Origin of the sequence: Roseateles flavus (genome assembly GCF_039872765.1) — a bacterium.
Taxonomy (GTDB): domain Bacteria; phylum Pseudomonadota; class Gammaproteobacteria; order Burkholderiales; family Burkholderiaceae_C; genus Roseateles_B; species Roseateles_B flavus.
The window spans coordinates 1-56,018 of sequence record NZ_JBDPZC010000017.1 but is presented as its reverse complement, the minus strand read 5'-3'; the positions used below and the strand labels follow the sequence as shown (position 1 = coordinate 56,018).

45 protein-coding genes and 2 riboswitches (1 of these 47 running past the window's edge) are annotated in these 56,018 nt (G+C 69.4%); of the genes, 27 read left to right on the top strand and 18 right to left on the bottom strand.

Going from position 1 to position 56,018, the window contains the following annotated elements:
• On the top strand, nt 1-1,340 hold the 3' portion of the coding sequence (locus tag ABDJ40_RS23225; RefSeq protein WP_347613293.1) for a hypothetical protein. 247 nt of this gene lie to the left of the window's left edge; the window shows 1,340 of its 1,587 coding nt (coding positions 248-1,587); its start codon lies beyond the left edge, outside the window; it ends in the stop codon at nt 1,338-1,340.
• A gap of 22 nt (nt 1,341-1,362) precedes the next feature.
• On the opposite strand, the gene ABDJ40_RS23220 is transcribed toward ABDJ40_RS23225, so the two are convergent.
• Nucleotides 1,363-2,139 (bottom strand): type III pantothenate kinase, encoded by a 777-nt coding sequence (locus ABDJ40_RS23220; RefSeq protein ID WP_347613291.1) that lies wholly within the window; start codon nt 2,137-2,139, stop codon nt 1,363-1,365.
• 177 nt (nt 2,140-2,316) lie between these two features.
• Here ABDJ40_RS23220 and ABDJ40_RS23215 point away from each other — a divergent pair, with 177 nt between their 5' ends.
• The 3 genes from ABDJ40_RS23215 (at nt 2,317) to icmF (ending at nt 8,961) form a co-directional block, all read left to right on the top strand.
• A complete protein-coding gene (locus tag ABDJ40_RS23215; protein WP_269630469.1) occupies nt 2,317-3,864 on the top strand; it encodes a methyl-accepting chemotaxis protein in 1,548 nt (515 codons plus the stop codon).
• Nucleotides 3,865-4,035: 171 nt separating this feature from the next.
• Nucleotides 4,036-5,508, top strand: a complete 1,473-nt coding sequence (locus tag ABDJ40_RS23210) for an EAL domain-containing protein (RefSeq protein WP_347613288.1) — start codon at nt 4,036-4,038, stop codon at nt 5,506-5,508.
• A 162-nt stretch (nt 5,509-5,670) separates the two neighbouring features.
• A complete protein-coding gene (gene icmF, locus ABDJ40_RS23205; protein ID WP_347613286.1) occupies nt 5,671-8,961 on the top strand; it encodes a fused isobutyryl-CoA mutase/GTPase IcmF in 3,291 nt (1,096 codons plus the stop codon).
• A 55-nt stretch (nt 8,962-9,016) separates the two neighbouring features.
• Here the strand turns inward: icmF and ABDJ40_RS23200 are convergent, their stop codons facing one another.
• Both ABDJ40_RS23200 and ABDJ40_RS23195 read right to left on the bottom strand, forming a co-directional pair.
• On the bottom strand, nt 9,017-9,940 hold the full coding sequence (locus ABDJ40_RS23200; RefSeq protein ID WP_347613284.1) for an SMP-30/gluconolactonase/LRE family protein: 924 nt from the start codon (nt 9,938-9,940) through the stop codon (nt 9,017-9,019).
• Nucleotides 9,941-10,054: 114 nt separating this feature from the next.
• Nucleotides 10,055-10,555: an Lrp/AsnC family transcriptional regulator gene (locus tag ABDJ40_RS23195; RefSeq protein ID WP_347613283.1), complete on the bottom strand. Its 501-nt coding sequence runs from the start codon at nt 10,553-10,555 to the stop codon at nt 10,055-10,057.
• A gap of 223 nt (nt 10,556-10,778) precedes the next feature.
• Between ABDJ40_RS23195 and ABDJ40_RS23190 the strand changes: the two genes are divergently transcribed.
• Nucleotides 10,779-12,332: a methyl-accepting chemotaxis protein gene (locus ABDJ40_RS23190; RefSeq protein ID WP_347613314.1), complete on the top strand. Its 1,554-nt coding sequence runs from the start codon at nt 10,779-10,781 to the stop codon at nt 12,330-12,332.
• Between the two features lie 39 nt (nt 12,333-12,371).
• On the opposite strand, the gene ABDJ40_RS23185 is transcribed toward ABDJ40_RS23190, so the two are convergent.
• The 8 genes from ABDJ40_RS23185 to ABDJ40_RS23150 form a co-directional block, all read right to left on the bottom strand.
• A complete protein-coding gene (locus tag ABDJ40_RS23185) occupies nt 12,372-13,892 on the bottom strand; it encodes a methyl-accepting chemotaxis protein (RefSeq protein ID WP_347613281.1) in 1,521 nt (506 codons plus the stop codon).
• Nucleotides 13,893-14,091: 199 nt separating this feature from the next.
• Nucleotides 14,092-16,215 (bottom strand): PAS domain S-box protein, encoded by a 2,124-nt coding sequence (locus tag ABDJ40_RS23180; RefSeq protein ID WP_347613279.1) that lies wholly within the window; start codon nt 16,213-16,215, stop codon nt 14,092-14,094.
• Nucleotides 16,212-16,775, bottom strand: coding sequence for a response regulator (locus ABDJ40_RS23175; RefSeq protein WP_269630475.1), 564 nt, complete (start codon nt 16,773-16,775; stop codon nt 16,212-16,214). Before ABDJ40_RS23175 ends, ABDJ40_RS23180 begins: the two co-directional genes overlap by 4 nt.
• A gap of 11 nt (nt 16,776-16,786) precedes the next feature.
• On the bottom strand, nt 16,787-18,184 hold the full coding sequence (gene nosR / locus ABDJ40_RS23170) for a response regulator c-di-GMP phosphodiesterase, NosR family (RefSeq protein WP_347613277.1): 1,398 nt from the start codon (nt 18,182-18,184) through the stop codon (nt 16,787-16,789).
• Between the two features lie 10 nt (nt 18,185-18,194).
• Nucleotides 18,195-19,139, bottom strand: coding sequence for an ATP-binding protein (locus ABDJ40_RS23165; RefSeq protein ID WP_347613274.1), 945 nt, complete (start codon nt 19,137-19,139; stop codon nt 18,195-18,197).
• A complete protein-coding gene (locus ABDJ40_RS23160) occupies nt 19,136-19,993 on the bottom strand; it encodes an HDOD domain-containing protein (protein ID WP_347613272.1) in 858 nt (285 codons plus the stop codon). The genes ABDJ40_RS23165 and ABDJ40_RS23160 overlap by 4 nt, the downstream gene beginning before the upstream one ends.
• Nucleotides 19,990-20,172, bottom strand: a complete 183-nt coding sequence (locus tag ABDJ40_RS23155) for a hypothetical protein (protein ID WP_347613270.1) — start codon at nt 20,170-20,172, stop codon at nt 19,990-19,992. Before ABDJ40_RS23155 ends, ABDJ40_RS23160 begins: the two co-directional genes overlap by 4 nt.
• The gene (locus tag ABDJ40_RS23150; protein ID WP_347613268.1) at nt 20,169-23,603 is read right to left on the bottom strand and encodes an EAL domain-containing protein; all 3,435 of its coding nucleotides are present in this window, start codon (nt 23,601-23,603) and stop codon (nt 20,169-20,171) included. The genes ABDJ40_RS23155 and ABDJ40_RS23150 overlap by 4 nt, the downstream gene beginning before the upstream one ends.
• 453 nt (nt 23,604-24,056) lie before the next feature.
• Between ABDJ40_RS23150 and ABDJ40_RS23145 the strand changes: the two genes are divergently transcribed.
• Genes ABDJ40_RS23145 through ABDJ40_RS23135 form a run of 3 tightly spaced genes read left to right on the top strand, consistent with a single transcriptional unit; the run spans nt 24,057 to nt 25,462 of the window.
• Nucleotides 24,057-24,449: a rhodanese-like domain-containing protein gene (locus tag ABDJ40_RS23145; RefSeq protein ID WP_347613267.1), complete on the top strand. Its 393-nt coding sequence runs from the start codon at nt 24,057-24,059 to the stop codon at nt 24,447-24,449.
• A gap of 23 nt (nt 24,450-24,472) precedes the next feature.
• Entirely contained in the window at nt 24,473-24,856 is a 384-nt protein-coding gene (locus tag ABDJ40_RS23140) for a rhodanese-like domain-containing protein (protein WP_347613265.1), read from the top strand.
• A gap of 9 nt (nt 24,857-24,865) precedes the next feature.
• The gene (locus tag ABDJ40_RS23135; protein ID WP_269630483.1) at nt 24,866-25,462 is read left to right on the top strand and encodes a YdeI/OmpD-associated family protein; all 597 of its coding nucleotides are present in this window, start codon (nt 24,866-24,868) and stop codon (nt 25,460-25,462) included.
• Nucleotides 25,463-25,474: 12 nt separating this feature from the next.
• Here the strand turns inward: ABDJ40_RS23135 and ABDJ40_RS23130 are convergent, their stop codons facing one another.
• The gene (locus tag ABDJ40_RS23130; RefSeq protein ID WP_430765672.1) at nt 25,475-26,569 is read right to left on the bottom strand and encodes a calcium:cation antiporter; all 1,095 of its coding nucleotides are present in this window, start codon (nt 26,567-26,569) and stop codon (nt 25,475-25,477) included.
• 116 nt (nt 26,570-26,685) lie between these two features.
• Between ABDJ40_RS23130 and ABDJ40_RS23125 the strand changes: the two genes are divergently transcribed.
• Nucleotides 26,686-28,632 (top strand): M61 family metallopeptidase, encoded by a 1,947-nt coding sequence (locus ABDJ40_RS23125; protein WP_347613263.1) that lies wholly within the window; start codon nt 26,686-26,688, stop codon nt 28,630-28,632.
• A gap of 70 nt (nt 28,633-28,702) precedes the next feature.
• Nucleotides 28,703-29,230, top strand: a complete 528-nt coding sequence (locus ABDJ40_RS23120) for a CreA family protein (protein WP_347613262.1) — start codon at nt 28,703-28,705, stop codon at nt 29,228-29,230.
• A gap of 3 nt (nt 29,231-29,233) precedes the next feature.
• On the opposite strand, the gene ABDJ40_RS23115 is transcribed toward ABDJ40_RS23120, so the two are convergent.
• Nucleotides 29,234-30,358, bottom strand: coding sequence for a lactonase family protein (locus tag ABDJ40_RS23115; RefSeq protein WP_347613260.1), 1,125 nt, complete (start codon nt 30,356-30,358; stop codon nt 29,234-29,236).
• A 206-nt stretch (nt 30,359-30,564) separates the two neighbouring features.
• Between ABDJ40_RS23115 and ABDJ40_RS23110 the strand changes: the two genes are divergently transcribed.
• Entirely contained in the window at nt 30,565-31,254 is a 690-nt protein-coding gene (locus tag ABDJ40_RS23110) for a PEP-CTERM sorting domain-containing protein (protein ID WP_269630489.1), read from the top strand.
• 69 nt (nt 31,255-31,323) lie between these two features.
• Nucleotides 31,324-31,923 (top strand): phage tail protein, encoded by a 600-nt coding sequence (locus ABDJ40_RS23105; protein ID WP_269630490.1) that lies wholly within the window; start codon nt 31,324-31,326, stop codon nt 31,921-31,923.
• Nucleotides 31,924-32,004: 81 nt separating this feature from the next.
• Here ABDJ40_RS23105 and ABDJ40_RS23100 read toward each other — a convergent pair whose 3' ends face one another.
• Nucleotides 32,005-35,562: an alpha-1,6-glucosidase domain-containing protein gene (locus ABDJ40_RS23100; RefSeq protein ID WP_347613259.1), complete on the bottom strand. Its 3,558-nt coding sequence runs from the start codon at nt 35,560-35,562 to the stop codon at nt 32,005-32,007.
• Between the two features lie 203 nt (nt 35,563-35,765).
• Between ABDJ40_RS23100 and ABDJ40_RS23095 the strand changes: the two genes are divergently transcribed.
• The 4 genes from ABDJ40_RS23095 (at nt 35,766) to ABDJ40_RS23080 (ending at nt 39,832) form a co-directional block, all read left to right on the top strand.
• Nucleotides 35,766-37,286, top strand: coding sequence for an AMP nucleosidase (locus ABDJ40_RS23095; protein ID WP_347613257.1), 1,521 nt, complete (start codon nt 35,766-35,768; stop codon nt 37,284-37,286).
• A gap of 94 nt (nt 37,287-37,380) precedes the next feature.
• Entirely contained in the window at nt 37,381-38,595 is a 1,215-nt protein-coding gene (locus ABDJ40_RS23090; RefSeq protein ID WP_347613254.1) for a GGDEF domain-containing protein, read from the top strand.
• A gap of 101 nt (nt 38,596-38,696) precedes the next feature.
• The gene (locus ABDJ40_RS23085) at nt 38,697-39,356 is read left to right on the top strand and encodes a GNAT family N-acetyltransferase (RefSeq protein WP_347613253.1); all 660 of its coding nucleotides are present in this window, start codon (nt 38,697-38,699) and stop codon (nt 39,354-39,356) included.
• Complete coding sequence (locus ABDJ40_RS23080; protein ID WP_347613251.1) at nt 39,353-39,832, top strand: GNAT family N-acetyltransferase; 480 nt, start codon at nt 39,353-39,355, stop codon at nt 39,830-39,832. Before ABDJ40_RS23085 ends, ABDJ40_RS23080 begins: the two co-directional genes overlap by 4 nt.
• A gap of 12 nt (nt 39,833-39,844) precedes the next feature.
• Here the strand turns inward: ABDJ40_RS23080 and ABDJ40_RS23075 are convergent, their stop codons facing one another.
• Together ABDJ40_RS23075 and ABDJ40_RS23070 are read right to left on the bottom strand one after the other, a co-directional pair.
• On the bottom strand, nt 39,845-41,056 hold the full coding sequence (locus tag ABDJ40_RS23075) for a PQQ-dependent sugar dehydrogenase (RefSeq protein ID WP_347613250.1): 1,212 nt from the start codon (nt 41,054-41,056) through the stop codon (nt 39,845-39,847).
• Between the two features lie 74 nt (nt 41,057-41,130).
• Nucleotides 41,131-42,048 carry a DUF2785 domain-containing protein gene (locus ABDJ40_RS23070; RefSeq protein ID WP_347613248.1) on the bottom strand — a complete coding sequence of 306 codons (918 nt, stop codon included), beginning with the start codon at nt 42,046-42,048 and terminating at the stop codon, nt 41,131-41,133.
• A gap of 136 nt (nt 42,049-42,184) precedes the next feature.
• A riboswitch (glycine riboswitch) is annotated at nt 42,185-42,288 on the top strand.
• Nucleotide 42,289: 1 nt separating this feature from the next.
• Nucleotides 42,290-42,408, top strand: a riboswitch (glycine riboswitch).
• 102 nt (nt 42,409-42,510) lie between these two features.
• Between ABDJ40_RS23070 and ABDJ40_RS23065 the strand changes: the two genes are divergently transcribed.
• The 7 genes from ABDJ40_RS23065 to ABDJ40_RS23035 all read left to right on the top strand — a co-directional run bounded on the left by ABDJ40_RS23065 (nt 42,511) and on the right by ABDJ40_RS23035 (nt 49,461).
• Nucleotides 42,511-43,809 (top strand): D-amino acid dehydrogenase, encoded by a 1,299-nt coding sequence (locus ABDJ40_RS23065; protein ID WP_347613247.1) that lies wholly within the window; start codon nt 42,511-42,513, stop codon nt 43,807-43,809.
• Nucleotides 43,810-43,912: 103 nt separating this feature from the next.
• Nucleotides 43,913-46,012, top strand: coding sequence for an elongation factor G (fusA, locus tag ABDJ40_RS23060; protein WP_347613246.1), 2,100 nt, complete (start codon nt 43,913-43,915; stop codon nt 46,010-46,012).
• 94 nt (nt 46,013-46,106) lie between these two features.
• Nucleotides 46,107-46,649, top strand: a complete 543-nt coding sequence (locus ABDJ40_RS23055; protein WP_347613244.1) for a hypothetical protein — start codon at nt 46,107-46,109, stop codon at nt 46,647-46,649.
• 649 nt (nt 46,650-47,298) lie between these two features.
• The gene (locus ABDJ40_RS23050; protein ID WP_269630501.1) at nt 47,299-47,490 is read left to right on the top strand and encodes a hypothetical protein; all 192 of its coding nucleotides are present in this window, start codon (nt 47,299-47,301) and stop codon (nt 47,488-47,490) included.
• A gap of 48 nt (nt 47,491-47,538) precedes the next feature.
• The gene (locus tag ABDJ40_RS23045) at nt 47,539-47,796 is read left to right on the top strand and encodes a hypothetical protein (protein ID WP_347613243.1); all 258 of its coding nucleotides are present in this window, start codon (nt 47,539-47,541) and stop codon (nt 47,794-47,796) included.
• Nucleotides 47,797-47,997: 201 nt separating this feature from the next.
• Nucleotides 47,998-48,753, top strand: a complete 756-nt coding sequence (locus ABDJ40_RS23040; RefSeq protein ID WP_347613242.1) for an HDOD domain-containing protein — start codon at nt 47,998-48,000, stop codon at nt 48,751-48,753.
• A 90-nt stretch (nt 48,754-48,843) separates the two neighbouring features.
• The gene (locus ABDJ40_RS23035) at nt 48,844-49,461 is read left to right on the top strand and encodes a methyltransferase domain-containing protein (protein ID WP_347613241.1); all 618 of its coding nucleotides are present in this window, start codon (nt 48,844-48,846) and stop codon (nt 49,459-49,461) included.
• 28 nt (nt 49,462-49,489) lie between these two features.
• On the opposite strand, the gene ABDJ40_RS23030 is transcribed toward ABDJ40_RS23035, so the two are convergent.
• A complete protein-coding gene (locus ABDJ40_RS23030) occupies nt 49,490-49,972 on the bottom strand; it encodes an Lrp/AsnC family transcriptional regulator (RefSeq protein ID WP_347613240.1) in 483 nt (160 codons plus the stop codon).
• 122 nt (nt 49,973-50,094) lie between these two features.
• Here ABDJ40_RS23030 and hppD point away from each other — a divergent pair, with 122 nt between their 5' ends.
• Nucleotides 50,095-51,219 (top strand): 4-hydroxyphenylpyruvate dioxygenase, encoded by a 1,125-nt coding sequence (gene hppD / locus ABDJ40_RS23025; RefSeq protein ID WP_347613238.1) that lies wholly within the window; start codon nt 50,095-50,097, stop codon nt 51,217-51,219.
• A gap of 116 nt (nt 51,220-51,335) precedes the next feature.
• Here hppD and ABDJ40_RS23020 read toward each other — a convergent pair whose 3' ends face one another.
• Entirely contained in the window at nt 51,336-52,241 is a 906-nt protein-coding gene (locus tag ABDJ40_RS23020; protein ID WP_347613235.1) for an esterase/lipase family protein, read from the bottom strand.
• 110 nt (nt 52,242-52,351) lie between these two features.
• Between ABDJ40_RS23020 and ABDJ40_RS23015 the strand changes: the two genes are divergently transcribed.
• Genes ABDJ40_RS23015 through ABDJ40_RS23005 form a run of 3 tightly spaced genes read left to right on the top strand, consistent with a single transcriptional unit; the run spans nt 52,352 to nt 55,845 of the window.
• Nucleotides 52,352-53,071 carry a DUF8198 family protein gene (locus tag ABDJ40_RS23015; RefSeq protein WP_347613233.1) on the top strand — a complete coding sequence of 240 codons (720 nt, stop codon included), beginning with the start codon at nt 52,352-52,354 and terminating at the stop codon, nt 53,069-53,071.
• A 59-nt stretch (nt 53,072-53,130) separates the two neighbouring features.
• The gene (locus tag ABDJ40_RS23010) at nt 53,131-54,852 is read left to right on the top strand and encodes a long-chain-fatty-acid--CoA ligase (protein WP_347613232.1); all 1,722 of its coding nucleotides are present in this window, start codon (nt 53,131-53,133) and stop codon (nt 54,850-54,852) included.
• A gap of 42 nt (nt 54,853-54,894) precedes the next feature.
• A complete protein-coding gene (locus tag ABDJ40_RS23005) occupies nt 54,895-55,845 on the top strand; it encodes an MBL fold metallo-hydrolase (RefSeq protein ID WP_347613230.1) in 951 nt (316 codons plus the stop codon).
• The last annotated feature ends 173 nt before the right edge of the window (nt 55,846-56,018 follow it).

Sequence of the window (56,018 nt, the reverse complement as noted above, 5' to 3'; positions counted from 1 at the left end):
TCGGCCTGCTGGGCTTCTTCCTGGTCCGCGGGCGCACGCAGCAGGACCTGCAGCATGGGGCGGCCGCCCTGCTGGCGACGGCGCCGGCATCGGCCTTCGGACTGTTGCTGAGCCGATGGCTCGGCGCCGTGGCCTTCCTGATGACGCTGGCCGGCGTCGACCTCCTCACGGTGATGTTGCTGCAGCTGATGCACGGCGAGGCCCCGCTGCAGCTGGGCCCCTACCTGGCCATGTGGCTGCTGGGCATGGGCCCGCCGCTGCTGCTGTGTGCCAGCGTGGCCCTGCTGTGCGACGCCTGGGCCCCCCTGATGCGACGCCGGGGCGACCTGTTCTTCTTCGCCTGCTGGGTGGGCCAGTTCGCGGCCCTGCCCTTCACTCTCGAGGAGGGCCAGCATGCGCTGCGCCCGCTGCTGGCCCTGGACCTGTCGGGCATGTCGGCGCTGGCGCTTCGCCTGGGCCAGCTGACGGGCACGGACAGCGTGAGCATCGGCGTCTCCAGTTTCGATCCGGCCTTGGGCGTGGGCCAGCTCCCCGAAGGCGTGTGGTCCTGGCCGCTGGTCGCCCTGCGGCTGGCCTCGGCCGGGCTGGCCCTTTTGCCGCTGCTGCCGGCCCTCTGGCTCTTCCACCGCTACGACCCGGACCGCGTCCGGCCCGCGGCGGCAAAGACGGGCTCTCGCTGGCGCACGGCGCTGGTCACCGCCCAGCAGCCCTTGGCTCGCCTGGCGGGCCGCCTGCTGCCGCTGTGCGCCCGGGTGCCCGGTTGGCCCGGCCAGGTGCTGGCCCATGTCTGCCTGGCCCTGGTCGGCCAGCCCTGGGCGCTGCTGGCCCTGCCCCTGATGATGGTCCTGGGCCTCAGCCTTCCCCTGGCTTCGCTCGGGCCGGTGGTGCTGGTCTCCACGGCCTGCTGGGGCGTGATGGTCTGCGGCCTGGGCGCGCAGGACCACCAGGTACGCACGCTGGCGCTGGCCGCCGTGGCGCCGGGCGGCCCCGAGCGCAGGCGGCTGATCCCCTTTGCCAGCGCGGCGCTGCTGGGGCTGCTGTTCCATGCGCCGGTCCTGCTGCGCTGGGGGATGCAGGCGCCCCTGCAGGCGCTGGCTCTGCTCAGCGGCCTGCTGCTGCTGAGCAGCCTCAGCGCCCTGCTGGGTCACTGGACCGCCGGTTCGCGCACCTTCCTGGCCCTGTTCCTGTTCTGGCTCTATGCCGCCACCCAGGCCTCGATCTTTCCCTGGCTTGACCTGATGGGTTTCAATGGCCGCGCTCTGCCGCTGACGGCCGGCGTCTATGCCCTGGTCGGCCTGACAAGCCTCGGGCTGCTGGCCCTGCGGCGCGGCCGGGCCTAGCCCCGCCGGGGCGGTGCGGCGCTCAGAGCGCCAGGCGATGCGCCTGCAGCGCCAGGATGCCGTCGAAGAGCAGGCTCTCGACCAGCTCGTGGCGCACCTCCAGGGCCGGCGCGACCTTCCAGCCCGCGCCGCCCGTCATCAGGGTCAGGGGCTCATGGCCGGCACGCTGACCCAGGTGGCGGTGCATGCGCTCGATGGCGCCGGTGATGGCATAGGTGCCACCGCTGGTCAGGGCGTCCGAGGTGTTGGTGGGGAAGGCGCGCACCTCGCCGGTGGGCACGCGCAGGCCGGCCGTGCCGCTCTCCAGGGCGCGCAGCATGATGCCGTGGCCGGGCAGGATGAGGCCGCCGAGGAAGTTGCCCTCGGCGTCGACGGCATCCACCGTCACGGCCGTGCCCACCATCACCACCAGCACGGCCCGCGGTGCGCCGCGCTGCATCACGTGGGAGCGGGCCCCGACCAGGGCCACGAAGCGGTCTGCGCCCAGCCGCCCCGGGTGGTCGTAGCCGTTGATGATGCCGCCGGCCTGGTGCGAGGAATGGACCCAGCGCGGTTCCAGGTCCCAGGACTCCATCTGCTCGATCTGCTCCTCGACCCGGTGCCGCACGGCATCGCCGGCCACATTGCAGCCCAGCATGCTGCGGGGCGCGGGCAGGCGCCGCCATTCGTCCTCCGCGAGGCGCTCGATGTTCTCCAGGAACACGGCGCCATGGGCCAGCACCACCGCGCCCGGCTGGGGCGATGCGTAGAGCGCCCATTTGAGGCGGGTGTTGCCGATGTCGATGGCCAGAAAGCTCATGGGAGGGAGGCTGCGCTGGAAACAGCGGGAGCCTACCAGCGTTCCCGACGCGGCCGTAGCGGAAATGCCTCAGATCCCGCCAGGGAATGCTACCGGTGCGGGCGCGTCTGAATCATCATCGGCACGCGGGCGGCATCCGACGCCCGAGCAAGCCAACAAGATTCAGTGGAGACGCCCATGAAGCATCTGTCGATTGCGACGCGCCTGTGGCTGCCGGTGATCGCGCTCACCGTGGTCACCGTGCTGATGACGGCCGGCGCGGCCCTGCGCACCTCGCACCTGCTGCAGGAGGCGATGAAGGCGCAGCAGGACCAGCAGCTCAAGCTGAGCCATTCGCTGCGCTGGCGGGGCATGACCGAGACCAATGCGACGCGAGTGATCCTGGGCCTGGCCGCGCCCGACGACTCGGTGAGCAAGCTGGCCAAGCCGATGATCGAGGCCACCACACAGCAGATCAGCGGTTTGCAGAAGCAGCTGGAGGAGCTGGCCAGCTCCGACGAGGAGAAGCGCGCGATGCAGCGCATCGCCGAGCAGCGCCAGGCCTACATCGGCCTGCGCAATGAAGTCGGCAAGCTCAAGGCCGCCGGTGACGCCGACGGCGTGCGCAGCGGCCTGGGCCGCATCCAGCAGGCCGTGGACAGCTACCTCGAAGCCCAGCAGGCCTTTGTGCAGATCCAGGCCGACAAGGCCCAGGCCATGCAGCAGCGGGCGGGCGACGAGCGCATGCGCACGGTGTGGAGCGTGGCCGCACTGATGGGCGTCATCGTGCTGGCCCTGGGGCTGGGCACCTGGTCCCTGGTGCGCTCCATCGCGAACCCGCTCAAGGCCCTGGTGGGCGAGGCCGAACGCATCGGCAATGGCGACCTCAGCGGCCGCCTGGACAGCAGCCGCCAGGACGAGATCGGCGAGGTGCAGCGCGCCCTCTCCCGCATGAAGGAGGCGCTGAACCGCATCGTCAGCGAGGTGCGCGAGAGCACCGAGAACATCCAGACGGCCAGCGCCGAGATCGCCTCGGGCAATCTGGACCTGAGCCATCGCACGGAGCAGACGGCCTCCAACCTGCAGCAGGCCGCCGGCGCCACCGGCCAGCTGACCGGCACCGTCAGCCACAGCGCCGACAGCGCGGCCACGGCCAACCAGCTGGCTGGCAGCGCGGCCGAGGTGGCCCAGCGCGGCGGCGCCGTCGTGGGGCAGGTGGTCAGCACCATGGAGGAGATCAATGCCAGCTCGCGCCGCATCAGCGACATCATCGGCGTGATCGATGGCATCGCCTTCCAGACCAACATCCTGGCGCTCAATGCGGCCGTGGAGGCGGCGCGCGCGGGCGAGCAGGGCCGCGGCTTCGCGGTGGTGGCCGCCGAGGTGCGCAGCCTGGCCCAGCGCAGCGCCGAAGCAGCCAAGGAGATCAAGAGCCTGATCGGCGCCAGCGTGGAGCGGGTCGAAGTGGGCTCGCGCCTGGTGCAGCAGGCCGGCAGCACCATGGACGAGATCGTGGCCAGCGTGAACCGGGTCAGCGACATCATCGGCGAGATCTCGGCCAGCACGGTGGAGCAGCGCGACGGCATCGGCGCCGTCAACCAGGCCGTCACCCAGCTGGACCAGGCCACCCAGCAGAACGCCGCGCTGGTGGAGCAGAGTGCGGCGGCCGCCGAGTCGCTGAAGGAGCAGGCCAGCCGCCTGGCGGAGCTGGTCAGCGGCTTCCGCCTGGCCGGCAGCGGCCGCTGACCTCACGCAGGGCGCCCGCCCGCCCCGCCGGTCTGTGGCAGATTGCCCACCGGCCGGGCCGGCATGGGGTCCGTCCGGGCGGCGGGTCATGTCAGGCCGAAGGCAGGCATGCACAATGGACCCGGCACGGGCGCCGTCGCGCGCCCGGCGAATTCGCAGCAGGGAGCGGCGATGAGAAGCCCACAGGGCCCGGGCCTGGCAACGACACGACCCCCCGATCTCTCCGGGCGCTGGCATGGCGCCTGGCAGCTGCTGTCGCGCCTGGAGTCCAACGAGGGCCTCGTGCCCCAGGCCTTTGCCCGCCGCCGCGAGCATGTGCTGCGAGTGATGGCCTGGCTGACCATCCTCGGTTCGCTGCCCTGGGCCGCCCACTTCCTCTCCATCGGCAGGCCCTGGGTGGCCGCCATGCCGGGCATGGCCGTCGCCGGCTCCGCCTTCACGCTGCTGCTGCTGAAGCACAGGCTGCCGCGCACGGCCTCGGTGTTCTACTGCTTCTGCGCCTGGCTGGTGGTGCTGGCCCTGAGCCTGCTGGCGGACCTGCCCTCAGGCGGCGTGCCGCGCAGCACCCAGCTCTACCTGATCCCGCTCTTCGTCTGCAGCTACTTCCTGCTGCAGTACCGCCCGGGCTGGCTGCTGAGCGTGATGTCCGTGCTGATCCTCGGCGCCTTCGTCGCGCTGCAGACCTTCGAGCTGCGCTTCGTGGAGACGCCCACGGTGCCGCTGCAGACGCGCCAGGTCGGCGTGGGCCTGGTCGCCGTGCTGACGGCCCTGTTGATCTATGCCTGCATCGTCACCATGCTGCGCGACGCGCGCCAGGCCTCGGCCCAGGAGCTGGACTTCGCGCGGGGCATCGCGGCCGGCGAGATCGAGCCCTTCTTCCAGGCCCAGTGCAATGCCGAGGGCGAGCTGATCGGCGCCGAGGTGCTGATGCGCTGGCGCCACCCCAAGCGCGGCCTGGTGTCGCCCGCCGAGTTCGTGCCCATCGCCGAAGCCACCGGGCTGATCGAGCCGGCCGGGCAGCGCCTGCTGGAACAGGTCTGCCGCCTGCTGGTCGCCTGGCAGGACGGCGGACCGCTGCATGGCATCCCCATCTCCATCAATGTCAGCTCCATCCAGCTGCAGTCCGAGAGCGCCACCGAGAAGCTCATCGCCACCGTGCCGACCGCCCTGGCCCAGGCCGGGCTGCTGAAGTTCGAGCTGACCGAGTCCGCCTACTCCGACAACTTCGAGCAGCTCCAGGAGCGCATGCAGCGCATGCGCGAACGCGGCATCCGCCTGGCCCTGGACGACTTCGGCACCGGCTTCTCCTCGCTGAGCCGCCTGCGTGGCCTGCCCCTGGACCAGCTCAAGGTCGACCAGTCCTTCGTGCATGACCTGCCCGACGACGCCGACGCCTGCCGCATCGCCGAGACCATCGTGCACCTGGGCCTGGACATGGGCCTGGAGGTGGTGGCCGAAGGCGTGGAGAACGTGCGCCAGCTGGACTGCCTGCGCAGCATGGGCTGCATGGGCTACCAGGGCCACTGGTTTTCGCGGCCGGTCTCCGCCGCCCGCTTCATGGCCCTGGCCGAGAAGTGGCAGCTGCGCGAGCCCGGCCAGCAGCGCTTCATGCAGACGGCGCCCGCCTCGCTGCAAAGCCTGTGACCGTGCAGCCTCCCCGCCTTGCCACCCTCGCCGGTCCAGCCTCGCCGGAACGCGAAGGATTGACGTTTACGTAAACGTCAAGTCGCACCTAGAATCGGGCCCTTGTTGCTGATAGAACCGGGCCCATGCCGTCACCCCGGCCGGCCCAGCAGGAGACCCGCGATGACCGACTTGTCCGCCGAATTCAAGGCCCTCGCCGACTACCGTCCCACCCACAAGGTGCGTTTCGTGACGGCCGCCAGCCTCTTCGATGGCCACGATGCCGCGATCAACATCATGCGCCGCATCCTGCAGGGCATGGGTGCCGAGGTGATCCACCTCGGCCACAACCGCTCGGTGGACGAGGTCGTCACCGCCGCGCTGCAGGAAGATGCCCAGGGCATTGCCATCTCCTCCTACCAGGGCGGGCACGTCGAGTATTTCAAGTACATGGTGCAGCTGCTGAAGGAGCGCGGCGGCGAGCACATCCAGGTCTATGGCGGCGGTGGCGGCGTGATCGTGCCGGCCGAGATCCGCGACCTGGCCGAGCACGGCGTGCGCATCTTCAGCCCCGAGGACGGCCAGCGCATGGGTCTGCAGGGCATGATCGGCGAGATGGTGATGCGCTGCGACAAGGACATCAGCGGCTTCGCCCCCACCGACATCGCCGCCATCCAGGGCCAGACCGAAGGCGCCTGGCGCGCCCTGGCCCAGCTCATGACGGCCCTGGAGAACGAGAAGGCGGACGCCGGCCTCGTCCAGGCCCTGCGCGGGCAGGCGGCCGGCCTCAAGACCCCCGTGCTGGGCATCACCGGCACCGGCGGCGCCGGCAAGTCCAGCCTGACCGACGAGCTCATCCGCCGCCTGCGCCTGGACCAGGACGACCGCCTGCGCGTGGCCCTCATCTCCATCGACCCCTCGCGCCGCAAGAGCGGCGGCGCCCTGCTGGGCGACCGCATCCGCATGAACGCCATCTCGCCCTGGAGCCAGGGCTCGCGCGTGTTCATGCGCTCGCTGGCCACGCGGGACTTCGGCAGCGAGATCTCCAAGGCCCTGCCCGATGTGATCGCGGCGGCCAAGGTGGCCGGCTTCGACCTGGTCATCGTCGAGACCTCCGGCATCGGCCAGGGTGACGCCGCCATCGTTCCGCACGTGGACATCCCCATGTACGTGATGACGCCCGAGTTCGGTGCGGCCAGCCAGCTCGAGAAGATCGACATGCTGGACTTCGCCGAGTTCGTCGCCATCAACAAGTTCGACCGCAAGGGCGCGGCCGATGCCTGGCGCGACGTCGCCAAGCAGGTCCAGCGCAACAAGGAAGCCTGGGGCAAGAAAGCCGAGGACATGCCCGTCTTCGGCACCATGGCCAGCCGCTTCAACGACGACGGCGTGACCGCCCTGTACCAGGCCCTCAAGCCGCGTCTGGCCGCCCTGGGCCTGCAGCTGAACGACGGCCGCCTGCCCCTGGTCAGCACCCGCTTCAGCACGCACCAGACGCCCATCGTGCCGCCGGCCCGCGTGCGCTACCTGGCCGAGATCAGCGACAGCGTGCGCGGCTACAAGAAGCGCGCCCGCCAGCAGTCGCTGCTCGCCCGCGAGATCCAGCAGCTGCACGGCGCCAGCCGCATGCTGCTGGAGGCCAACCCCGAGAAGCAGAACGCCCGCGGCGCGCTCGCCGAGCTGGCCACCGCGCGTGAAGCCCGCCAGGACGCCGATGCCCGCCAGCTGCTGGCCCAGTGGCCGGACATGCAGAAGGCCTATGCCGGCGACGAATACGTGGTGAAGATCCGCGACAAGGAGATCCGCACCAGCCTCGTCTCGACGAGCCTCTCCGGCACCAAGATCAAGAAGGTCGTGCTGCCGCACTACGAGGACCACGGCGAACTGCTCAAGTGGCTGATGCTGGAGAACGTGCCCGGCTCCTTCCCCTACACCGCGGGCGTCTTCGCCTTCAAGCGCGAGGGCGAGGACCCCACCCGCATGTTCGCCGGCGAGGGCGACGCCTTCCGCACCAACCGCCGCTTCAAGCTCGTCTCGGAGGGCATGCCCGCCAAGCGCCTGTCCACCGCCTTCGACTCCGTCACGCTCTACGGCGCCGACCCGGCCCCGCGGCCCGACATCTACGGCAAGGTGGGCAACTCCGGCGTCAGCATTGCGACGCTGGACGACATGAAGGTGCTCTACGACGGCTTCGACCTCTGCAGCCCGACCACCAGCGTTTCCATGACCATCAACGGCCCGGCGCCGTCCATCCTGGCCATGTTCATGAACACGGCCATCGACCAGCAGATCGCCAAGTTCAAGGCGGACAACGGCCGCGAGCCGACCGCCGACGAGGCCGCCAAGATCAAGGACTGGGTGCTGGCCAATGTGCGCGGCACCGTGCAGGCCGACATCCTGAAGGAAGACCAGGGCCAGAACACCTGCATCTTCTCGACCGAGTTCTCGCTGAAGGTGATGGGCGACATCGCCGAGTACTTCGTGCACCACAACGTGCGCAACTTCTACTCGGTGTCGATCTCCGGCTATCACATCGCCGAGGCCGGCGCGAACCCCATCTCGCAGCTGGCGCTGACGCTCTCCAACGGCTTCACCTTCGTCGAAGCCTACCTGGCGCGCGGCATGCACATCGACGACTTCGCGCCCAACCTGAGCTTCTTCTTCAGCAACGGCATGGACCCCGAGTACACCGTGCTGGGCCGTGTGGCGCGCCGCATCTGGGCCGTCGCCATGCGCGACAAGTACGGCGCCAACGAGCGCAGCCAGAAGCTCAAGTACCACATCCAGACCTCGGGCCGCTCTCTGCACGCGCAGGAGATCGCCTTCAACGACATCCGCACCACGCTGCAGGCGCTGATCGCGATCTACGACAACTGCAACTCGCTGCACACCAACGCCTACGACGAGGCCATCACCACCCCCACGGAAGAGAGCGTGCGCCGCGCCATGGCCATCCAGCTGATCATCAACCGCGAGTGGGGCCTGGCCAAGAACGAGAACCCCTCCCAGGGTGCCTTCATCATCGAGGAGCTGACCGAGCTGGTGGAAGAAGCCGTGCTGGCCGAGTTCGAGAAGATCGCCGAGCGCGGCGGCGTGCTGGGCGCGATGGAGACGGGCTACCAGCGCAGCAAGATCCAGGAGGAGTCGCTGCACTACGAGATGCTCAAGCACACCGGCGAGTACCCCATCATCGGCGTCAACACCTTCCGCAACCCGCATGGCGAGCCGGTGCCCGAGCACATCGAGCTGGCCCGCTCGACGGACGAGGAAAAGCAGAGCCAACTCTCGCGCCTGGCCGCCTTCCACCAGCGCCATGCCGCGCAGTCGCCCGCCATGCTGCAGCGCCTTCAGCAGGCCGTGATCGACAACAAGAACGTCTTCGAGGTGCTGATGGACGCCGTGCGCGTCTGCTCGCTGGGCCAGATCACCTCGGCGCTGTTCGAGGTGGGTGGCCAGTACCGCCGCAGCATGTGATCCCGGCCTCGCCGGCTCACCAGAAGGCCTCCCGCGTGGAGGCCTTTTTTCATGCTCAGAAGGTCGGGCATCCGTTGGTGGCCAGCAGCAGGCTGTAGACCGAGCTGCTGGCACAGATGAACAGGCGATTGCGCCGCAGCCCGCCGAACACCAGGTTGGAGACCCGTTCGGGCATGGGAATGCGGCCGATCAGCGTCCCGTCTGCCCGGTAGCAGTGCACGGCCCGGCCGGCGCTGGTCCAGAGGCGCCCCGCCTCGTCACAGCGAAAGCCGTCGAAGAAGCCCGTGTCGCAGCGCAGGAAGGGCTCACCTGGGCCCAGCTGCCCGTCCGGCCCGACCGCATGCCGGCGCATGCAGCCCTCCTCCTGGCCCGTGTCGGCGACGTACAGCCAGCGCTCGTCGGGCGAGAACGCCAGCCCGTTGGGGCAGCGCATGTCCCGGATCACGGCCTGCACGCTGCCGTCGACGGGGTCCCATCGATAGACATGGCAGCCCGCCTGCTCCTGTGGTGCGCGAATGCCTTCGTAGTCCGATTCGATGCCATAGGGCGGGTCGCTGAACCAGACGGAGCCGTCTGAGTGGACCACCACGTCATTGGGGCTGTTGAGGCGTCGCCCTTCGAAATGCGAGGCCAGCACGGTGAGGCGGCCGTCGTGCTCCGTGCGGACCACGCGCCGGCCGCTGTGCTCGCAGCTGATCAGGCGGCCCTGCCGGTCCACCGTATTGCCATTGGCATGGCCGCAAGGCGCCCGCAGGACCGAGACGCGGCCCGAACCCTCGTCCCATCGAAGCATGCGGTCGTTGGGGATGTCACTCCAGACCAGGCTTCGCAAGGCCGGAAAGTAGGCGGGGCCCTCGGCCCAGCGACAGTGGCTGGCCAGGCGCTCCAGCCGGGCGCTGTGACGGATCAGGTCCTCGAACTCGGGGGTCAGCACTTCAAAGGCGACGGGGCTGCTTTCTGGCGGGGAAAGGTCATGCATCTCGGGATTGCTCCGCTGGTGAAGGAGGTCCACAGCATCCCTGCACAGCCGGGTCGTCCGGCGGCAATCTCGGTGCGAAACACGCCGCCCCGCGGCCTTTTGACGCCGGCAGGCTCAGCCGTCCGCCAGGAGGGGCCGCCCCAGGGGCAGCGCGGCGCCGCGCTTGCACTCCTGCAACACGAAGGTGCTGCGGAACTTGCGGATATTGGGCTGGTCGAAGAAAAGCTCGCGACTCAGGCGCTCGAAGTGGCCGGTGTCCTCGCAGCGCAGCAGCAGCAGGAAGTCGAAGGGCCCCGCCACGTAGAAGCACTGCTGCACCTCGGGGACCTGGCTCATGCGCGCAGCGAAGCCGTCGACCAGCTGCTGCTGGCTGGCCACTGCCAGCTGCACCTCGACCCAGACGGACACCCCCAGGCCCAGCGCAAGGGGGTCCAGCACGGCCACCTCGCGCTCGATGACGCCGGCCTCGCGCAGGCGCCGCAAACGGCGTTGCACCGCCGTAGCCGACAGGCCGATCTGCGCCGCCAGCGTCTCGGCGGCGACCCGGCAGTCCTGCTGGACCCAAGCCAGGATCTGCCGATCGAACTTGTCCAGCGCTGCCGGGATACCTGCCATGCGGACCAGTGTAGCCAAAGGCCCGGACACGCCCGACTGGCAGGGCGCGACCGCTCGCATCGAGGTCCTATTTCATGGCAGCTCCTGTTCGTCGCCGTCGCAACTCGCCCCGACTTGATATTTCTCAAAGCCACACTTGCCGTGGCCCACGAACCTTGAGCCTTGTCCAGAAGACGGCCCCAGGCCGCGCCCATCCCGGAGGGAACAAAGGGAGTTGAACAAGATGGAAAGCCTCAGGAGTTTGAGGATTGGCCCGCGCCTGGGCCTGGCTTTTGGTGTGGTGCTGGTGCTGATGCTGCTGCTGGGCATCCTGGGCTGGCAGAGCAGCCACCGCATGGGCGAGCAGGCCCGCGCGCTGCATCAGCAGCGCCTGCTGCCCATCCAGCAGATCGGCGCCATCGACGCCCTGATGCTGCGCAATCGGATCCTGGTGATGGAGATGCTGCGCGACCCGCAGCCGGCCAAGGTCGAGGCCCTGGACCAGCAGCTGCGCGCCAATGTGGCTGAGGTCACCGAGACCTGGAAGCGCTATACCCAGGGTCCGCTGGGTGCCGAGGAAAAGGCGCTGGCCGACCGTTTTGCCGAGACACGGGGGGCCTACGTCAAGCAAGGGCTGCTGGCGGCGCGGGACCTGCTCAAGCAAGGGGAAAGCGCCAGTGCCGAGCTGATCTACGGTCAGAAGATCCAGCCCCTGGGTGTGCAGGCCAAGGCCGCCATCGACCAGCTCATTGCCCTGCAGAGCAAGGAGGCGCAGGCCAGCTTTGCCGAGCTGGAACGGCTGGAGGCACGCGTCAAGCTGTGGTCCGTGCTGCTGTCGGCCGCAGCGACCCTGCTGACAGTCGTCGCGGCCCTGTGCTGCACGCGATCCATCGTCCAGCCCCTGCACCAGGCCGTGCAGCTGGCCCGCCGGGTGGCGGACGGCGACCTGCGCGAGCAGGTGCACACGCGCGGTCGCGACGAAGCCCATGAGCTGCTCGAAGCGCTCAACACCATGTCGGCCAGCCTGTCGACCATGGTGCAGCGGGTGCGCGAGAGCAGCGACACCATCGCCACCGGTTCCTCCGAGATCGCCACCGGCACGGCCGACCTCAGCCAGCGCACCGAGGAGCAGGCCAGCAACCTCCAGCAGACGGCGGCCTCCATGGAGCAGCTGGCCGGCACCGTCACCAACAATGCAGACACCGCCGCGCAGGCCGATCGCCTGGCGCGCGAGGCCTCCTCGGCCGCGGGCCAGGGCGGCGCGCTGGTGGGTCAGGTGGTGAACACCATGCAGGGCATCGCCGACTCCTCGCGCCGCATCGCCGACATCATCGGCACCATCGACGGCATCGCCTTCCAGACCAATATCCTGGCCCTCAACGCGGCCGTGGAGGCGGCCCGGGCCGGCGAGCAGGGCCGCGGCTTCGCCGTGGTGGCCGGCGAAGTGCGGGCCCTGGCCCAGCGCTCGGCGCAGGCGGCGCGCGAGATCAAGAGCCTCATCAGCCAGAGCGTCGAGCAGGTCGACCATGGCAACCGCCTGGTCGAGGAGGCAGGGCAGTCCATGAGCGGCATCGTCTCCCAGGTGCAGCGGGTGAGCGACCTGATCGGCGAGATCGCCACGGCCAGCCAGGAGCAGTCACGCGGCATCGCCCAGGTGGGCTCGGCGGTGACGCAGCTGGACCAGGTCACGCAGCAGAACGCGGCCCTGGTCGAGCAGAGCACGGCGGCGGCGGAAAGCCTGCAGCACCAGGCCTCGCGTCTGGCGGAGATGGTCAGCGCCTTCCGGACCAGCCACTGAGACCGCCCCAGGCAAGACCTGACCCCGCGGTGCGTCGATTCACAGCTGGAAGCGCTGCACGCATTCGACCAGCCGCCCGGACTGCCGCGACAGGCTCTCCGCCGCCGCGGCGCTCTGCTCCACGAGCGCGGCGTTCTGCTGCGTCATGCCGTCCAGCTGCGCCACCGAGCCGTTGATCTGGCTGATGCCCTGTGACTGCTCGCTGTTGGCATGGCTCAGGCGGTCGATCAGGTCGCGCAGGCGCTGCATCTGCGCCACCAGTTCGCCCATGGTCTGGCCCGCCTCGCCGACCAGGGCATTGCCGCGTTCCACGCGTGCCATGCTGTCCTGGATCAGATGGGCGATCTCCTTGGCCGCGCCAGCACTGCGCTGAGCCAGGGCCCGCACTTCGCTGGCCACCACGGCGAAGCCGCGGCCCTGTTCGCCCGCCCGGGCCGCCTCCACGGCCGCATTGAGGGCCAGGATATTGGTCTGGAAGGCAATGCTGTCGATCACACCGATGATCTCGCCGATGCGCTCGCTGGCGCCATGGATGCCCTGCATGGTCTGCACCACCCGCTGCACGGTGCCGCCGCCGCGTTCAGCCACCTGATGCACCTCGCGCGCCATGCTCGCGGCCTGGCCGGCGGTCTCGGCGTTGTCGCGCATGGTGCTGCTGAGCTGCTCCAGCGCGGACGCCGTGCGCTCCAGGTTGGACGCCTGGTTCTCGGTGCGGTGGCTGAGGTCGGCATTGCCCGTGGCGATCTCGCCGATGCCCTGGGCCATGTCGTCGGCGCTGGCCCGCACATGGCTGACCAGAGACGAGAGGTTCTGGTTCATCTGGCTCAGGGCCTGCAGCAGTTGCACCGTCTCTCGCGGGCCCTCGACCTGGATGCGCGAGGAGAGGATGCCCTGGGCCACGGCCTCAGCCACGCTGACGGCCCGGCGGATGGGCTTGCAGATGCGCTGCCCCATGAGGCGACCGAAGAGCAGCAGCAGGGCCATCGCCAGCACGGTCAGCAGCGCCTGGCTGCCGATCAGACGCCGGCCGGTGGCGTCGAACTCCGCCACCGAGCTCTCGGCGAAGCGGTTGGCAGCCTGCACCGTCACGTCCACGCCGGCGCGGTGCTCCAGGTACTGGGCATGGGCGCGGGCGAGGGCAGCCTTGCGCTGCTCGGCATCCACGTCCGCCGGCAAGGCCAGCAGCTGCTGGGCGCCGTCAAAGAAGCGCTCGGCGGCCTGGTGCTGCGCGCCCAGCAGCTGCACCTCCAGCCCATGCGGCGGATTGGCCTTCCAGTAGGCGATGCGGGCGTCGTACTCCGTGCGCAGCCGGCCGAGCTCGGCCGTCGCCTGCTCGCGGCTCAGCAGGCCTTCCTGGGCCTGCGAAAGCACCAGGCGCAGCTCGATCAGGTACAGCGGCGGCGGCAGGATGTCGGCGGCGACGTCCTTGGCGTCGAAGGTCTGGCGGGCAATGGCCTCGCTGTGCCGCACGCCCCATAGCGAGGCGCCCAGCAGGATGGCCATGGTCAGCAGCGCGGACACGCTCAGCGCGGTCAGCATGCGCGTGATGGTGTTCAGCATGGGCGGCCCCTTCCATACGTCCTGGGACAGTCCCAGGACTCGGCGTGGCTCCCTGCCGGCTGCCATGCGGGCGGGCACGTCAGTACCGCCTCGTGGCTTCCATCAAGACCTGTCGGCCTCTGCCTTCTGAGTGTCTATTGGCTGCCTGCCAGGCCCGGCCGTCAAGCCCCGGAGCGGCGGCTCTCGACGCGGGCCGGCCTCAGGCGGCGGGCGCCCGGCTGGCCTCGTCTCCCGCATCGGCAGGGCCGGCAATGGGGATCCACACGCTGAAGCAGCTGCCCTCGCCCTGGCGGGACTCCACCTCGATCCGCCCGCCATGCTTCTTCACGATGGAGAAGGACAGCGATAGGCCAAGCCCGGTGCCCCGCCCCACGGGCTTGGTCGTGAAGAAGGGCTCGAAGATGCGGCGCTGAGTGGCCTCGCTCATGCCGGAGCCGGTGTCCTGCACGCTGACGCACACCCAGTCGCCCTCCTGGCGCGTGGACAGGGTGATGACGCCACGCCCCGTGATGGCGTGGGCAGCGTTCACGATCAGGTTCATGAAGACCTGGTTCAGCTGGGCGGCGCGGCAGCGCACCGTGGCCAGGGGCTGGTAGCGCTTGACGACCTCCGCCTTGTACTTGACCTCGTTCATCACCACGTTGAGCGTGGAGTCCAGGCCCGCGTTCAGGTCAGCGTCCTGCCAGTCGGACTGGTCCACGCGCGAAAAGTCCTTGAGGTCCTGGACGATCTTCTTCACGCGGGTCAGGCCCTCGTCACTCTCATCCAGCAGCTGGGGCAGGTCCTCCTTGAGGAACTCGATGTCCAGCTCCGCGCGCTCCTTTTCGATCGCCTGCCGAAGTTCAGCCGGCAAAGGGGCGCGGTCGACGTGCTCGTAGTGCTCGAGCAGCCTGAACATGCCCTCGACATAGCGCCGCAGCGTCCCGACATTGGAGCTGACGAAGCCGATGGGGTTGTTGATCTCGTGCGCGACACCCGCCGCCAGCTGGCCGATGGACGCCATCTTCTCGGACTGCAGCAGCTGGTTCTGCGCCTCCTCGAGCCGGGCATTGGTTTCCTTCATGCGCTCGAAGTTCTGCTGCAACTCGGCCTGCACGCGACGCACCTCGGTGCGGTCCTGCAGCAGCCACCAGGTGCCGGCCTGGGTGTTCTGAGGATCGGCCACATAGGCGATCATCTGCACCCAGATCCGATTGCCACGCCGCGTGCACATCTCCATCTCGTGCAGCAGGGACTCGCCGCGGGACAGCAGGGGATAGGCCACCGCCCCCAGCGAGTCGTACGACTCCTTGCTCGTGAAGAGCTCGACGCTGTCATGGTCCAGCGGGCTTTCGCTGCCGAACTCAAACATCTCGGCGAACTTCTTGTTGGCGCGGGTGATGCGCTGGCGCGAGGTGGTGATGATGCCCACCGAGGCATTCTCGAGAAAGGCCTCGAGCTCATGGTGCATGCCCAGCAGCTCGGCGGTACGTTCCGCCACCAGCTCCTCCAGCTCCTGGCGATGCCGGCGCACCTGCTCCTCGGCCTGGCGCCGCGCCGTGACATCCTGCAGGGTCTCGATGGCGCCCACCACACGCCCCTGGGCGTCGGTCAGCGGGGCCGCGGTCAGGTACAGCCAGCGCCCGTGCTCGCCCATCTGGGGGAAGAAGCGCTCCGCCTCGAAGGCGCCCGGGATCAGCAGCGAGGCCTGGCAGCGCTCGCCCTCAGCGGTCTGGGCCGTCTCGGACACCGTCCCGTCGATGATGAGATCGGCCAGCAGGGGGCGCGGCCATTTGTAGAAGGCCTGCCAGGGTTCCTTGTCGCCCATCAGCAGGTCCACCATCTCGATGCCGGTGAGCTTGGTGCACGCGGCATTCCATTGCGTGACCCGGTGCTCGGCGTTCAGCACAAAGGTGGCCACCGGGCTGTTCTCGATGATCTGGTGCAGGACCCGCCCTACGTCCAGCAGGCTGCTCTGCACGTGGCGCATGTCGCTGAGGTCCTGGCAGGTGGTGACGGCCAGGACCTGCTCGTCCAGCCGCACCTGGCGGGCATGGAGCTCCAGGTAGCGGATGGCCCCGCTGGCCGTGACGGCCTCCGCCTCCGCCGACGGCAGCTCCCCGAGCTCGTGCAGGCAGCGCTGGCCATAGTCGAACAGCGCGGCCCGGGTCTGCTCACTGGCCCAGGCATCGAAGCGCATGCCCTGCAGGGTCTCCAGATCAAAGCCCAGCAGCCGCTGCATGCTGGCATTGGCATGCAGCACCTGCGCGCCTGCATGCACCAGCGTCGGCGTGCTGACCGCTTCCAGCGCCGCGACGAACAGCGGCGGCAGCACATCACTCACAACTGGACCTCGCCGGGGTCCTCCAGCAGGAAGGAGCCGTCCGGTCCCCAGTTCACCTTGGTCAGCCCAGGCTCCAGCCGCTCCAGCCGGCGCAGCTCCACCTCCTGGGCGCTGAGCTTTCCCTGCTGCTCGCGGACCAGGTCCGCCAGTCGCTGGTTCTCGAGGGCGAGCTCGCGCAGGCGCAGGATCTGGCTGAGCCCGCACAGCAGCTCATGGTCGTTCCAGGGCTTGGCGATGAAGCGCATGATGCCGACGTCGTTGATCGCCGCCATCAGGCCGTTCAGGTCGGCATAGCCGGAGAGGATGACCCGCGCGCAGTCCGGCTGCAGTTCGCGCAGGGACTTGAGGAAATCGACGCCCGTCATCTGCGGCATCCGGTAGTCCGAGACCACCAGGGCATAGGGCACCGACCGCGCCCGGCGCAAGGCCTCGGCGGGATCGGTGAAGGCCTCCAGGGCATAGGGCTGCAGCTGCGCGTCCTGCAGCCCCAGCCGCAGCAGTCGTTGCAATGCCCGCAGGATGTGGGGCTCGTCATCCACCAGGAGAATCTTTTCAGCCATGAGACCTCTCCTCACACTGCTTGCTGAACACCCTGTCCGGCCACGGGCCCCGAAGGCGTGGCCGGGTCGAGGCGCACATGGAGCTGCAGCTTGACGCCCTCCCGCCTCGCATACTCCCGTACCTGCTTGACCACCCGCGCGTCGAAGACATAGCCACGGGCCAGGAGCAAGGCCCCCTGCGGACTGGTCAGGTCCCGCGAGAGCACCATGCCCTCGACCAGGTCCTGGGCCAGGATCAGGCGGTCCTGCGGCCCCTGCTCGGCCAGGCTCTGAAGCGCGACGCCAAGGGCTTCGACGACGACCTTGGCATAGCGGACCTCGGCGCCGCCCTTCACCATGGACAGCGCTTCCTCCGCACTGTAGCGGCGCTCGGCCAGGCGCCCGCTCTGCAGGCCGTGGTAGTCCACGGCGGCCGCGAGGACCTGCGCCGCCAGAGACAGCTGCTCGCCCGCGAGCCCGTCCGGGAAGCCCTTGCCGTCCAGGCGCTCGTGCTGGGCACGCACGAGGCGCGCGGCCCGCTGCAGCTGGGCCAGCGGCATCAGCGCCGACTCTGCATGCAGGGGATGGCGTCGGAACAGCTGCAGCTCCTCGCCCCGCATCAGCGACATGGGCTTGCGCAGCAGCGCATCGGGGAAGCCCAGCTTGCCTACCTCGTGCAGCAGGCCGGCGATATGCAGGTCCTGTTCGGCCAGAGGGCCCAGGCCCAGCTGGTGGGCGGTCGCCCTGGCCAGGGCCGCGACCTGGCGCGAGTAGCCGGCCATGCTGCCATCGCGCAGCTCCGTCAGGCCCGCGAACACATTGATGGACAGCAGGAAGTTGCTCTGCAGCTCGGCATAGGCCTGCTCCAGCATGCCGTTGATTTGCTCGATCTCCTGGGTGCGAGCCTTGACGCGCGCCTCCAGGCCGGCGTTGAGGGCCTGCAGTTCCTGGTTCTGGACCTGCGTCAAGGCCTGCAGGCGCAGGTTCTCCTGCTCCAGGCGCCTGCGCCGCAGCCCGTCCTCGACGACCATGAGCATGTTCTGGTCGTCCCAGGGCTTGGCGATGTAGCGGTGGATCTCGCCGCGGTTGATCGCTGCGATGGTGGAGCTCACGTCCGCATAACCCGTCAGCAGGATGCGGATCACCTCGGGCCAGCGCAGCCGTACCTGCTCCAGGAATTGCGCGCCGTCCATCTCGGGCATGCGCATGTCCGACACGACCAGGTCCACCGGCTCGCGGGCCAGCGTGTCCAGCCCCGCCTGCCCGCCTTCGGCCAGCAGAACCTTGTAGCCCTTGGGTCGCAGCAGCCGCCGCAGCGAGCTGAGGATGGCCGGCTCGTCATCGACGCACAGGACCACGGCCACCGCGGCCCCGGTGGTGCCGGCAGGCGGCTCGGGGCGCGCAGCGGGGAGTTCGCTCATCGATGCCATGGCAGACCCATCATCCGGCCTGTGCCGGGCCTTGCTCGTCCGGCCCGTCAGGCTGCTCGATGGGCAGTATCACGCGAAAGCGCGTGCCGACCCCCAGCTGGCTGTCAACAAGGATCTGACCATGGTGCTTTTTCACGATGCCGTAGGACAGCGACAGCCCCAGCCCCGTGCCCTGGCCGATGGGCTTGGTCGTGAAGAAGGGATCGAAGATCCTGTTGAGGTTTTCGGGGGAGATGCCCGAGCCGTTGTCGGCGATCTCCACCCAGACCTGCGCCCCGTCCCTGCCGCTGCGGATGGTGATGCAGCCCTGCTCACCGCTGATGGCATGCGAGGCATTGATCAGCAGGTTCATGAAGACCTGGTTCAGCTCCGACGGCAGGCACAGGATCTCGGGGATCTCGCCGTAGTCCCTGACGACCTTGGCTTTGTACTTGATCTCGTTGTTGACGATGTTGAGCGTCGATTCCAGGCCGTGGTGCAGGTCCGCCAGCGCCCATTCCTGGCTGTTGTCGACGCGGGAGAAGTCCTTGAGGTCCTGCACGATCTTGCGAACGCGGCTGATGCCCTCCCTGGACTCCGCCATGAGGGTCGGAATGTCTTCCTTGAGGTAGTCCAGCTCGACCTTCTGCCGCAAGGCCGACAGCTCCGCGCCGACCGTCGTGCCCGCCAGCAGGGGTTCCGCCGCCTCATAGGCCGCCAGCATTTCGAACAGGTCGGCCAGGTAGCGTTCCAGCGTGCCGAAGTTCGAGAAGATGTAGCCGATCGGGTTGTTGATCTCATGCGCCACGCCCGCCGCCAGCTGCCCGATGGAGGCCAGCTTCTCGGACTGCACCAGCTTCTCCTGCGCCTCACTGAGCCGCGCATTGAGCTGCTTCAGCTCCTGGTTGCTGCGCAGCAGTGCCTGCACCTCCTGCGCCGGCAGTGCACCGGCATGGCCTTGTTCATGAGCGTTCATGGAGACCCCTCGCCAGGAAAGAAGGCCTGGCACAAGACGGCATGCTCCGACTCCACGTCGGCAAAAAGGCGGAACCACTGCGGCTCCTCCATGTCCAGGCGGCGCCAGCTGTGCAGAGCCAGGGAGGGGACCGACTCGTCCGCCGCCCCTTCCAGGCCCAGCCCGTGGGCCACGCAATCGGCCACGTGCACCAGGTCCGCCAGCGGTGCGCTGCCGTCCTCGGGCGGCTGGTGATGCAGGGCCACGCTGTCCACCAGCGCGGGTGCCAGCAGCCATTGCTCGGCCAGCGCGCCGCCAACGACGGCATGGTCCTGGCCCAGGCAGGCGTGCTCAGCCTCGACAAGGCGGGTTCCCTTGTCAGCCTGCCAGCGCAAGGCCTGGGCGTAGTCCTCGGGGGCCAGGCTGGCCAGGGCCACGCGCCCCAGGTCATGCAGCAGGCCGCCGGCAAAGGCCAGGCCGCTGTCCTGCCCCCCTGCACGGGCCAGGGCCTCCGCGCACAGAGCGCAGGCCAGCGAATGGCGCCAATAGGCCCCCAGGTCGAAGGACGGGCATCGCCCGAGGTCGAAGCTGCGGGCCAGGCCCGCCGCCAGGGCCAGGTTGCGGACGGAGCGCCAGCCGATGATGGCCACGGCGTCCGCTATCAGCGTCACGCGCCGGGGCAGGCCATAGAACGGTGAATTCGCCAGCCTCAGGACCTTGGCCACGATGCCCTGGTCCAGCGAGATCTGCTGGGTGAGCTGCTCGATGCTCAGGTCCTCGTCGGCCAGCGAGACCAGCAGCTGCATTGCCACAGCATTGGGCGTCGGCAGGTCCCGGATCTGGCGGATCCTTCCGGCGACATCGGTCGCGCTCATGGTGACGCCTCCTCCGCCGCCTGCGCCCTGAAGCGCTGCAGGAGGAAGTACAGCGGGTTCACCCGCTCCTCCTTCAAGGCATGGCGAAACAGATGCTCCAGCTGGTGTTGCGCTTCGCTGCGGTGCTTGTCGGCGGCGTCGGGCCGGGCGGCCGGGGCAGGCGCCGGATGCTCGTTCATAGGTACTCCCTTTCGTGCTCCACGGGCATCAGTACCAGCAGGCGGCCCCGCTGTGTCGGCTGCGCTTCCCAGCCGGCCCACAGGGAGCGGCACAAGGCCCGGTAGCGATGCCCGTCGATGTGGACCAGGGTGCTGGCATCCCCGGATTCGCTCCACAGCGTGCGCAGGCCGTCCGGCAGCACCTCGTCCAGGAAACGGCCGACGGGCGCCGGCTGGTGCTTGAACAACTGCTCCGATGCCTCGTTGGCATAGCTGATCATGCCGCTCGGGTCCGCCCCCATGATGGGCAGGGGCACGCGCTCCAGCAGCTCGCGCATCACCTGCAGGCTGACTTCCTCGCGGCTGATGCGCTCATGCTGGGACTGCAGCAGCTGCTGGAGCCGGCGGTTGACCTGAGCCAGCTCCTGGTTGGCCTCCGTCACCGCCGAGTCCAGGCGCCTGTTCTCGTCCGCCAGCTCCTTGCTGCGGAAGGCCTCCTGCACGTGCGCCCTCAGCCGCTCATCGTCCCAGGGCTTGGTCAGGAACTTGTAGATGGCGCCCTCGTTGATCGCGTCCGTGATGGACTGCAGCTCCGTGTAGCCGGACAGCACCATGCGCACCGTGCCGGGATAGAGCTCCTTGGCGCGCCGCAGGAACTCGACCCCCGTCATGCCCGGCATGCGTTGGTCGGAGATGATCACGTCGACCTCGTGCTCGGCCAGGCACTGCAGGCCTTCGCCGCCGCTGTTGGCGGTGAGGATCTGGTAGCCGTCGCGGCGCAGCAGGCGCCTCAGTGCGGCGACGATGTTCTCCTCGTCGTCCACGAGCAGCAGGGTGCGCCTGCGTTCGGCGGCGAACAGATGCCCGGGCAGCTGCTGCTCCGCGCGCAGCTGGGCCTCGAAGGCCTCGGCATCCACGCCCGGGCTGAAGAGGAAGCCCTGCATCTGGTCGCACTTGTTGGCCATCAGCATGGACAGCTGCCCTTCGGTCTCCACCCCCTCGGCCAGCACCTTCAGCTGCAGGCTGTGCGCCATGTTGATGACTGCCCGGGTCATGGAGACGTCATGCGCCGCCGCCTCGACGTCGTGGACGATGCTGCGGTCGATCTTGACGATGTCCACCGGCAGCCGGCGCAGGTAGCCGAGGTTCGAGTAGCCGGTGCCGAAGTCGTCCAGCGAGATCTCCACGCCCAGCGCCTTGATGGCATGCAAGGCGCGCAGGATGTGCTGGCTTTCCTCGATGAAGAGGCTTTCAGTGATCTCGATGCCCAGCCAGCGCGGGTCCATGCCTGTCTCGCGAAGGATGTTCTGCACCCGCCAGGCGATGTCCGGCAGCTGCAGCTGGCGCGCTGAAAGGTTCACGGCCAGGCGAATCGGGCGCAGGCCCGCCTTCTGCCACTTCACGGCCTGCAGGCAGGCCTGGCGCATCACCCACTCGCCCAGCTCGACGATCAGCCCGCAGGCCTCGGCCACAGCGATGAACTCCACTGGCGGCACCTCGCCGCGCACCGGGTCCGTCCAGCGCGCGAGCACTTCGGCGCCGATGATGCGCCCCTGCCGGAGCTCCAGCTGGGCCTGGTAGTGCAGGTGCAGCCCATCCTGCTCCAGGGCCCGGCGCAGCGCTGTCTCGGTCTCCAGGCGCCGGAAGGCGCGTGCATGCGCGGCGGGGTCATAGCGGCAGACCAGGCCCTCGCTCTCGCGCGCCTGTCCCAGGGCCGCCTGGGCCTGGTGGAGCAGCCGGGGGCCCTGGTCGCTGTCCAGGGGCGCCTGGCTGAATCCCAGCGAGCAGCTCATGGCGAACTCGACATCGCCCAGCTGTACGGGCTCGTTGAGCGCCCGCAGCAGCGCCCGGCATTCCTCCAGCAGATCCGCCTGCCCTTCGCCTGCGGGAATGCGCCGCAGGCAGGCGTACTCGCCCTGACCCAGGTGCGCCAGCACCAGAGCGGTCTTGCCGGCCGCCGTCTCCAGCCGCTGCGCCACCAGCTGCAGCAGGCGGTCGCCACCGTCATAGCCCAGGGAGTCCATCACCATGCCCAGCTGGTGCACCTGCATGACCATCAAGACCAGGCCGGCGTCGCCCTCCCGCAGCGGCTCCAGGCATTGCTGCAGGCGCTCCAGCAAGGCCTTGCGGTTGGACAGCCCGGTGACGGGGCAGCTCTTGTCCAGCCGCTCGATGCGCTGTTCGGCGTCGTGGCGCTCGGTGACGTCCTGCAGAATCGTCAGCGCCCGTCGCGGCCAGCCCTTGTCGTCCAGGTCAATGACGGCCCGGTGCAGGACCGTGCGAAAGCTGCCATCCGAACGCTGGATCCGGTGCTCGAACTCGCAGGGTTGCTGGGGCGCGACCAGGCGGCTGTTGCGCTGCACGCTGTCGCGCTCGCCCCGCGGCACGCGCAGGTAGAGCCAGTCCGGGTCGACGGGCGTCGAGGACTCGGGCTCGCCGAACAGGTGGAACATGCCGGCGGTCCACCGGACCTGCTCGCTCATCAGGTCCGTCTCCGCGCAGCCGATCTTGGCGAGCTCCTCGGCGTGTCCCAGCAGCTTGGCTCGATGGTGCATTTCCTGGGTGCGGGCCAGGTAGTCCCGCACGATCAGGCGGCCCAGCTGCGCCAGGCTGGCGAGAAACAGGAGCAGCAGCAGGACCTGCCCCGTCTGCGCGCTGCGCAGGGCGCTGCGCTGGCGATCCAGCTCGCCGTCCAGCTGGTAGGCACCGACTTCCAGCCAGGCGACCAGGGCCGCCTGCGCGCGCTCAAAGTCCGCGGCCGTGGGCTGCGTGCGCAGGCGGGCCAGGCTGTCGTCCAGCCCCTGCAGGGGCGCTGCCAGTGCCTGCGACATGGCCGGGTTCGCCTGGAAGACCTTGCCCATCATCTGACGAAGCCGATGGGCACTGCCCTCGTCCGTCCAGGCGCCCTTGCCGGCGGCGTCCTGCAGTTGCTCGGCCAGCTCCGTGCCCTGCATGAAGCAGGCGGCCATCAGGTAGTAGGTATCGGTCCGGGGATCCAGGACGAGCGCGTATTCGTCCAGCACCAGCTCCATCATCTGTTGGAACTTCGCCTTCAGCTGAGCGCTCACTTGCCTCGTCGGTTCCGCGGACGCGACCCGGGCCTCATCGACGGGCAGCTGGCGCAGCAGCTGCCGGGCTTCGTCAGCGGCCTGGCGCAACGCCATGGAGGCGCCCTCGGCGTCCAGCCGTGCCTGCAGCGAATCCAGGCGCTCCCGCAGCCGTGCGGCATCCCACGCCCGCGAGGCGGCAGCGTCCCCTGCGGGGATGGCTGCCTGCAGGCGCCCCAAGGACTCATGGCTCTGCTGCAGGAGGCTGGCGTGGGCGACACCCTGGCGCTCTCGGTCTATCGTCCGAATCAGCGCCTGACTCAGCTTCAGCTGCTGCCACACCGGCACGCCAATGGCCGCCATGCAAAGAACGGCCGCCAGCAGCAGCTTCTGCTTGAGTCCCATGCCCTGAAGCCAGCCCCTGGTTCCGGCGGCCGACGTCGAGCCCCATCCGGACGTGAACGCGTTGGTTGAATCCATCTCCAACTCAGCCGAACGCCGCGCCTGTGCATGGGCATGCTGGCAACGCGGCAAACTCGCCCGGGCCGCTGACATTGTTTGCCATGCGTACCCGGCGCCCTCGGCCCGTGGGGCCTCCCTCGACCGGCTGCGTTCGCCGGCGTCGTGACGCACAGCGCAAGCCTCCGGTCGGCAGATCGGTCCAGCGCGGACCGGATCCTGCAACAGCAGTGGACGCCTGCCGATGGCGCACTGTCAAGCCGGGTTGCCGACTGTTGTATGCGACCTTTCGCACACCAGCCGCCAGAGACTCCCCCGTCGGCGACCGACTGGCGAACCCGCCGACTTAGGCGTAAAAAGAGGGCCTGGGCGCAAGCCCGCCGCCTCCCGGAGGTCTCCATGCTCTGGACGTCTTCGCTGCTGCCGCCTGAAGTCCAGGCCGGCCTGTCGATCACCGAACTGCCCGCCATGGCCGAGCCGCCCGGGCTGCCGCAAGCGCCCTCGCCTCTTGATGCGGAGGTGGTCCTGCTGATCGACGTGCGCTCCTACTCGGAGTTCATGGCCGGCCATGTCGCCGGGGCCCATTGCCTGCCCCTGCCTCGCCTGGCGGACGACATCGTCCACCTGGCTCCGGATCCAGGCCAGCCGATTGCCCTCTACTGCGCCAGCGGCCACCGTGCCGAGCAGGCGCTGGGCCTCTTGCAGCGCCTGGGCTACCAGGCGGCCTGCAATGCCGGCACGCCCGTGCTGCTGGCGCGCCGCCTGGGACGGGCGCTGGAGTCCGGTCTCTGATCACCCGACAGGAGGTCACCGTGATGCTGTGGGTTTCTCAACTGCACTGGCCCGAGCCCATGATGGACAGCGGCGCCGAGCCGCCCGCCGAGGCCGCGCCACCGGCATCCGCGCCGTCCATGGACTGGCCTCCCGACGCCCTGCGCGTCGATGTGCGCTCCTACGCCGAGTTCATGGCCGGCCACCTGCCTGGCGCACACAGCATGCCCCTGCCCCGGCTGGGCGAGATCATGGCGCTGCAGCACTGGCCGATGGAAACGCCGCTGCTGGTCTACTGCGCCACCGGCGCGCGCGCCGAGCTGGCCGTGGCCGAACTGCGCCGACTGGGCTGGGCACGCGCTTACTATGGCGGCGGCGCGCTGGAATTGTCCGGCCGCCTGCACGAGCCGCTGCTGCGCGGCATGTAGTCCCAGCCCATGCAGGATCCCCGCGTTGACGCCTACATCGAGAAGTCCGCCCCCTTCGCCCAGCCCCTGCTGAGCTTCTGGCGCGAGCTGGTCCATGCCCAGTGTCCGGGCGTGGAGGAGACCATCAAGTGGGGCTTCCCTCACTTCATGTGGGGCGGCCGCATCCTCACCAGCATGGCGGCCTTCAAGGCCCATGCCAGCATCGGCTTCTGGCAGGGCGAGGCAGTCACCGGCGCCAGCGAGCGCCGTGAGGGCATGGGTGAACTGGGCAAGCTCACCCAGCTCGCGGACCTGCCCCCCAAGGCCGAGCTCAAGGCCATGCTCAAGAAGGCACAGGGCCTGATCGACCAGGGCGTCAAGCCGCAGCGCCAGGTCCGTCAGGCACCCAAGCCGGTCCCGGACATGCCGCCGGCCTTCGCCCAAGCCCTGAGCGTGCAGCCGGCCGCCCAGGCCTTCTTCGAGCGGCTGCCGCCGGGCCACCGCCGCGAGTACCTCGACTGGATCGCCGAGGCCAAGCGCGAGGAGACGCGCGAGAAGCGCATTGCCCAGGCCGTCGAGTGGCTGGGCGAGGGCAAGCGCCGCAACTGGAAGTACGAGAACTGCTGAAGCCTGCCCTGCTCAGGGCACAACGGCCAGGAACAGGAAGACGGCGAACAGCACCAGGTGCACGGCGCCCTGCAGTACGGTGGCGCGCCCGCTGCCCAGGGTCAGGGCGCCAACCACCAGGCTCAGCACCAGAAGCACGATGCCCGTGGGCGGCAGGCCCAGCACCAGCGGGTTCGGCAGGAACAGCGAGAGCACCGCCACCGCAGGAATCGTCAAGCCGATGCTGGCCAGGCCCGAGCCCAGGGCCAGGTTGAGGCTGGTCTGCAGCCGGTTGCGCGCGGCGGCATGCACGGCGGCCAGGGTCTCGGGCAGCAGCACCAGCAGGGCCACCATCACGCCCACCAGCGAGGGTGGCGCCCCGAGGTTCTGCACCAAGGCCTCCATGGGCGGCGCCAGGCGCTTGGCAAGGCCGACCACGCCCACCAGGCAGACCATCAGCAGGCCCAGGGCTGCCCAGGCCACGGCGGTGCTGGGGGGCTCGGCGTGGTCGGCGCTGTCACCGCCTTCGTCCTGCACGGGCAGGAAGTAGTCGCGATGCCGCCAGGCCTGCACGAAGACGAAGGCGCCATACAGCACCAGGGAGACCACCCCGGCAAACATCAGCTGCGGCCGCGCGAAGGTGGGCCCCGGCGAGCTGGTGGTGAAGCTGGGCAGCACCAGGGTCAGCGTGGCCAGGGCCGCCAGCACAGCCAGCGCGGGGCTGGTGCCGTCGACGCGGAAGGCCAGCACCCGGTGCTTCAGGCCGCCCACCAGGATGCACAGGCCCAGCACGCCGTTGCAGACGATCATGATGGCCGAGAACACGGTGTCTCGCGCCAGCGAGCTCGCCCCCTCGCCGCCGGCCAGCATCAGGGACACGATCAGCGCCACCTCGATCACCGTGACGGCCACCGCCAGCACGAGCGATCCGAAGGGCTCGCCCACCCGGTGAGCCACCACTTCGGCGTGGTGCACGGCCGCCAGCACGGCCGCGCCGAGGCACAGGCCGACCAAGGCCAGCACGCCCCCCTGGGCGCCCGGCCAGGCCAGGGCCAGCAGGGCGGCGAGTGGCGCCATGAGGGACCACAGGGGAAGGGCAGCAGGCAGGCGTGAGATCAGGATGCGCATGGCAGGACGCTAGCACAGCCGGGCGACGCCCCCATGCCCAAAGTCACTGCGGGACTTCCTGCTGCCGCAAGTCCGCAGACACCGCTATGGTGCGCTCTCCAACAAGGGAGGGACCGATGCGTTCTGGTGCGAGCAAGAAAGAGGGCCACGGCCTGCGCGCCCTGCTGCTGGCCGGCATGATCGCCGCCGCGCTGGGCCCGGCACCTGCGCAAGCCCAGGTTCCCAAGGCCCAGGATCGCCCCTACCCCGGGGTGATGCAGGTCCGCGTGGACGCCACCGACCTGGACCACCGTGTCTTCCAGGTCCGCCAGCGGCTGCCCGTGCAGCCAGGCCGGCTGGCCCTGCTGCACCCGCGCTACCTGCCCGGTGCGCATGGCCCCTATGGCGAGGTAGACCGCATCGCCGGCCTGCAGATCCAGGCGGAGGGTCAGGTCTTGCCCTGGACGCGGGATACCGTGGATCCGAGCGCCTTCCATGTCGAGATCCCCAAGGGGGTGCGCCAGGTCGAGATCCGCCACCAGTTCCTCAGCGCCCTGAACCGCGAGAGCGGCCGGGTGGTGATGACCCGCGAGATGCTGAACCTGCAGTGGATCAGCATGGTGCTCTATCCGGCCGGGCACCGGGTCGACCGCATCCAGGTGCAACCCGAGCTGCGCCTGCCCACCGGCTGGCAGCAGGCGAGCGCCCTGCGTGTGCAGGAGGGTGGCAGCGGCGATCCGGAGGTGCTGCGCTTCGCCCCGGTCAGCCTGGAGACGCTGATGGATTCGCCGATCTTCGCCGGCCGGCACCTGCGCCGCATCGAGCTCGATCCGCCGGGCCAGCCGCGGCCCGTGGTCCTGAACATCATGGCCGACAGCCCCGAGGAGCTGCAGGCCAGCGAGGCGCAGGTGGAGGCCCATCGGCGCCTCGTGCAGCAGGCGGACCGGCTCTTCGCCTCGCGGCATTTCGAGCACTACGACTTCCTGCTGGCCATCTCCGAACGCATGGGAGGCATTGGCCTCGAGCACCACCAGAGCAGCGAGAACGGTGTGCGGCCCGGCTACTTCAAGGACTGGGCGCACCGCCCGGGCGCCCGCAGCCTGCTGCCCCATGAATACGCGCACTCCTGGAACGGCAAGTTCCGCCGCCCGGCCGACCTGCTGACGCCCGACTACAACGTCCCCATGCAGGACAGCCTGCTGTGGCTCTACGAGGGCCAGACGGACTACTGGGGCCGCGTGCTGGCCGTGCGTGCCGGCCTGGTCAGCCCCGAGCAGATGCGCGACACCCTCGCGCAGACCGTGGCCATGCTCAGCCACCGCGCGGGTCGCGTCTGGCGCAATCTGCAGGACACCACCAACGAAGGCGCCATGGCCCGCTCGCGCAGCGAGCCGGACTGGAGCAACTGGCAGCGCGGCGCCGACTACTACCCCGAATCCACCCTGATCTGGCTGGATGCCGACACCCTGATCCGCGAGAAGAGCGGCGGCCAGCGCAGCCTGGACGATTTCGCCCGCCGCTTCTTCGGCATCCAGGACGGCCGCCAGCAGCCCCTGAGCTATCGCTTCGAGGACATCGTGGCGGCGCTGGGTGAGGTCCAGGCCCACGACTGGGCCCGCTTCCTGCGCGAGCGCCTGGACAGCCACGGCCCCGGAGCGCCGCTGGACGGCCTGGCCCGCGCCGGCTGGCGCCTGGACTGGGCCGAGCAGCCCAGCGAGTTCCAGCGCCACCAGGCCGAGGACGGCGAGTGGCGCAACGACGACTTCAGCTACTCCCTGGGCCTGGTGCTCAAGCGCGACGGCAAGGTGGAGCGCGTGCTGTGGGACAGCCCCGCCTTCCGCGCGGGCATGAGCCGCGCGCTGACGGTGGTCGCAGTCAATGGCACGGCCTACAAGGGCGAGCGACTGTCCGCCGCCATCACGGCCAACAAGACGGGGCAGGCCCCGCTGGAGCTGCTGGTGCGCGAGGGCGAGCAGTACCGGCCGGTGCGCATCGACTACCGCGAGGGCCTGCGCTACCCGCGCCTGGTGCGCAGCGCGGGCGGCACCGAGCGGCTGGACGCCGCCATCCTGCAGCCCCGGTGACCTTTGCCTGCCCGCCTGGGGGCGTGCCAATAATGGGGGCCTCTCGTGATTCCCGGAGAAGGAGCCCCTCATGCCTGCGCCGTCCGCCCTGCCCCGCGCCCTGCCCCCTGTCCTGCGGCGCCCCCTGCTGCTGGCCGCCGGCCTGTCCCTGAGCCTGCTGGGGGCGACCGCCAGCCTGGCACGCCCGGACACCATCGGCGAGGTCGACACCGTCTTCAAGCTGATCGGCCCGGACCACAAGATCGTGGTCGACGCCCATGAAGATCCCCGCGTGGAAGGCGTGACCTGCTATGTGTCGCGCGCCAAGACCGGCGGCATCAAGGGCGCGCTGGGCCTGGCCGAGGACAAGAGCGAGGCCTCCATCGCCTGCCGCCAGACCGGGCCCATCCAGTTCACCAAGGCCCTGCCGCAGCAGGAAGAGGTGTTCAACGAGCGCATCTCCCTCGTCTTCAAGCGCCTGCGCATCGTGCGCATGGTCGATACCAAGCGCAACACGCTGGTCTACCTGACCTACTCGGACCGCCTGATCGAGGGCTCGCCCCAGAACAGCGTGACCGCAGTGCCCGTGGACCGGGCCACGCCCATCCCCGTCAAGTGAGCGTCATGCCCCAGCCCAGCGGCCCAGGTGCACGCTGACGGGCTGCGGCACCGGCACGTGCAGGCCGGTCGGGCGCAGCTCCATGCCGGACTCGACGCGCAGCACGGCCAGCTGGTCGCTGCGCTCATTGCAGACGTAGAGGAAGCGGCCGGCGGGGTCCAGTGCAGCGCTGCGAGGATAGGAGCCGCGAGTCCAGACGTGGTCGAGCACGCGGGGCAGGCCTGAGGCCTCGAGCGCGATGAGGCTCACCGCGTCGAACAGGCGGTTGAGCGCGTAGAGGTGGCGGCCGTCGGGCGCCGGCAGCAGGTCGGAGGCATAGCTGGTGCCGGCGAATCCTGCGGGTAGCACGCTGGTCTCGTCCAGCAGCTGCAGGTGGCCGGTGGCGGCGTCGAAATGCAGGGTCGCCAGTGTGGAGGACTCCTCGCACAGCACGTGCACGCGGTCCCCCCGCCCGGGTGCGAAGAGGAAGTGCCGCGGCCCTGACCCCGGCGTCAGCGCGATGCCCTCCAGCGGCCGCAGCTGCAGCGGGCCCTCATGCCGCCAGACCTGCAGGCGGTCCAGGCCCAGGTCGGTGGCCAGCACATGACGGCCGTCGGGGCTGACCCGCACCATGTGCAGGTGCGCCGCCTCGTGGCCGCTGCAGGCGCGGCTGCCGGGCGGCGCGTTCTGCGGCCGGCGGGGGCCCGGCTGCCAGCGGCCTCGGGGATCGCTGGGCCAGACCGCACCGAGGCCCGTCGGCAGGCCGGCCTCATCCAGACGCCACAGGCTCAGGGCCGCCTCCTCGTAGTGCGCCAGCATGACGGTCTGGCCCAGCAGGGCGAGGTGGACGGGGCTGTCGGCGCCGCTGCCCTGCCGATGCAGGCACTCGGTGCCCTGCGGCCCAGGGCGATAGACAGCCAGGGCGCCCTGGGCACGGCCATCGAAGTGGCGCAGCTCATGGGCGGCGTAGAGCAGGCCACGGGCGGCATCTGCCAGCAGCCAGCTGGCCCTGGGCAGCGCCGGCACGGCCGCCTCGGCCTGCAGGGCGCCGGTGGTTTCATGCTGACGAAACCGCCACAGTCGGCCGGATTCGGGATCGGCGCTGCCCACATGGGCCAGCACGGGCATCGCGACAGAGGAGGAGGACATGCGGCAGCTCGGGCTTCCGGCCGGCCGCTTCAGCGCATCCGACCGTAAATTGGTACGCGATTGGACTGCTCCATTGTGGACCGAACCCGCAACCCAGTGCCCCTAGTACTTGGGGGAGCGGCCGCCCAGGTCCGCTCGACAGGCGTACAAGCCCGCCTGATGCAACCCCGTGTCGTGCGGGGCCTGCACAAGCAAGGAGTGATCCCATGAAACACAAGCCAATGCGCACCTGGGCCGTCCTGCCCACGCTGCTGCTGGGCCTGGCCGGTGCCGCTCAGGCGGCGCTGGTCGGCAGCACCAGCCTGGTGAGCTTCAACACCGCCAGCGCCGGCCTGGGCAGCCAGAGCCTCGTCGACTTCGAGTCCCCACCGCCCGGCGGCTTCAGCGTCAGCGGCAGCACCGCCGTGGGCCTGGCGCCCAGCGTGCGCAACCAGGCCGGCCTGTGGAACCCCTCGGGCACGCACTTCCTGGGCGTGGACGATGCCGGCAATCTGGACCAGTTCAGCTCCGGTGACACCCTTACCTTCACCTTCAGCAGCGCCCTGCGCGCCTTCGGCCTCTACGTGGTGGCCGGCGGCGACGTGATCGAGGGCGACCTGACGCTGTCGATCGGCGGCACCGTGCTGAGCAACGGCCCGCAAAGCGGCGCGCTGACGGACGGCGCCGGCAGCTACGCCTACTTCATGGGCTTCGTGGCCGGCGATGCGGGCGACGCCTTCAACAGCATCACGCTGAAGAGCAATGGCGACTTCTTCTTCGTCTTCGACGTGGACGACCTGCGCTTCACGCCCGCCGGCAAGGCCAGCGACGTGCCCGAGCCGCAAGCCCTGTCCCTCGCCCTGCTGGCCGCCTGCGCCGCCGGGGCGGCCAGCCGCCGCAAGGCCCTGAAGCGCTGAGCCTCTGCCGCATCGGCAAGACCTGACCCCATTTCCGGATCCGCATCCCGACATCAAGGAGCACAACGCATGAACACCCTCCGCATCCGCAGCGCCCTGCTGGGCCTCGTCGCCACCCTGGGCCTGGCCCAGCAAGCCCAGGCCCAGGCCGAGCCCTTCATCGGCCAGGTCATGTGCGCCGGCTTCAACTTCGCGCCGCGCGGCTGGGCGGCGATGAACGGCCAGCTGCTGCCCATCGCCACCAATACGGCGCTGTTCTCGCTGCTGGGCACCACCTACGGCGGCGACGGCCGCGTGACCTTCGGCCTGCCCGACATGCGCGGCCGCGTCATGATCCACACCGGCATGGGCCCCGGCCTGACCTATCGCAACCTGGGCGAGCAGGGCGGCACCGAGAACCAGACCCTGAGCGCCTCGCAGATGCCGCCGCACAGCCACAGCGTGGCGCCTGTCGCCAGCAGCAATGACGCCAACAGCATCTCGCCCACCGGCAAGGCCCCGGCCACCAAGGCCCGCACCACGCTGTATGCCGATGCCACGCCCGGCAACACCATGGCCCCGACGATGAGCAGCGTGGCCGGCGGCGGCCAGCCCTTCAACAACATGCAGCCCTTCGTCACGATGAACTGCTTCATCGCCACCGAAGGCATCTTCCCCTCGCGCCCCTGAGCGCAAGGCCCCGGCGAGGGGCCGCGGGAACGAAGAAGGCCAGCCCGCAGGCTGGCCTTTTGCATGGGGCTCTCCCCCTGCTCAGAGGCCGATCACGAAGACCACGGCCGAGCGCGCCGGCACCGTGAACCGGCCCGTGCCGCCGTCGTAGCGGGCCTCGGCCGCGATGCGCGCATCGGCCGCAGCGCTGGCCAGATGCACCGGATGCAGGCGGTAGCCCTTGCCTTGCAGGGCCGGGATGTCGACGCTGCGGGCCTGCTTGTCGGCATTGAAGACATAGACCAGCTCCTGGACGCCCGCCCCTGCCAGTCCGCGACCCTCCAGCTGGCCCACGATCAGCGCCTCCTGCTGCCCGGAACCGGTGTTGTGGAAGCGCAGGCGCTGCCTGATCTCCGCCGCGCTGGGCAGGTGGAACAGGCTGGAGCTGGCGCGGATGCGCAGCAGGTCCCGGAAGGCATCGCGGGTCCAGGCGATCTCGGTGGCGCCGGGCTTGATCGAGGCATCGGCCAGCAGGGGCTTCATCAGCGCCCAGCTGTCGCCGTTGTCGCTCTTCATCGGCAGGCCGCTGCCCCAGCCGTTGTCCTGGTAGCTCCAGTCCAGACGATTGAACCAGTCGCCGGCGTCATAGCTGTTGCGGTCCAGGCTCTTGCTGCGCAGCACGTCCACGCCGGCATGGAAGTAGGCCACGCCCTGGCTGAAGGCATTGATCGCTGCACCAAGGATCTGCACCCGCGCCCGGTCCATGCGCGAGCTGCCCTGCGGCAGGCGCCAGGCGTTGATGTCAAAGAGCGTCTGGTTGTCGTGGTTCTCGATGTAGTTGACCGCCTCGCCCGGCTCGGCCACATAGCCTGCGCCGTTGAGCTGCTCCAGGGTCACGCTGGCGTCCCAGTGGGTCTGCAGCGGGAAGCCCTTGACCGAGCCGGCCAGGCCGGACTTGATCAGGTCGCCCTGCCACATCAGGTCGTTGCGGCTGCGACCGCCGGACTGCGCATTCGGATCCAGGTAGAGCCCGTTGATCCAGCCCTGGTTGGCGATGAGCGCGTTGCCTGAATCGAAGGGGCTCCCGCCGCGCACCGCGTCGCGGATGAAGGGGTTGAAGCTGCCAATGCCCGAGCCGTTGAGCGACCCCATGGAGGCCTGCACGAAGCGGGCGCCGTCCATCACCTCGCCGAAGTTCCAGCCCTCGCCGATGAGCTGCACCGGGCGGCCCGCGGCCGCGGCCACCGCGGCCTTGAGCTGCTCCATCACGGCGCGCGGCTGGTGGCCCATGATGTCGAAGCGGAAGGAGCTGATGTGATAGTCGCGGGCCCAGCGGATCGCGGTGTCGATCATCAGCTTGCCCATCATCAGGTTCTCGGTCGCCGTGTTGTCGCAGCAGGTGGAGGTCTCCACGCCACCGCTGGCGTTGAGCCGGTGGTAGTAGCCCGGCACGACGCGGTCCAGCACCGACTTGACCGTGTCCTGGCCCGAAGCAACGGTGTGGTTGTAGACCACGTCCATGCCCACGCGCAGGCCGGCGGCGTTGAGCCCCATGACCATCTGGCGGAACTCGAGGATGCGTTTGGCACCGTCGGCCGCATCGCTGGCATAGCTGCCTTCGGGCGCGCCGTAGTGGTAGGGGTCGTAGCCCCAGTTGAAGCAGTCTCCCGCGGCAGCCGCGGCAACGGCGGCCTGCTGGATCTCGGCGTCGGGCGCGCCGCTGATGGCTGGCGTGCTGCAGCCGCTTTCGGGCACGCTGCCCAGGTCGAAGACGGGAAGCAGGTGCACATCGGTCAGGCCGGCCGCGGCCAGAGCCTTCAGGTGCTGCATGCCCCGGCTGGACGCATCGGTGAACGCCAGGTACTTGCCGCGGTGCTCGGCCGGCACGCTGGCGTCCGTGGCCGAAAAGTCCCGCAGGTGCAACTCGTAGATGCTCATGTCGGTGTTGCGGCTCACGGTCGCCGGCGGCGCGCTCTGGTCCCAGCCGGCGGGCTTGAGGGCCGCTGCGTCCAGGCTGGCGATGTAGCTGCGCGCAGAGTCCACGCCCAGGCTCACCGAATACGGATCCGTCACGAAATTGCGCAGCAGGCCCTTGCCGCGCACGAACACGTCCACGGCATAGCGGTAGTAGCGCCCGCTGAGGTCCGCGGCCTTGCTGAGGGACCACGCGCCCGTGGCGGCATCGAAGGTCAGCAGGTCCACGCTGAGCGGATCACCACTGCTGCCCGCATAGGTGTACACACGCACCGCCTGGGCCGTGGGCGCCCAGAGCTTGAAGCGCGTGCTGCCGCCAGCCACGGTGGCGCCGAGGTCAGTGAGCGCGGCGGCGGAGGCATAGAGGTCGTCCAGCGCGCCGGCCAGCTGCACGGTCGTGGCGTTCTGCACCAGGCCATTCGCATCCTCCTGCACCAGCACCAGCTGCTGCTTCAGCAGCTCGCCGAGGCGGGCCTGGTCGCCGTCCTTGAGGCCCAGCACCACGCCGGGAGCAACGTACTTGAAGCGCTCGGCTACGGCCGCGGGCACGGCCGCCGTCGAGCGGCTCAGCACCAGCGCACCATCGGCCCCGCTGAGCTTCGCGTCCTTGGCCACCATGATCTGGCCGGTGGCCGAGTGGTAAAGCTTGTGCACCCCGCCCGCGTCCACCCGCGGCCACTGGATCAGGCTGCGGTTGAGCCACACGGCGCGGGCATCGCTGGCGGAGACGGAGCGGGTGTCCGGTGCAGCGGTGTAGACCGTTGCGTCCTGCTGCACCAGCCAGACCTCGCCGACCTGGTTCGTGATGTGCAGGGCGGCGTAGTCCACGCGGATGTTCTGCTCGCGGCCGTCCTTGTCGCCCTCGCGGGGTGGCAGGCCGTGGATGATGAACTCCACGGTCTTGCGCGAGGCGTCGCCCTGCGGGTTGAGCACGGGCAGGTCGAAGACGACCTCGCTGCTGCCGGCGCTGTAGCCCGGCATCTGGGCCAGGGGCACGGGCGTCCCCCAGTTGCCCACATTCAGGCCGGCCAGGCGCGAGACGTCCAGCCCGCTGCCGTCCCACAGATGCAGGCCCCAGGCCGCGTAGTGGGCGTCATAGCGCTTGTAGTGCACGCGGACGGTCTTGAGGTCCGGCAGCGCCGCCCCGCTGGGATTGGCGGAATAGGTGCTCGGGTCGCCCTCGATGCGCCAGATCTCGTTCCTGCCGGCCTTGAGGGTGTAGCTCTGGTCCGCGCCGCCGTGGTCCTTCGTGTCGCCCTTGTGGAAGAGGTAGCCCACGGTGCCGGAGCTGGCCACCAGGGGCACCTGGTAGATCGCGCCGAAGCTGTCGCTGCCGCTGGGGTTGTGGCCGCTGTTCCAGCCCGGGTCCTGGCCCGCACCCCAGCTGTGGAGCTGCCAGCCGCTGGTGTCGCCGTCGAGGCGCTTGTAGTGCACCGTGAGCGTGGTGCGGTCCGTGCTGCCGCCGCTGCCGCCCGTGCCGGGCGCCGGCAGCGCCTGCAGCAGGAGATGGGGAGCCGCAGTGCCGCCCTGGCTCAGCAGGGGGTCGTCGGCGGGCGGCGGCGGGGTCGACGCGGCGGGATCGCCACCGCCACCGCCACCGCAGCCAGCCAAGGCCAGGGTGAGGGTCAGGAACAGCAGACCGGCCCAAAGCCAGCCGCGGCCCTTGGGCCGGTACATCGCATTCATGGTGTCTCGCTCCGGTGCTGGCGCGGTCCTGGCCGCGGCCTGCCGGCATGGTATTGAAGTAAAACTACATTCAAAAGATCGGAGCAACCCTCGGAAACCTGTCGTAATCACCAAAGGATTCAACAAATAACGCCTCGGAGAGTAGCTTTGCTACTTGACCGCGAGGCCTCCGCTTCCGAGCCACAATGGATCCAGGAGCCTCCATGAAGATTGCCAACACCGCCCCCTTCGTCGCCCCCCAACGTTTCCAGGAGGCCGAGGCAGCCTGGCAGCAGGTGCAGCTGATCTATGCGCAGGGGGTGAGCCATCTGCGTGAGGCCCTGCAGCGCTTTCTGCGGGGCGAAGACGTGGGCCGCGTACGGGCCTGCTATCCCTTTGTGCGGCTGCGCAGCGAGCGGCTCACCCGTGGCGACTCACGCCTGGCCTATGGCTTCGTGGCAGGGCCCGGCGTCTACGAGACCACGCTCACCCGGCCCGAGCTCTTCGGCCGCTACTACCGCGAGCAGTTCGCGCTGCTGCTGAAGAACCACGGCGCCGAGCTGGAGATCGGCAGCAGCACCGCGCCCATCCCCCTGCACTTCGCGCTCAGCGAGCACGAGCACCTCGAGGGCGATCTGCCACCCGAGCGCCGCCTGCTGCTGCGCGAGTGCTTCGACCTGCCGGACCTCGCCGCCATGGACGACGGCATCGCCAACGGCACGCACGAGCCGGCGCCGGGCGAGCCCGAGCCGCTGTCGCTGTTCACCGCGCCGCGGGTGGACTACTCCCTGCACCGCCTGCGCCACTACACCGGCTGCTCGCCCGAGCACTTCCAGAACTTCGTGCTCTTCACCAACTACCAGTTCTACATCGACGAGTTCATCCGCCTGGGCCGCGAGCTGATGCAGGCGCCACCCGACCCCGCCGCAGCCCATGAGCTGGACGACTGCATCGGCTTCGTCGAACCCGGCAATGTCTGGACGGCCCGCGCCGGCTGCGAGGCCGAGTTCGCCGCCATGGCACCGGGCCTGCCGCCCCTGCGCCTGCCACAGATGCCGGCCTACCACCTGCTGCGCCGCGACGCCAGCGGCATCACCATGGTCAACATTGGCGTCGGCCCGGCCAATGCCAAGACCATGAGCGACCACATCGCCGTGCTGCGCCCGCACTGCTGGCTGATGCTGGGCCACTGTGCCGGCCTGCGCAACAGCCAGCAGCTGGGCGACTACGTCCTGGCCCACGGCTACGTGCGCGAGGACCATGTGCTGGACGAGGAGCTGCCGCTGTGGGTGCCCATCCCGCCGCTGGCCGAGGTGCAGGTGGCGCTGGAGCGCGCGGTGGCCGAGGTCACGCAGCTGTCGGGCTTCGAGCTCAAGCGCATCCTGCGCACCGGCACCGTGGCCTCGACCGACAACCGCAACTGGGAGCTGCTGCCCAGCGCGCACCAGGGCGGACCGGAGCGGCGCTTCAGCCAGAGCCGGGCCATCGCACTGGACATGGAAAGCGCCACCATCGCCGCCAACGGCTTCCGCTTCCGCGTGCCCTACGGCACCTTGCTGTGCGTCTCCGACAAGCCACTGCACGGCGAGATCAAGCTGCCCGGCATGGCCAACCAGTTCTATCGCGAGCGGGTGGACCAGCACCTGCGGATCGGCCTGCGCGCCATCGAGCTGCTGCGCGCCAGCCCGGCCGGCAAGCTGCACAGCCGCAAGCTGCGCAGCTTTGCCGAGGTGGCCTTCCAGTGATCGGCCCCACGGTGGTGTGCACCATCGCGTGACTTTTGCGGCCGGCCAGCCCCACAATGGGGAAACGCCCCGCTCCCAGGCAAGACTCGACCCCATGCTCCTGGACACCCCCACGCTGCTGAGCCTGCTCCTGCTGGAGCTGCTGAGCCTCATGGTGATGCTGCCCCTGCTGATGGGCGCTGCCGTGAGCCGCGCGGCCCGTTTCGCGCAAGGCTATATCGCGCTGCAGTGCGTGGGCTGGATGGCGCTGTGGCTGCGCCAGTCCTCCGGGGCACCGATCAGCGATGGCCTGGGCGGCTTCGTCGCCATGCTGGCCCTCAGTGCCAGCCTCAGCGCCCTGTGGCTGGCACTTCGGGACTGGCTGGGCCGGCGCCCGGGCCGCTGGGCGATGATGGGCGCGCCCCTGGTGCTGGCCCTCGCCTCGGTGCTGGACGGCAGTGGCGCCGACCACTTCGCCATCGCCTGGTCCGGCCTGGGCCTCTCCCTTCAGATGCTGGCGCTGGCCCTGGCCTGCTCCTGGCCGCGCGAGGCGGAGCAGCAGGGCCTCGAAATCAGGCACATCACGCCCGTCGAGCACAAGGATCGGGCATGGCGCACCTTGCTCGGGCTGGGGTTTGGCGCCATGGCCAGCGTCCCCCTGCTGCGCGCCAGCCTGCATTTCCTCGGGCGGGAGGTGGGGTGGGAAGCGCTGCTCACGCAGGCCATCATCCTCGGCGCACACGTGATGCTGCTGGTCAGCGTGCTGGCCATCCTGGTGGCCTGGCGCGGCGAGACCGAGCTGCACCTGCAGCGCCAGGCCCACACGGACGCCCTGACGGGGCTGGCCAACCGCCGCGCCTTTGGCAGCCGCTCCGAGGAGCTGATCTCCCTGGCCCGGCGCCATGGCGAGCCGCTATGCCTGGTCATGCTGGACCTGGACCTGTTCAAGAAGGTCAATGACGACCACGGCCACGAAGGCGGAGACCGCGCCCTGGCCCTCTTCGCCAGCTGCGTGCAGCAGGTGCTGCGCGTGGGCGACCTGGCCGGGCGCGTGGGCGGCGAGGAGTTCTGCGTGCTGCTGGCCCGCAGTGACGAACTGGGGCCGCGCGCCATGGACGCCCGCCTGCGGGCGGTGCTACATGCGCGCGCCGAGAAGGAGCTGGGCTTTGCACTGGATTTCAGCGCGGGCTGGGCCCTGCTGCGCCCGGGCGATCGCAGCGTCGAGGACATGATGCGCCGCGCCGATGCCGCCCTGTACGAGGCCAAGCGCAGCGGCCGTGGCCGCCTGTGCGACGAGCCCGGCTGGACCCCTGCCGAAAAGACGGGCTGACCCCGTCATCTGCCTGCCTTTGCGCACTGGCACGCTGCTTGCTTGGAATGAGGCAAACCCGTCCACCCGACGGGCCGACCTGAACACAGGAGCGCAGCACCATGCAAGCCTTTGACGCCCCCTTTGCCTACACCCCGGCCGCACTCTCCTCTTCCGTCGCCCCCCTGCAGGCACCGCCGGCCCAGCCGCAGGGCGCTGGCGCCGCCCGCTTGCGCGTGGTCGGGCAGGCACGCAAGCGCGGCGCGGTGCAGGTGCGGGCGCTGGGTTCGCGGGACCTGCAATGGCTGCCGGCCCTGGCGGACCTCCTGATCGACAGCGTGCACCACGGCGCCTCGCTGGGCTTCCTGGCCCCCTTGTCCCGCTACCAGGCCATGGACTACTGGCACAGCGTCTACGCGCGCCTGGGCAGCCACCACCACCTCTGGATCGCCTGCGAGGGAGATGGCCATGGCCCGCTGCAGGGTGCGGTGCAGCTGGCCCTGCCCCAGCCCTCCAACGCGCACCACCGCGGGGAGGTGCAGCGCCTCATGGTGCACAGCCAGGAACGCGGCCGGGGCATCGCCAGCCAGCTGATGGCGACGCTGGAGTGCACGGCCCTGCGCCAGGGCCGCCGGCTGCTGGTGCTGGAAGCGCCCGCGGACTCCCAGGCCGAGGCCGTCTACACCCATCTGGGCTGGCAGCGCGCCGGCGCCATCCCCGGGCACAGCGTCTGCGCCGAAGGCCGGCTGCATTCGGCCGCCCTGCTGTACAAGACCCTGTGAGCGGCATCGCGGCGCCCCGCTGGCGCATCGAGCCTTGCGACGCCCGCAGCGAGGACGCCGCCGCCTTGATGGACGAGCTGAACGCCCTGCTCGCCGCGCTCAGCGGCGACAGCGGCGCCGCCCGCTTCGATCCGTCGCGGATGCAGTCGACGGGCTGCGCCTTCCTGGTGGCCCGGGACGGGCAAGGGCAGGCCCAGGGCTGTGGCGCCCTGCGCCCGCTCCCTGAGGGGCTGCCCGGAACGGCCGAGATCAAGCGCATGTATGCCCGGGCCCGCGGCCAAGGCCTGGGTGCGGCCCTGCTGGCCGCCCTGCTGGACGAGGCCCGCCGCCTGGGCTATCGGCGCGTCTGGCTGGAGACCCGGCGCGTCAACGCCCGCGCCCTGGCCTTCTACCAGCACCAGGGCTTCACGGAGATCCCCGGCTACGGCCACTATGCGGGCCGCGCGGACGCCGCCTGCCTCGGCCTCGCCCTGTGAGCGCCTCGCGCCTCAGCGGAAGACGCGCAGCAGCCGGCCGCTGTCGGTGAGCATCAGCAGCGCGCCGTCGGGCGCCTGCCTGACGTCGCGGATGCGCTCCCCGAGGTCGGCATACATCGCGCTGCGCTCCTGCACCGTGTTGCCGGCCAGCTTCAATCGCCACAGCGCCTGGCCCGCCAGGCTGCCGGAGAAGAGCTGCCCCTGCCACTCGGGGAACATGCTGCCGGTGTAGAACAGCAGGCCGGCTGGCGCGATGGAGGTCGGCACCCAGAAGGTCAGGGGCTCGACATAGGCCGGCGCATGCGTGCCGCCACCGATGCGGCAGGCGTCCCCCACCGGATCACCGTAGTTGCAGCCATAGCTGCGCACCGGCCAGCCGTAGTTGCCGCCGGGCGCAATGCGGTTGATCTCGTCACCGCCCTGCGGCCCGTGCTCGCTGACCCAGAGCTCGCCCGTCTGCGGATGCAGCGCGGCGCCCTGCGGATTGCGGTGGCCCAGCGAATAGATGCCCGGCGCGGCGACTGGGCCGAGCGCAGGGTTGTCGGCCGGAAGGCCGCCATCGCGGTTGATGCGCACCACCTTGCCCAAGGTCTTGCCCAGGTCCTGAGCGGGGCTGCCCTGCTGGCGCTCGCCCAGGGTCACGAAGAGGGTCTTGTCGCGGGCAAAGACCAGGCGGGAGCCGTAGTGCCCGGAGCCGCTGACCTTGGGGCTCTGGCGAAAGATCACCTGCCCCTCCACCAGGGCCGTGCCCTGCAGCCGGGCCTTGAAGACCGCCGTGCCGCTGCGCCCCGCCTCGCTGCCACTGCCCGGTTCGCTGAAGCTCAGGTAGACGAGGCCGTTCTGGCTGAAGTCGGGGTCGAGGGCCAGGTCCAGCAGGCCGCCCTGCCCCGCCGAGTCCACCGCTGGTGCGCCGCTGATGACCTCCTTCTGGCGCGCGTCGGCGCTGAGCCTCAGCAGGCCGCCGCTGCGCTGGGTCACCAGCAGGCGCCCGTCCGGCAGCACGGCCAGGGACCATGGGTTGCCCAGGTCCGTGCGGAGCGTGGCGAGCTGGGGAGTGGGGCTCGGCGTTGGTGTCGGTGTCGGCGTGGGTGTTGGTGTCGGCGTGGGTGTTGGTGTCGGCGTGGGTGTCGGTGTGGCGCTGGCGCTTGAGTCACCGCCGCCCCCTCCGCACGCCACCAGGGCCGCCACCATCAGGGCTCCCGAGCTTCGATGCCAAGCTGCCATGCGCCATCTCCCGTCGTGGATGCAGGCAGTCTAGGAGCTTGCCGGCGTCCCCGTTGTAAGAAGCTGTGGCGGCCTCAGTCCAAGGACGCCAGCGCCTGGCGCACCGCGGGCAGCGCGCGCTCGCGCAGGCCGGCATCGGGTTGCTCCTGCAGGGCCACATAAAGCGGCCACAGGAACTGGCGGGCGTTGTGCGCCAGGCGCAGGCGGCGGGCATCCCAGCTGCCGCCGCGAGCGGGCTCCAGCACCGTCAGCAGCCAGGCCTTCACCTGCTCCGCCGACCAGGCACTGCGCGCCAGGGCAAAGCGCGCGGCCCGCGCCAGGCGCTCGCCCTCGCCATGCTGGTAGGCGACCTGCCCCTGGGCCAGCACCTGGGCGCCCAGCGAGGCCAGCATGAGGGCCGCGCCGTCCGCATCCACGGCGGGGTTCAGGGCCAGCTGCATCAGCAGATCGGCGCCGTGGGCCACCCCATGGCGCCAGCCCTCGCGGTCGTCATGCGCGCGGTAGTCGCGCCATTGCCGCAGCCAGGAAGCGCCTGCCACCAGCAGGGCCTCGCGCTCGGCAGGCTGCAGAAAGGGCTGGACGCGATCGACACGGGCGACCTCGGACAGCGCCAGCGCCGCAAAGGGCGCGTGAAACCCCGGAGCGTCCGGCGGCGCCTGCAGCACGGACAGCCAGCGATCGCGCAGCAGGCGCAGGGTTTCAGGGGTGAGCCGGCCGGCGCGCATCCAGGCGGAAAGCAGCTCGAAGCCCAGCTCGTCACGCAAGGCGGGATCGGGCGAGGACAGACAGTCGGCCAGAGAGAGCGCCACTCGCTGGAAGGGCGCCGCCGGGCGCGCGGCGTCCTGCGTCCAGGCACGCAGCTGCGCGGCCTGCTGGACCTGGCCCTCCAAGGACGGCGGGCAATCCGCCGCAGCCGGGGCCACGAACGCCGCCATCAGGGCCAGGCCAGCCCAGGTCCGGCCTCCGATGCAGACTTTTGCAGTGCGTCCCATGCGGACCTCCTTGGCGCGCATCTTGGGCGCGCCTCGGCTCCCGCGCCACCGGACTTGCCCGCCGTGCACAAAGCCATGGGAGACCGCTGGCGCAGGCGGCCCGCTTGCCGACGGCCGCCCCGGCCACGTACACTGCGCGTCGGATTCAGGAGAGTGCAGACCCCATGCCATGTTCATGCGGGCCTGCCGCCGAAGGCGCAAGCTCCCATACTCGCTCAGGCCCCGTACTGGATCCGTCATCAAGCCGAATGCTGGAGAGTGAGGCCAGGCTCCGAGCCCGGCTTCCGCCGAAGGAGCAAGGCCGCAGACCCTGAAGTCCAGCGGCTGAATCTCTCAGGTACCGAGGACAGCGGGAGCGGCGCGCACAGGCGCACGCTCTCTTTGGCCCGGGGTTTTTTCTGCCCCTCACGCCCGAGTCACGCACGCCTGCGCGTTCAACCCTCAGTTCATCGAGAGTTCCGCATGCATGTCATCGTCCTGGGCGCCGGCGTCACCGGCATCAGCACCGCCTGGTATCTCCGCCGGGCCGGCCACGAAGTCACCGTCATCGACCGCCAGCCCGCAGCCGGCCTGGAGACCAGCTACGCCAATGGCGGGCAGATCTCCGTCTCCCATGCCGAGCCCTGGGCCAATCCCGGCGCACCGCTGAAGGTGCTCAAGTGGCTCATGAAGGAGGACGCCCCCCTGCTCTTCCGCCTGCGCGCGGACCTGGCCCAGTGGCGCTGGGGCCTGCAGTTCCTGCGCGAGTGCACGCAGGGCCGCACGGCGCACAACATCCGCAACATCGTCAAGCTGGGCCTCTACAGCCGCGAGCAACTGCGCGAGCTGCGCGGCCAACTGGGCCTGCAATACGACCAGCGCACCCAGGGCATCCTGCACTTCTACACCAGCGAGGCCGAGTACGAGGCGGCGCAGGAGCCGGCCCGCATCATGCGCGAGCAGGGCTGCGAGCTGGACATGAAGACGCCCGACGAATGCGTGGCCATCGAGCCCGCGCTGGCCCAGTGCCGGCAGCAGATCGTCGGCGGTTCGATGACGCCCAGCGACGAGTCCGGCGACGCCCACCGCTTCACCCAGGCCCTGGCCGCCCGCTGTGCGGAAGCCGGCGTGCGCTTCGCCTACGACACCCGCATCCTGGGCCTGGAAGGCAGCCGCGAGTCCGGCATCAGCCGCGTGATCTGCGCCGATGCGAACGGCGTGGTGCAGCGCCTGGCCGCCGACCGCTTCGTGCTGTGCATGGGCAGCTTCAGCCGCGGCCTGGCACGCGAGCTGGGCATCCATCTCAACATCTACCCGGCCAAGGGCTACTCGGTGACGCTGCCGGTGATCTCGCCCGAGCACAGCTACCAGGTCTCTCTGACGGACGACGAGTACAAGCTGGTCTTCTCGCGCCTGGGCGACCGCCTGCGCATTGCCGGCACGGCCGAGCTCAACGGCTACAGCACCGAGCTGAACCTCACCCGCTGCGAGGCCATCGTGCGTCGCACGCGCGAGCTCTTCCCCTCCATGACCGACGGCCGCGGCGCGCAGTTCTGGACCGGCCTGCGGCCCGCCACGCCGTCCAACCTGCCCTATATCGGCGCCAGCCACGTGCCCAACGTCTACCTCAACACCGGGCACGGCACCCTGGGCTGGACCCATGCCTGCGGCTCGGCGGCGGCCATTGCGGACATCGTCAGCGGCCGGCGGCCCGTCCTGGACTACGCCTTCACCGCAGCCACGCAGGAGCAGCTGGAAGACGGCGAGCTGCGCTACGCCTGAACGACGTCAGGTCTTGCGCACGCCCCCTTGTGCGGGGCCATGCCTTGCCCTAGGCTCAGGCCACGGCATTTGTGCATCGGTCCCGACCTCAAGGAGCACGCCTATGGCCTCCAGCCCTTCGTCCGCAGGAGGCGCTGCCTCCGGCCTGTCCGGCAGCGCGCAGGATTCCCGCCTGCAGAGCCTGCGCACCCTGGCCCTGGTCGGCCCCGCAGGCAGCGGCAAGACCACCTTGTGCGAGGCCCTGCTGCTGCAGGCGGGCGCCATCAAGCAGGCAGGATCCGTCGAGAAGGGCAACACGGTCAGTGACCACGAAGCCCTGGAGCGCCGCATGCAGCATTCGCTGCAGACCAGCGCCGTCCACCTCGACTGGCAGGGCCTGCGCCTGCATGTGCTGGACACCCCGGGCGCGCCGGACTTCATCGGCCAGGCCCTCCCCGCGCTGGAAGCCGTGGAGAGCGCCGTGCTGGTGCTCAATGCGCAGGCTGGACTGGAGCTGATGGCCACGCGGCTGATGGAGGTCGCGGCCCAGCGCGAGCGCACGCGCCTGGTCGTGATCAACAAGATCGACGCCCCGGAGGTCGACCTCCCCGGCCTGCTGGCCCTGCTGCAGGAGCGCCTGGGCAAGGAATGCCTGCCGCTGAACCTGCCGGCCGGCGGCGGCACGCGGGTCTCGGACTGCTTTTTCCAGCGCGACGGCGACAGCGACTTCGGCTCCGTGGCCGAGGCCCATCGGGCCTTGGTGGAACAGGTGGTGGAGGTCGACGGTGACTTCGTCGAGCGCTACCTCAACGAAGGCGACGTCCCCGCCAGCGAGCTGCATGCGCCCCTGGAGCAGGCCCTGCGCGAGGGCCACCTCATCCCCGTGTGCTTCACCGCGGCGAAGTCCGGCGTGGGCGTGCCCGAGCTGCTGGACGCCATCGCGCGCCTGCTGCCTCACCCGGGCGAGGCCAACCCGCCGCAGTTCCTGGAGGGCGAGGGCGCCGACGCCCGCCCGCTGAAACCCCTGCCCGATGCAGACCGCCACGTGCTGGCCCACGTCTTCAAGATCCAGGCCGACCCCTACCTCGGCAAGCTGGCCCTGCTGCGCGTCCATCAGGGCACGCTGAAACGCAATGCCCAGCTCTATGTGGGCCATGCACGCAAGCCGGTGCGCGTCAGCCATCTCTTCATGCTGCGCGGCAAGGAGCATGTGGAGGTGGAGCAGGCCCTTCCGGGCGACCTCTGCGCCGTGGCCAAGATCGACGAGCTGCACTACGACGCCGTGCTGCACGACGCGCCCGAAGACGAACACCTGCACCTGGCCCCGCTGCAATTCCCCGAGCCGGTGCACGGCCTGGCGATCAGCCCTGCCCGGCATGGCGACGAGCAACGCCTGTGGGACCAGCTGCGCCGCCTGGTCGACGAAGATCCCTGCCTGCGCCTGGAACATGCCGCCCAGACCAACGAGACCCTCGTCTACGGCCTGGGCGAACTGCATCTGCGCGTGCTGCTGGAGCGCCTGCGCGAGACCTACAAGGGCGAGGTGCAGACGCAGCCGCCACGCGTGGCCTACCGGGAGACCATCTCCTCGCCCTCCGAGGGCCATTACCGCCACAAGAAGCAGAGCGGCGGCGCCGGACAGTTCGGCGAGGTGTGGCTGCGCATCGAGCCCCTGGAGCGAGGCGCCGGCTTCGAATTCCGCGACGAGGTCAAGGGCGGCACCATCCCCGGTGTCTTCATGCCCGCCGTCGAGAAGGGTGTGCGCCAGGCCCTGGCCCAGGGCGTGATCGCCGGCTTCCCGCTGGTGGACCTGCGGGTGGTGGTGTTCGACGGCAAGCACCACTCGGTGGACTCCAAGGAAATCGCCTTCGTGACCGCCGGGCGCAAGGCCCTGATGGCCGCCGTGCTGGAGGCCCGCCCGCAAGTGCTGGAACCCATCGTGCAGGTGGAGATCCTCGCCCCCGCCGCCACCATGGGGGACATCACCGGCGACCTGGCCTCGCGGCGCGGGCAGGTGCTGGGCACGGGCAATCCGGTGCCGGGCAGCATCAGCATCCAGGGCCTGGCCCCGCTGGCCGAGCTCGTCAGCTACCAGACGCGGCTCAATGCCCTGACCAGCGGCCAGGGCCGCTACACCATCAGCCTCTCGCACTACGAGCTGGTACCACCCAATATGCAGGCGCAGCTGGTGGCGGCCCACAAGCCGCACGACGAGGACGAGTGAGGACAATCACACCGGGCTTGAGTGAACAAGGCTTTATCATTGCGGGATGTGTTCCGCTGCCCGGGACGTCGCTCAGGTCCGTCTGGACAACGCGATGATCCTGTTTGAAGAGTTCGTCGCCGCCACCATCAAGCACCCCGATGCCGCCGCTCTGCGCGGCCTGGAGCGGCGTTTCGCGGAGCGCTTGCAGATCCAGCCCAGCTACTGGAGCCAGATCAAGAGCCGTTCGCGCCAGATCGGCGAACGCCTGGCCCGGCAGTTCGAGCAGCTGTGCCACAAGCCGCCCGGCTGGATGGACCTGGAGCACGGCCAGGCCCCGGCGCCCGCGGGCGACACCGAACCTGCCCTGCCCCGCGATGACGACGAACGCTTCATCATCGGCCTGGTGCTGACCTACTATCGCCGCCATCCCCAGCGCGCCCGCACGCGCCTGCTGGACCTGCTGGGCGAGGTGCTGACGCCGCCGGAGAGCCCGGCGCCCGCCCCGGTGGTGCATCCTGCCGCCGGCACGGGGGCGCGCAGCTCGGCCGCCAGGCCGCCCGCCGCGCCCGCTTCGGCGGCGTCGCACGCCAGCGATCTGGACGACTGGCGCCGACTCCAGCAGGGCATCGCCCCGCTCAAGCCCAAGAAGCGTTAATCAGGGACAGCGGTGCCAGCGCCCGGCCACGGCCGGCGCGCTTTCTCTCGGGGCCGCTGCCGCCCGCTCCCCCGCCCCCGTACAAGGCCCATGCCCAGGCGCTTCCCGCGCCTGGCGCGCACATCGCACGCGCCGCGCGAGCTTCGCACGGCGCTTGGGATTGCTTTGCATCAGAGATAAAAAGCGCTTGCGCAAGATAATCAATCGTTTATCATTTGCGCAAGTCGCGGACGGGTTCACCGCGATGAGTTCCTCACCACCGCGCGTCACCCCGCCCCTGCAGTGCCAGGGTGACGCCGCCTCGGTGAGCACCAGCAACCTCACCTGACCCTGGTCATCAGGGCCATGCCAGCCACGCGTCACCGCCGAACCCGGGCCGACGCCGGCTTGCTCAAGGCCCCCGGGCGCACCCAGCGCCCTGATGTGCCAGCGCCTGCCTGTGCCCTGCGGCCTGCCGCCCTGCGCGTGGCTTCGAACCACCGCCTGCGCAAGCGTCCCTGCCGCCATGCCCTGACTTGAGACCGGTCCCGTGCCGGGCCAGCCTGCGGGTGGATCCGTCCACCGGCCCGGCGCCGCCTGTGCATCGTCCGATCAACCCTTCATTGCCTGCGCCGGCCCGACGAACCCGGGAGGCGCCAAGGAGAGCGACATGTCCCAGTTCACCGCCCCTCGCCCGCAGCTGACGCTGCAGGGCCGAAAACCGCGCAATCCCCTGGTGGCGCCGGCCCTGCTGCGGCAGGCCGGCCGCCACCAGGCCCAACGCGCCGCCGAACGCCAGCGCGCCAAGCAAGACCTGGCCCTGGAAATCCGCCGTCTGCGCCCAGACGAGCGCAGTCCGTGAATCGCAAGCCTCGCCGCCTGCCGGCGCGAGGCCCGAGGGAGCACCATCATGCAAAAGATCATCAAGACGACGCGCTTCGGCATCGTCAGTACCAGCAGCGACGTCCTGGCAGCCCTGTCCCTGCGCCTGATGCGCTGGCTCAGCGCCCCCGCTGCATCCGAAAGCCGTGTTGAGACGGCCGAGCAAGCCACGGAAGAAGCCGCCACCGAGGCCCTGCCGCGCCGCCGCGCCGGGGACCCCATCGGCAGCGTCCGCTTCGACGGCGAACGCCTCGGCGGCTGGCCGGGCGAAGGGAGGATCCGATGAGACGATTTTTCCTCACTTTGCTGCTGGCAGTCGGGAGCCTGGCGCTCAAGTTGGGCACGGCATTGCCGATACTCGACAAAAGCGCCTACGCTATGGCCTGCGATGAGCACCCCGCCCCCCCAGCCGTTCACTCCACTGAGCAAGCCCTTCCTGGACTTGAATCGCTGGACTGCGTTTTTCCGGGAGGCGGAGATCCCTGTCTTGGCATCGACAGCCGAACAGCTCGAGCTCTGGCGTGCTAACGAGGACGCCGTCGATGCCAACAGCATCGGCGAAGGCCTGGCCACCGACCCGCTGATGACGCTCAAGGTGCTGCGCTTCGCCTCGGCCCATCGGTCCAGCCGCCTGCTGGCCGATGCCGAGACGGTGACCGCAGCGCTGGTGTTGATGGGCATCACGCCCTTCTTCAAGTACTTCGGCCCCCAGCCCACCGTCGAGGACCGCCTCGCCCACCTGCCCGTGGCCTATGGCGGCCTGATGCGGGTGATGCGACGCGCCGACCGCGCGGCGCGCTTTGCCCTGGGCTTCGCCGCCCACCGGCTGGACCCGGACGCCGCCATCATCCACAGCGCAGCCCTGCTGCACGACTTCGCAGAGATGCTGCTGTGGTGCCACGCCCCGGACCTCGCCCAGAAGGTCCAATGGCGCATGGCCTCGCAGCCCGGCACACGCAGCGTGACCGCACAGAAGGAAGTGCTCAATATCGAGTTGGGGGACCTGGAGCAGAGCCTCATGCGGGCCTGGCGCCTGCCCGAGCTGCTGACCCACTGCACCGACGACAAGCGCGGGCATGATCCGCAGGTCCAGTGCGTGCGCCTCGCTGTGCGCCTGGCCCGACACACCGCGGACAGCTGGGAGAACCCCGCCGTCCCCGACGACCTCCGCGAGATCGGCGAGCTGCTCACGCTGGGCCCGACGCACACGCTCAAGCTGCTGCACGAGCTGGACGTCCGCTGACGCCTTCGGTGGGGCCGGGCGGCCCTCGGTTGGCCTCGGCGCGTCAAGGCGCCCTCGCCCGCCACCATCGCCCAGCCTATGATGCGGGCCATGGCCGGCCCTACCCAAGACTTCTGGCAGCAACGCTTCGAACAAGGGCAGACGCCCTGGGATCGCGGCGCACCTCACCCCCAGTTGCAGGCCTGGCTCGATGCCGGTGTACTGCGCCCAGGCCAGCGCGTGCTGGTGCCGGGCTGTGGCAATGGGCACGAGCTGCAGTCACTGGCCCGGCACGGGCTGATCGCCCGTGGCCTCGACTACGCCCCAGCGGCCGTCGCTCGCGCCCGCCAGGGCCTGCTGGAAGCCGGCCTGGGCGCCGATGTCGAGGAGGCCGATGTGCTGCAATGGCAGCCGCCGGAGGACGCACGCCCCGGGGTGGTCTACGAGCAGACCTGCCTGTGTGCCCTGCATCCCGACCATTGGCAGGTCTATGCGGCCCAACTGGCCCGCTGGCTGCCGCCCGGTGGCCTGCTGCTGGCCCTGTTCATGCAGGCCAGGCGTGAATCCGCTGCGCAAGGCCTGGTCGAAGGCCCGCCTTATCACTGCGACATCAACGCCATGCGCGCCCTGTTTCCCGCCACGCTGTGGGAATGGCCTGCGCCGCCCTATACCGCCATCGCGCATGCGCAGGGCTGGCAGGAGCTGGCCCTCGCACTGCGCCGCCGCTGAGGCCCTCGGGCGAGGGCCCGGGCGTGGCTCACAGCGGCAGGGCCGTCGTGTTCTTGAGCCGGTCCAGCACGAAGCTGGTCTTGCAGTCCTGCACGCTGGGATGCTTGAGCAGCGTCTCGGTGATGAAGCGCGCGTAGTGCGCCATGTCTTCCACCAGCACACGCAGCAGGTAGTCCATGTCACCCGTCAGCGCCGAGCATTCGACGACTTCCGGCCACGTCTGCACCGCGGCGCGGAAGAGGTCCATCGGGTTGCGCTTGTGCGATTCGGTGTGCTTTTCGAGCCGCACATTGATGTAGGCCGTGAGCCCCAGGCCGACGGCCTCCGGATTCACCAGGGCCACATAGGCCGAGATGACGCCGATCTCCTCCAGCCGGCGGACCCGCCTCAGCACGGCCGAGGCCGAGAGGTTGACCTGTGACGCCAGGGCATCGTAGGTGACGCGGCCATCGACCTGCAGCGCCCTCAAAATGCGCCGGTCGATGGCGTCGAGCTGACTTTCCTTGTCCATATCAAGATTCTTGCAGCTTTCCTGCACACCCCTTTGGTGACGTCCACAAGATCGCATGAATCCTGCGGCCCCATCCTCGTACAGTTTTGCGCTATCGCAAAACTTTCCGCCTGGAGACGTGTATGGCCTTTACTCCCTGGGACAACCCCATGGGCACCGACGGTTTCGAGTTCATTGAATTCGCCGCCCCCGATCCCGCCGCCCTGGGCAAGCTTTTCGAGACCATGGGCTTCAAGGCCGTGGCCAAGCACCGCCAGAAGAACGTCACCCTGTTCCGCCAGGGCGGCGTGAACTTCATCATCAATGCCGAGACGGACGCCTTTGCCCAGCGCTTTGCCCGCCTGCACGGCCCGTCGATCTGCGCCATCGCCTTCCGCGTCAAGGATGCCGCCTTCGCCTACCAGCGCGCGCTGGAGCTGGGTGCGTGGGGCTTTGACAACAAGACCGGCCCGATGGAGCTCAACATCCCGGCCATCAAGGGCATCGGCGACTCGCTGATCTACCTGGTCGACCGTTGGCAGGGCAAGGATGGCGCCCAGCCCGGCGCCATCGGCAACATCAGCATCTATGACGTGGACTTCGTGCCGCTGCTGGACGCCGCCGGCCAGCCCGTGGATTCCAATCCGGAAGGCCACGGCCTCACCTACATCGACCACCTGACGCACAACGTCTTCCGTGGCCGCATGAAGGAATGGGCGGACTTCTATGAGCGGCTGTTCAACTTCCGCGAGGTCCGCTACTTCGACATCGAGGGCAAGCTGACCGGCCTGAAGTCCAAGGCCATGACGAGCCCTTGCGGCAAGATCCGCATCCCCATCAACGAAAGCAGCGACGACAAGAGCCAGATCGCCGAATACCTGGACCTCTACCACGGCGAGGGCATCCAGCACGTGGCCCTGGGCACCAACCAGATCTACAAGTCGGTCGAGGGCATGAAGTCCACGGGTGTCGAGTTCCAGGACACCATCGAGACCTATTACGACCTGGTCGACAAGCGCCTGCCCGCCCATGGCGAGAACATGGCCGAGCTCAGGCGCCTGCGCATCCTGATCGACGGCGCCACCCACCAGGGCGCGCCCAACGAATTGCTGCTGCAGATCTTCACCAAGGAAGTGATCGGCCCGATCTTCTTCGAGATCATCCAGCGCAAGGGCAACGAGGGCTTCGGCGAAGGCAACTTCCAGGCCCTGTTCGAGAGCATCGAACTCGACCAGATCCGCCGCGGCGTGCTGAAGGCCGAGGCCTGATCGAGCACAGGCCTGCGCCGGGGTCCATGGAGGCCTCGGCGCAGACCGCTCCGAAGTTCGCGCTGAAATTAAAGGCCCGGCATCGCCCGGGCCTTGTCATTGCTGGAGGCGGCGCATCAGTCCGCCCGCAGGCGCTGCAGCACCAGCGCCATCACTGACGGCTCGAACACCAGCTGGAGATGCCCGCTTGCCGGCACCACCAGCGTCTGCGCCTCGGGCAGCAAGGCCAGCCCCGAAGGGCAGACCACCTGGTCACAGCAGCTGTAGACGCAGGTGAAGCGCCGCCACCAGTCGGCGGATTCACTCTCTGCCAGGGCCTGGAGCCAGGGCGAGCGGGCACGCATCTGACGCGCATTGGGCGCGCCGGAAAGCTGGGCCATCAGCGTGCCGGCGTGCGGGGTGCCCAGCGTGATCACGTGGTGCAGGCGCCCGGGTGCCGCCTTCATCGCCCGCCGCCAGGCGCGCAGGGCCAGTCCGCCCATGCTGTGGGCCACCACGAGAGGCGGCAGGCCGGTGGCCTGCTCCAGGCGCCGGATGGCGGCCTCGACCTGCTCAGCATAGGCATCGATGCTGGCAAAGGGCGGATCGAGGCTCAGGGAGACATGCGGGATGCCCTGCGCGTCCAGCTGCCTCGCCCAGTGCTGCCACAGGCCCCGGTTGCAGCGGAAGCCATGCAGCAGCAGCACGCCGCGGCGGCCTCGGTAGCCAGCGTCACAACGATCGGGATGGCGCCATTCGCCAAAAGGCTGATGCCAAGAAAAGACCTTCTCGTAAGCCCACCACTCCAGCCCCGCGGCGCGCAGGCACTGGGCCACCGTGGGCCGAGGCTGGCCCTCCGGCCGTGGCAGGCGCCTCAGCAGCAGGAAGACGGGCAGCACCAGCAGCGTCCAGCCGAACAGGCCCGTCCAGGTCATCAGCACGGCGCCCTGCAGGCCCCAGTGCAATCCACCCCAGGCGCCCAGCAACAGGCCCAGCAGCAGTCGCAGCGCCAGCACCAGTTGTTGTTGTCTCGCATTGCTCATCGTCAAGCGGCCCTTCCTGTGCGTCATTCGAGTCTCCGCTCCAGCGAAGCGGCGCCAGTGTAGGCGGACAATCCTGCCCAGGCACGGACCCTAGCCAGCAGGCATCGCCCTTGGAAACGCGCATCCTTCAGCACTTGCAGATGGTCGAGCTGGAACGCCAGCGACGGCTGGCCGATCCCGCATTGAACGCCTGCGTCCAGGCACTCAAGCAGTTCCAGCAGGAGCGCTTCGCACGCACCTATGCGGACCTGCTCGCTTCACCACGCTATGCCTCGGCGGCGCGCTTCTTCCTCGAGGAACTGTATGGGCCCGGCGACTTCTCCAGCCGCGATGCCCAGTTCGCACGTGTGGTGCCCGCGTTGGTCCGGCTCTTCCCTGAGCAAGTAGTGCAGACGGTGTCGCACCTGGCCGAGCTGCATGCCCTGTCCGAGCGGCTGGATGGCGAGATGGCGCATGAGCTGATCGGGACGCCGGTGACGGCGCTGCGCTATGTGCAGGCCTGGCAGGCGGTCGGCCAGCCCGCTCGCCGCCAGGAGCAGATCGAGCTCACGCTGGCTGTGGGCGTTTCGCTGGACCAGCTCACCCGCAAGCCCCTGCTGCGCCAGGCCTTGCGCATGATGCGCGGGCCAGCAGCGGCCGCAGGGCTGGCCGAGCTGCAGCACTTCCTGGAGCAAGGCTTCGACACCTTCAAGGCGATGCGCGGCGCGGAGGACTTCCTGGGCACCGTGCGCGAGCGCGAGCAGGCGCTGGCGTCGGCCCTGTTTGACGCGCCTGTCCCGCCCGGGACGGACTGTCTCCCAAGCGACGGAAGGCTAGGGCAACTCCCGTAGGCGCGGGGCGAAGCGCCACTCACCATGCGTCGAAGCCCCAGCAAGGAGAGTCGTCCGCCATGAGTGCCGTGCTCGAGTCCCCCGGCAAGCTGCCGACATCCAGGGACAAGCCCTGGTTGAAGTCCTATCCCCGTGACGTGCCTGCCGAGATCGCGGTGGACACCTACGGCTCTCTCGTCGAGCTGCTGGAGGAAGCCTTCAGGACCTATGCAGACCGCGACGCCGCCGTCTGCATGGATCAGCGGCTGAGCTACCGGCAGCTTGACGAGATGTCCCGTGCGCTGGCCAGCTATCTGCAGGGCCTGGGCCTGCCCAAGGGCGCCCGCGTGGCCATCATGATGCCCAACGTGCTGCAGTACATGGTGGCCATTGCCGGCATCCTGCGGGCCGGCTGCATCGTGGTGAACGTCAACCCGCTGTACACGCCGCGCGAACTGGTGCACCAGCTCAAGGACAGCGGCGCCGAAGCCATCATCGTGCTGGAGAACTTCGCTGCCACGCTGGAGGAAGTCATCAACGACTCACCGGTGCGGCATGTGGTGCTCGCCTCCCTGGGCGACCTGCTCGGCTGGTGGCGCGGCCCCGTGGTGAACTTCGCGGTCCGGCATCTGAAGAAGATGGTGAAGGAGTTCCGGCTGCCGCTGGGCGAAGGCCGCTCTGCGCTTCGATTCAATGCGGCCATCACCCGCGGCCGGAGCCGGGCATTGCAGCCGGTGAGCCTCACGGGCGACGACGTGGCCTTTCTCCAGTACACCGGCGGCACCACGGGCGTATCCAAGGGGGCCACGCTCCAGCATCGCCAGGTGCTGGCCAACATCCTGCAAAGCGAAGCGTGGTTCCAGCCCATGCTGCAGCGTGTCGCGGGCAAGCAGCTGACTGTGGTCTGCGCATTGCCGCTGTATCACATCTTCGCCCTGACGGCCTGCTACATGCTGGGAGCAAGACAGGGGATGCTGAACTTGCTGATCACCAATCCGCGGGACATCCCCGGCTTCATCCGCACGCTGCAGCAGTACCGGGTGCATATGTTCCCCGCCGTCAATACGCTGTTCAACGCGCTGGCCAATGAACCGGCCTTCGCGCGGCTGGACTTCTCGGAGCTGGTGATCTCCAACGGCGGCGGCATGGCCGTCCAGCAGGCGACGGCCGAGAAATGGTTGCGCATCACCGGCTGCCCGGTGGTCGAGGGCTATGGTCTCTCCGAGACCTCTCCCGTCGCTACCGTGAACCGCCTGGATGTGCGCGAGTTCACGGGCGCCATCGGGCTGCCCATTCCGAATACGGAGATTGCCATCCGCGACGACGAAGGGCGCGACCTGCCACTGGGGGAGCGAGGCGAGATCTGCATCCGCGGCCCGCAGGTGATGGTCGGCTACTGGAACCGACCGGACGAAACGGCCCAGGTCTTCTGGCCGGATGGCTTCTTCAAGAGCGGCGACATTGGCGTCATGGACGAGCAAGGCTTCGTGCGTATCGTCGACCGCAAGAAGGACATGATCCTGGTCTCGGGGTTCAACGTCTATCCGACGGAGATCGAGCAGGTGGTCAGTCTGCATCCGGGCGTCCTGGAATGTGCGGCGGTGGGCGTGCCCGATGCCAAGTCCGGCGAGGCCGTGAAACTCTTCGTGGTGAAGCGCGACCCGGCCCTGGCCGAAGAAGACCTGACGCAGTACTGCCACGCCCAGATGACCGCCTACAAGCGCCCCAAGTACATCGAATTCAGGGATGAACTGCCCAAGAGCAATGTCGGCAAGATCCTCAGGCGCGAACTGCGCAGCTGAGCGCACACGGGACTGCCTCGCACTGGCCCGGGGCGTGCGGGTATGAAGCTGCCGGCCTCTATCGATTTTGTCGAGCGCGGCTGGCTTTCCGCCAACATGGTGCTGCTGGGCGGCGATCTGCGCGGCCCGCTGGTGGTGGACACCGGCTATGTCACCCATGCGCCGCAAAGCCTGGCCCTGGTGGCGCAGCATCTGGCCCGGGCGGGTCATGAAGCGCCGCGCGCCCTGCTGAATACGCATCTGCACTCCGACCACTGCGGCGGCAACGGCGCCTTGCAGGCCCGCCATGGCAGCCCGGTCTGGATGCCTCCGGGCGAGTTTGAGGCTGCCAAAGCCTGGGATGAGTCGAGGCTGAGCTTCGATGACACGGGCCAACAGTGCGCGCGCTTTGTGCCGCACGAGCAGCTGTTGCCGGGCCAGCAGATCGAGCATGGCCCCTGCCGCTGGGACGTCCATGCCGCACCCGGCCACGACCCAGCCTCCGTCATCCTCTTCGAACCGAGACAGGGCATCCTCATATCCGCCGATGCGCTGTGGGAGAAGGGCTTTGGCATCGTCTTCCCCGAACTGGCACCTGGCCCAGCATTGGGAGCGGCTTTCACGGAGGTCGAACGGACCCTGGACCTCATCCAGGCGCTTCAGCCGGCTCTGGTCCTGCCAGGCCATGGCGCTCAGTTCACTGAGACGCGCACCGCGCTCATGGAAGCTCGCAGCCGCCTCGCCTACTTCCGCGCGGAACCGATACGCCATGCCCTGCATGCGGCCAAGGCGCTGGTGATGTACCACCTGCTCGAATGGCGGGAGCGGTCCTGGGAGGCCTTGGGGACCTGGATTGAAAGCACGCCGGTGCAGCAAAGGCTGCGGGCGCTGGCTGGGGCGCCCGACGAGTCAATGGACGCGCAGGCTTGGACAAGAACCCTGGTGGAGAGTTTGTGCAAGTCGGGGCAACTGCAGGTGGATGCACAGACGGTGCGTCTGAAGCAGCAAGCCTGAAATTGGCGACAACAGCGTTCAGTTCATCGCCATCACTTGCGAAAATCCTTGCCCCAAAAGCAAAACCCCCGATCCTTTGGGGACCGGGGGTTTGGCGGGATATTAGCCTGACGATGACCTACTTTCACACGGGAATCCGCACTATCATCGGCGCTGACTCGTTTCACTGTCCT

What these genes read in the sequence shown, in the direction of transcription:
- ABDJ40_RS23190 (WP_347613314.1), top strand. Translation starts at nt 10,779, where the DNA reads ATGGAAAGCCTCAGGAGTTTGAGGATTGGCCCGCGCCTGGGCCTGGCT.
- fusA (WP_347613246.1), top strand. Translation starts at nt 43,913, where the DNA reads ATGGCCTCCAGCCCTTCGTCCGCAGGAGGCGCTGCCTCCGGCCTGTCC.
- ABDJ40_RS23130 (WP_430765672.1), bottom strand. Translation starts at nt 26,569, where the DNA reads ATGCGCATCCTGATCTCACGCCTGCCTGCTGCCCTTCCCCTGTGGTCC.
- ABDJ40_RS23085 (WP_347613253.1), top strand. Translation starts at nt 38,697, where the DNA reads ATGCAAGCCTTTGACGCCCCCTTTGCCTACACCCCGGCCGCACTCTCC.
- ABDJ40_RS23220 (WP_347613291.1), bottom strand. Translation starts at nt 2,139, where the DNA reads ATGAGCTTTCTGGCCATCGACATCGGCAACACCCGCCTCAAATGGGCG.
- ABDJ40_RS23185 (WP_347613281.1), bottom strand. Translation starts at nt 13,892, where the DNA reads ATGCTGAACACCATCACGCGCATGCTGACCGCGCTGAGCGTGTCCGCG.
- ABDJ40_RS23165 (WP_347613274.1), bottom strand. Translation starts at nt 19,139, where the DNA reads ATGAACGCTCATGAACAAGGCCATGCCGGTGCACTGCCGGCGCAGGAG.
- ABDJ40_RS23150 (WP_347613268.1), bottom strand. Translation starts at nt 23,603, where the DNA reads ATGGGACTCAAGCAGAAGCTGCTGCTGGCGGCCGTTCTTTGCATGGCG.
- ABDJ40_RS23100 (WP_347613259.1), bottom strand. Translation starts at nt 35,562, where the DNA reads ATGAATGCGATGTACCGGCCCAAGGGCCGCGGCTGGCTTTGGGCCGGT.
- ABDJ40_RS23050 (WP_269630501.1), top strand. Translation starts at nt 47,299, where the DNA reads ATGTCCCAGTTCACCGCCCCTCGCCCGCAGCTGACGCTGCAGGGCCGA.
- ABDJ40_RS23195 (WP_347613283.1), bottom strand. Translation starts at nt 10,555, where the DNA reads ATGGCAGGTATCCCGGCAGCGCTGGACAAGTTCGATCGGCAGATCCTG.
- ABDJ40_RS23135 (WP_269630483.1), top strand. Translation starts at nt 24,866, where the DNA reads ATGCAGGATCCCCGCGTTGACGCCTACATCGAGAAGTCCGCCCCCTTC.
- nosR (WP_347613277.1), bottom strand. Translation starts at nt 18,184, where the DNA reads ATGGCATCGATGAGCGAACTCCCCGCTGCGCGCCCCGAGCCGCCTGCC.
- ABDJ40_RS23020 (WP_347613235.1), bottom strand. Translation starts at nt 52,241, where the DNA reads ATGAGCAATGCGAGACAACAACAACTGGTGCTGGCGCTGCGACTGCTG.
- ABDJ40_RS23160 (WP_347613272.1), bottom strand. Translation starts at nt 19,993, where the DNA reads ATGAGCGCGACCGATGTCGCCGGAAGGATCCGCCAGATCCGGGACCTG.
- ABDJ40_RS23115 (WP_347613260.1), bottom strand. Translation starts at nt 30,358, where the DNA reads ATGTCCTCCTCCTCTGTCGCGATGCCCGTGCTGGCCCATGTGGGCAGC.
- ABDJ40_RS23155 (WP_347613270.1), bottom strand. Translation starts at nt 20,172, where the DNA reads ATGAACGAGCATCCGGCGCCTGCCCCGGCCGCCCGGCCCGACGCCGCC.
- ABDJ40_RS23145 (WP_347613267.1), top strand. Translation starts at nt 24,057, where the DNA reads ATGCTCTGGACGTCTTCGCTGCTGCCGCCTGAAGTCCAGGCCGGCCTG.
- ABDJ40_RS23075 (WP_347613250.1), bottom strand. Translation starts at nt 41,056, where the DNA reads ATGGCAGCTTGGCATCGAAGCTCGGGAGCCCTGATGGTGGCGGCCCTG.
- ABDJ40_RS23210 (WP_347613288.1), top strand. Translation starts at nt 4,036, where the DNA reads ATGAGAAGCCCACAGGGCCCGGGCCTGGCAACGACACGACCCCCCGAT.
- ABDJ40_RS23035 (WP_347613241.1), top strand. Translation starts at nt 48,844, where the DNA reads ATGGCCGGCCCTACCCAAGACTTCTGGCAGCAACGCTTCGAACAAGGG.
- hppD (WP_347613238.1), top strand. Translation starts at nt 50,095, where the DNA reads ATGGCCTTTACTCCCTGGGACAACCCCATGGGCACCGACGGTTTCGAG.
- ABDJ40_RS23105 (WP_269630490.1), top strand. Translation starts at nt 31,324, where the DNA reads ATGAACACCCTCCGCATCCGCAGCGCCCTGCTGGGCCTCGTCGCCACC.
- ABDJ40_RS23175 (WP_269630475.1), bottom strand. Translation starts at nt 16,775, where the DNA reads ATGGCTGAAAAGATTCTCCTGGTGGATGACGAGCCCCACATCCTGCGG.
- ABDJ40_RS23090 (WP_347613254.1), top strand. Translation starts at nt 37,381, where the DNA reads ATGCTCCTGGACACCCCCACGCTGCTGAGCCTGCTCCTGCTGGAGCTG.
- ABDJ40_RS23120 (WP_347613262.1), top strand. Translation starts at nt 28,703, where the DNA reads ATGCCTGCGCCGTCCGCCCTGCCCCGCGCCCTGCCCCCTGTCCTGCGG.
- ABDJ40_RS23110 (WP_269630489.1), top strand. Translation starts at nt 30,565, where the DNA reads ATGAAACACAAGCCAATGCGCACCTGGGCCGTCCTGCCCACGCTGCTG.
- ABDJ40_RS23125 (WP_347613263.1), top strand. Translation starts at nt 26,686, where the DNA reads ATGCGTTCTGGTGCGAGCAAGAAAGAGGGCCACGGCCTGCGCGCCCTG.
- ABDJ40_RS23010 (WP_347613232.1), top strand. Translation starts at nt 53,131, where the DNA reads ATGAGTGCCGTGCTCGAGTCCCCCGGCAAGCTGCCGACATCCAGGGAC.
- ABDJ40_RS23045 (WP_347613243.1), top strand. Translation starts at nt 47,539, where the DNA reads ATGCAAAAGATCATCAAGACGACGCGCTTCGGCATCGTCAGTACCAGC.
- ABDJ40_RS23200 (WP_347613284.1), bottom strand. Translation starts at nt 9,940, where the DNA reads ATGCATGACCTTTCCCCGCCAGAAAGCAGCCCCGTCGCCTTTGAAGTG.
- ABDJ40_RS23215 (WP_269630469.1), top strand. Translation starts at nt 2,317, where the DNA reads ATGAAGCATCTGTCGATTGCGACGCGCCTGTGGCTGCCGGTGATCGCG.
- ABDJ40_RS23065 (WP_347613247.1), top strand. Translation starts at nt 42,511, where the DNA reads ATGCATGTCATCGTCCTGGGCGCCGGCGTCACCGGCATCAGCACCGCC.
- ABDJ40_RS23055 (WP_347613244.1), top strand. Translation starts at nt 46,107, where the DNA reads ATGATCCTGTTTGAAGAGTTCGTCGCCGCCACCATCAAGCACCCCGAT.
- ABDJ40_RS23095 (WP_347613257.1), top strand. Translation starts at nt 35,766, where the DNA reads ATGAAGATTGCCAACACCGCCCCCTTCGTCGCCCCCCAACGTTTCCAG.
- icmF (WP_347613286.1), top strand. Translation starts at nt 5,671, where the DNA reads ATGACCGACTTGTCCGCCGAATTCAAGGCCCTCGCCGACTACCGTCCC.
- ABDJ40_RS23140 (WP_347613265.1), top strand. Translation starts at nt 24,473, where the DNA reads ATGCTGTGGGTTTCTCAACTGCACTGGCCCGAGCCCATGATGGACAGC.
- ABDJ40_RS23030 (WP_347613240.1), bottom strand. Translation starts at nt 49,972, where the DNA reads ATGGACAAGGAAAGTCAGCTCGACGCCATCGACCGGCGCATTTTGAGG.
- ABDJ40_RS23070 (WP_347613248.1), bottom strand. Translation starts at nt 42,048, where the DNA reads ATGGGACGCACTGCAAAAGTCTGCATCGGAGGCCGGACCTGGGCTGGC.
- ABDJ40_RS23005 (WP_347613230.1), top strand. Translation starts at nt 54,895, where the DNA reads ATGAAGCTGCCGGCCTCTATCGATTTTGTCGAGCGCGGCTGGCTTTCC.